The sequence below is a fragment of the Paractinoplanes ovalisporus genome (assembly GCF_016834655.1).
GTDB classification, from domain to species: Bacteria; Actinomycetota; Actinomycetes; order Mycobacteriales; family Micromonosporaceae; genus Actinoplanes; species Actinoplanes ovalisporus.
The window spans coordinates 509,831-565,974 of sequence record NZ_JAENHP010000001.1 but is presented as its reverse complement, the minus strand read 5'-3'; the positions used below and the strand labels follow the sequence as shown (position 1 = coordinate 565,974).

General features: G+C 70.8%; 51 protein-coding genes (2 of these 51 running past the window's edge). 20 read left to right on the top strand and 31 right to left on the bottom strand.

The window, feature by feature from the left end; translation table 11 throughout:
• Positions 1–95, top strand: partial view of a molybdopterin-binding protein gene (locus JIG36_RS02570; RefSeq protein WP_203374334.1) — the 3' end only. It extends 1,339 nt beyond the left edge of the window; 95 of the gene's 1,434 nt are visible here — the last part of the coding sequence; the start codon falls outside the window, past its left edge; the stop codon is at positions 93–95.
• A 144-nt stretch (positions 96–239) separates the two neighbouring features.
• Here JIG36_RS02570 and JIG36_RS02565 read toward each other — a convergent pair whose 3' ends face one another.
• The 3 genes from JIG36_RS02565 to JIG36_RS02555 all read right to left on the bottom strand — a co-directional run bounded on the left by JIG36_RS02565 (position 240) and on the right by JIG36_RS02555 (position 3,386).
• A complete protein-coding gene (locus tag JIG36_RS02565; RefSeq protein WP_203374333.1) occupies positions 240–1,874 on the bottom strand; it encodes a thiamine pyrophosphate-binding protein in 1,635 nt (544 codons plus the stop codon).
• Positions 1,871–2,644 carry a cyclase family protein gene (locus JIG36_RS02560; protein WP_203374984.1) on the bottom strand — a complete coding sequence of 258 codons (774 nt, stop codon included), beginning with the start codon at positions 2,642–2,644 and terminating at the stop codon, positions 1,871–1,873. Before JIG36_RS02560 ends, JIG36_RS02565 begins: the two co-directional genes overlap by 4 nt.
• 133 nt (positions 2,645–2,777) lie before the next feature.
• Positions 2,778–3,386, bottom strand: a complete 609-nt coding sequence (locus tag JIG36_RS02555; protein WP_203374332.1) for a flavodoxin family protein — start codon at positions 3,384–3,386, stop codon at positions 2,778–2,780.
• 61 nt (positions 3,387–3,447) lie between these two features.
• On the opposite strand from JIG36_RS02555, the gene JIG36_RS02550 reads away from it, so the two are divergent.
• Complete coding sequence (locus JIG36_RS02550; protein ID WP_203374331.1) at positions 3,448–5,217, top strand: GAF domain-containing SpoIIE family protein phosphatase; 1,770 nt, start codon at positions 3,448–3,450, stop codon at positions 5,215–5,217.
• A 22-nt stretch (positions 5,218–5,239) separates the two neighbouring features.
• Here the strand turns inward: JIG36_RS02550 and JIG36_RS02545 are convergent, their stop codons facing one another.
• The 4 genes from JIG36_RS02545 to JIG36_RS02530 are packed head-to-tail and all read right to left on the bottom strand — an operon-like array spanning position 5,240 to position 8,598.
• Positions 5,240–6,388 (bottom strand): ABC transporter permease, encoded by a 1,149-nt coding sequence (locus JIG36_RS02545; RefSeq protein WP_307872534.1) that lies wholly within the window; start codon positions 6,386–6,388, stop codon positions 5,240–5,242.
• Positions 6,385–7,047 (bottom strand): ABC transporter ATP-binding protein, encoded by a 663-nt coding sequence (locus JIG36_RS02540; RefSeq protein ID WP_203374330.1) that lies wholly within the window; start codon positions 7,045–7,047, stop codon positions 6,385–6,387. Before JIG36_RS02540 ends, JIG36_RS02545 begins: the two co-directional genes overlap by 4 nt.
• Positions 7,044–8,060 (bottom strand): peptidoglycan-binding protein, encoded by a 1,017-nt coding sequence (locus JIG36_RS53855; RefSeq protein WP_203374329.1) that lies wholly within the window; start codon positions 8,058–8,060, stop codon positions 7,044–7,046. Before JIG36_RS53855 ends, JIG36_RS02540 begins: the two co-directional genes overlap by 4 nt.
• A gap of 1 nt (position 8,061) precedes the next feature.
• Positions 8,062–8,598 (bottom strand): hypothetical protein, encoded by a 537-nt coding sequence (locus tag JIG36_RS02530; RefSeq protein WP_203374328.1) that lies wholly within the window; start codon positions 8,596–8,598, stop codon positions 8,062–8,064.
• Positions 8,599–8,700: 102 nt separating this feature from the next.
• On the opposite strand from JIG36_RS02530, the gene JIG36_RS02525 reads away from it, so the two are divergent.
• The gene (locus JIG36_RS02525; RefSeq protein ID WP_203374327.1) at positions 8,701–9,387 is read left to right on the top strand and encodes a response regulator transcription factor; all 687 of its coding nucleotides are present in this window, start codon (positions 8,701–8,703) and stop codon (positions 9,385–9,387) included.
• Positions 9,380–11,191: a sensor histidine kinase gene (locus JIG36_RS02520; protein ID WP_203374326.1), complete on the top strand. Its 1,812-nt coding sequence runs from the start codon at positions 9,380–9,382 to the stop codon at positions 11,189–11,191. The genes JIG36_RS02525 and JIG36_RS02520 overlap by 8 nt, the downstream gene beginning before the upstream one ends.
• On the opposite strand, the gene JIG36_RS02515 is transcribed toward JIG36_RS02520, so the two are convergent.
• Positions 11,163–12,101 (bottom strand): hypothetical protein, encoded by a 939-nt coding sequence (locus JIG36_RS02515; RefSeq protein ID WP_203374325.1) that lies wholly within the window; start codon positions 12,099–12,101, stop codon positions 11,163–11,165. The genes JIG36_RS02520 and JIG36_RS02515 overlap by 29 nt on opposite strands.
• A gap of 152 nt (positions 12,102–12,253) precedes the next feature.
• Between JIG36_RS02515 and JIG36_RS02510 the strand changes: the two genes are divergently transcribed.
• On the top strand, positions 12,254–12,505 hold the full coding sequence (locus JIG36_RS02510) for a type B 50S ribosomal protein L31 (RefSeq protein ID WP_203374324.1): 252 nt from the start codon (positions 12,254–12,256) through the stop codon (positions 12,503–12,505).
• A gap of 23 nt (positions 12,506–12,528) precedes the next feature.
• Here JIG36_RS02510 and JIG36_RS02505 read toward each other — a convergent pair whose 3' ends face one another.
• Complete coding sequence (locus JIG36_RS02505; protein ID WP_203374323.1) at positions 12,529–13,089, bottom strand: TetR/AcrR family transcriptional regulator; 561 nt, start codon at positions 13,087–13,089, stop codon at positions 12,529–12,531.
• A 92-nt stretch (positions 13,090–13,181) separates the two neighbouring features.
• Here JIG36_RS02505 and JIG36_RS02500 point away from each other — a divergent pair, with 92 nt between their 5' ends.
• Positions 13,182–14,219, top strand: coding sequence for a saccharopine dehydrogenase NADP-binding domain-containing protein (locus tag JIG36_RS02500; protein ID WP_203374322.1), 1,038 nt, complete (start codon positions 13,182–13,184; stop codon positions 14,217–14,219).
• 161 nt (positions 14,220–14,380) lie between these two features.
• Here JIG36_RS02500 and JIG36_RS02495 read toward each other — a convergent pair whose 3' ends face one another.
• Positions 14,381–14,896, bottom strand: coding sequence for a GNAT family N-acetyltransferase (locus tag JIG36_RS02495; protein WP_203374321.1), 516 nt, complete (start codon positions 14,894–14,896; stop codon positions 14,381–14,383).
• Positions 14,893–15,675, bottom strand: coding sequence for an SDR family NAD(P)-dependent oxidoreductase (locus tag JIG36_RS02490; RefSeq protein WP_203374320.1), 783 nt, complete (start codon positions 15,673–15,675; stop codon positions 14,893–14,895). The genes JIG36_RS02495 and JIG36_RS02490 overlap by 4 nt, the downstream gene beginning before the upstream one ends.
• Positions 15,676–15,758: 83 nt before the next feature.
• Between JIG36_RS02490 and JIG36_RS02485 the strand changes: the two genes are divergently transcribed.
• Positions 15,759–16,943: an MFS transporter gene (locus JIG36_RS02485; protein ID WP_203374319.1), complete on the top strand. Its 1,185-nt coding sequence runs from the start codon at positions 15,759–15,761 to the stop codon at positions 16,941–16,943.
• Here JIG36_RS02485 and JIG36_RS02480 read toward each other — a convergent pair.
• A complete protein-coding gene (locus JIG36_RS02480; protein WP_203374318.1) occupies positions 16,930–17,862 on the bottom strand; it encodes an NADP-dependent oxidoreductase in 933 nt (310 codons plus the stop codon). The genes JIG36_RS02485 and JIG36_RS02480 overlap by 14 nt on opposite strands.
• A gap of 135 nt (positions 17,863–17,997) precedes the next feature.
• Here JIG36_RS02480 and JIG36_RS02475 point away from each other — a divergent pair, with 135 nt between their 5' ends.
• Entirely contained in the window at positions 17,998–19,851 is a 1,854-nt protein-coding gene (locus JIG36_RS02475) for a M48 family metallopeptidase (protein ID WP_203374317.1), read from the top strand.
• 3 nt (positions 19,852–19,854) lie between these two features.
• On the opposite strand, the gene JIG36_RS02470 is transcribed toward JIG36_RS02475, so the two are convergent.
• Both JIG36_RS02470 and JIG36_RS02465 read right to left on the bottom strand, forming a co-directional pair.
• Entirely contained in the window at positions 19,855–20,535 is a 681-nt protein-coding gene (locus JIG36_RS02470) for a GTP pyrophosphokinase (RefSeq protein WP_203374316.1), read from the bottom strand.
• A 114-nt stretch (positions 20,536–20,649) separates the two neighbouring features.
• Complete coding sequence (locus JIG36_RS02465) at positions 20,650–23,583, bottom strand: M36 family metallopeptidase (protein ID WP_203374315.1); 2,934 nt, start codon at positions 23,581–23,583, stop codon at positions 20,650–20,652.
• Positions 23,584–23,701: 118 nt separating this feature from the next.
• Between JIG36_RS02465 and JIG36_RS02460 the strand changes: the two genes are divergently transcribed.
• Both JIG36_RS02460 and JIG36_RS02455 read left to right on the top strand, forming a co-directional pair.
• Positions 23,702–24,718 carry an alpha/beta fold hydrolase gene (locus JIG36_RS02460; protein WP_203374314.1) on the top strand — a complete coding sequence of 339 codons (1,017 nt, stop codon included), beginning with the start codon at positions 23,702–23,704 and terminating at the stop codon, positions 24,716–24,718.
• Positions 24,719–24,766: 48 nt separating this feature from the next.
• On the top strand, positions 24,767–25,171 hold the full coding sequence (locus JIG36_RS02455) for a PNPOx family protein (RefSeq protein WP_203374313.1): 405 nt from the start codon (positions 24,767–24,769) through the stop codon (positions 25,169–25,171).
• On the opposite strand, the gene JIG36_RS02450 is transcribed toward JIG36_RS02455, so the two are convergent.
• Positions 25,159–25,983: a polysaccharide deacetylase family protein gene (locus tag JIG36_RS02450; RefSeq protein ID WP_203374312.1), complete on the bottom strand. Its 825-nt coding sequence runs from the start codon at positions 25,981–25,983 to the stop codon at positions 25,159–25,161. The two genes, JIG36_RS02455 and JIG36_RS02450, sit on opposite strands and share 13 nt — an antisense overlap.
• 89 nt (positions 25,984–26,072) lie before the next feature.
• A complete protein-coding gene (locus tag JIG36_RS51505; protein WP_203374311.1) occupies positions 26,073–26,543 on the bottom strand; it encodes a MarR family winged helix-turn-helix transcriptional regulator in 471 nt (156 codons plus the stop codon).
• Positions 26,544–26,623: 80 nt separating this feature from the next.
• Here JIG36_RS51505 and JIG36_RS02440 point away from each other — a divergent pair, with 80 nt between their 5' ends.
• Entirely contained in the window at positions 26,624–28,174 is a 1,551-nt protein-coding gene (locus tag JIG36_RS02440; protein WP_203374310.1) for an FAD-binding oxidoreductase, read from the top strand.
• Positions 28,171–29,013, top strand: coding sequence for an LLM class flavin-dependent oxidoreductase (locus tag JIG36_RS02435; protein ID WP_203374309.1), 843 nt, complete (start codon positions 28,171–28,173; stop codon positions 29,011–29,013). The genes JIG36_RS02440 and JIG36_RS02435 overlap by 4 nt, the downstream gene beginning before the upstream one ends.
• Here JIG36_RS02435 and JIG36_RS02430 read toward each other — a convergent pair whose 3' ends face one another.
• From JIG36_RS02430 to JIG36_RS02420, 3 genes are read right to left on the bottom strand one after another with little or no spacing between them, the layout of a single operon-like run.
• On the bottom strand, positions 29,014–30,720 hold the full coding sequence (locus JIG36_RS02430) for a glycerol-3-phosphate dehydrogenase/oxidase (protein ID WP_438870692.1): 1,707 nt from the start codon (positions 30,718–30,720) through the stop codon (positions 29,014–29,016). It abuts the gene before it with no gap.
• A 2-nt stretch (positions 30,721–30,722) separates the two neighbouring features.
• A complete protein-coding gene (glpK, locus tag JIG36_RS02425; protein ID WP_203374308.1) occupies positions 30,723–32,240 on the bottom strand; it encodes a glycerol kinase GlpK in 1,518 nt (505 codons plus the stop codon).
• Positions 32,233–33,075 (bottom strand): MIP/aquaporin family protein, encoded by an 843-nt coding sequence (locus JIG36_RS02420; RefSeq protein ID WP_203374307.1) that lies wholly within the window; start codon positions 33,073–33,075, stop codon positions 32,233–32,235. Before JIG36_RS02420 ends, glpK (JIG36_RS02425) begins: the two co-directional genes overlap by 8 nt.
• A 123-nt stretch (positions 33,076–33,198) precedes the next feature.
• Between JIG36_RS02420 and JIG36_RS02415 the strand changes: the two genes are divergently transcribed.
• Both JIG36_RS02415 and glpK (JIG36_RS02410) read left to right on the top strand, forming a co-directional pair.
• Positions 33,199–33,951, top strand: a complete 753-nt coding sequence (locus tag JIG36_RS02415) for an IclR family transcriptional regulator (RefSeq protein ID WP_203374306.1) — start codon at positions 33,199–33,201, stop codon at positions 33,949–33,951.
• A gap of 16 nt (positions 33,952–33,967) precedes the next feature.
• Positions 33,968–35,458, top strand: a complete 1,491-nt coding sequence (glpK, locus tag JIG36_RS02410; RefSeq protein WP_203374305.1) for a glycerol kinase GlpK — start codon at positions 33,968–33,970, stop codon at positions 35,456–35,458.
• A 152-nt stretch (positions 35,459–35,610) separates the two neighbouring features.
• Here glpK (JIG36_RS02410) and JIG36_RS02405 read toward each other — a convergent pair whose 3' ends face one another.
• A complete protein-coding gene (locus tag JIG36_RS02405) occupies positions 35,611–39,903 on the bottom strand; it encodes an ATP-binding protein (RefSeq protein WP_203374304.1) in 4,293 nt (1,430 codons plus the stop codon).
• A 284-nt stretch (positions 39,904–40,187) separates the two neighbouring features.
• On the opposite strand from JIG36_RS02405, the gene JIG36_RS02400 reads away from it, so the two are divergent.
• From JIG36_RS02400 to JIG36_RS02390, 3 genes are all read left to right on the top strand, one after another.
• Entirely contained in the window at positions 40,188–41,249 is a 1,062-nt protein-coding gene (locus JIG36_RS02400; protein ID WP_203374303.1) for a class I SAM-dependent methyltransferase, read from the top strand.
• Between the two features lie 73 nt (positions 41,250–41,322).
• A complete protein-coding gene (locus tag JIG36_RS02395; protein ID WP_203374302.1) occupies positions 41,323–41,757 on the top strand; it encodes an SRPBCC domain-containing protein in 435 nt (144 codons plus the stop codon).
• On the top strand, positions 41,744–42,073 hold the full coding sequence (locus tag JIG36_RS02390) for an ArsR/SmtB family transcription factor (RefSeq protein ID WP_203374301.1): 330 nt from the start codon (positions 41,744–41,746) through the stop codon (positions 42,071–42,073). The genes JIG36_RS02395 and JIG36_RS02390 overlap by 14 nt, the downstream gene beginning before the upstream one ends.
• Positions 42,074–42,237: 164 nt before the next feature.
• On the opposite strand, the gene JIG36_RS02385 is transcribed toward JIG36_RS02390, so the two are convergent.
• Together JIG36_RS02385 and JIG36_RS02380 are read right to left on the bottom strand one after the other, a co-directional pair.
• Entirely contained in the window at positions 42,238–43,224 is a 987-nt protein-coding gene (locus JIG36_RS02385; protein ID WP_203374300.1) for a LacI family DNA-binding transcriptional regulator, read from the bottom strand.
• A 36-nt stretch (positions 43,225–43,260) separates the two neighbouring features.
• On the bottom strand, positions 43,261–45,048 hold the full coding sequence (locus tag JIG36_RS02380; RefSeq protein WP_203374299.1) for a hypothetical protein: 1,788 nt from the start codon (positions 45,046–45,048) through the stop codon (positions 43,261–43,263).
• Between the two features lie 136 nt (positions 45,049–45,184).
• Between JIG36_RS02380 and JIG36_RS02375 the strand changes: the two genes are divergently transcribed.
• Entirely contained in the window at positions 45,185–45,937 is a 753-nt protein-coding gene (locus JIG36_RS02375) for a hypothetical protein (RefSeq protein WP_203374298.1), read from the top strand.
• Here the strand turns inward: JIG36_RS02375 and JIG36_RS02370 are convergent.
• The 3 genes from JIG36_RS02370 to JIG36_RS02360 all read right to left on the bottom strand — a co-directional run bounded on the left by JIG36_RS02370 (position 45,934) and on the right by JIG36_RS02360 (position 48,827).
• Positions 45,934–46,833, bottom strand: coding sequence for a helix-turn-helix domain-containing protein (locus JIG36_RS02370; protein ID WP_203374297.1), 900 nt, complete (start codon positions 46,831–46,833; stop codon positions 45,934–45,936). The genes JIG36_RS02375 and JIG36_RS02370 overlap by 4 nt on opposite strands.
• Positions 46,834–47,066: 233 nt before the next feature.
• Positions 47,067–47,852, bottom strand: coding sequence for a poly-gamma-glutamate hydrolase family protein (locus JIG36_RS02365; protein WP_203374296.1), 786 nt, complete (start codon positions 47,850–47,852; stop codon positions 47,067–47,069).
• 111 nt (positions 47,853–47,963) lie between these two features.
• The gene (locus JIG36_RS02360) at positions 47,964–48,827 is read right to left on the bottom strand and encodes a LysR family transcriptional regulator (protein WP_203374295.1); all 864 of its coding nucleotides are present in this window, start codon (positions 48,825–48,827) and stop codon (positions 47,964–47,966) included.
• 68 nt (positions 48,828–48,895) lie between these two features.
• On the opposite strand from JIG36_RS02360, the gene JIG36_RS02355 reads away from it, so the two are divergent.
• A complete protein-coding gene (locus JIG36_RS02355) occupies positions 48,896–49,444 on the top strand; it encodes a hypothetical protein (RefSeq protein ID WP_203374294.1) in 549 nt (182 codons plus the stop codon).
• Here JIG36_RS02355 and JIG36_RS02350 read toward each other — a convergent pair.
• The 6 genes from JIG36_RS02350 to JIG36_RS02325 form a co-directional block, all read right to left on the bottom strand.
• The gene (locus JIG36_RS02350) at positions 49,425–50,402 is read right to left on the bottom strand and encodes a zinc-dependent alcohol dehydrogenase (RefSeq protein ID WP_203374293.1); all 978 of its coding nucleotides are present in this window, start codon (positions 50,400–50,402) and stop codon (positions 49,425–49,427) included. The two genes, JIG36_RS02355 and JIG36_RS02350, sit on opposite strands and share 20 nt — an antisense overlap.
• A 9-nt stretch (positions 50,403–50,411) precedes the next feature.
• Positions 50,412–51,233, bottom strand: coding sequence for a carbohydrate ABC transporter permease (locus JIG36_RS02345; RefSeq protein ID WP_203374292.1), 822 nt, complete (start codon positions 51,231–51,233; stop codon positions 50,412–50,414).
• Positions 51,233–52,165 carry a carbohydrate ABC transporter permease gene (locus JIG36_RS02340; protein ID WP_203374291.1) on the bottom strand — a complete coding sequence of 311 codons (933 nt, stop codon included), beginning with the start codon at positions 52,163–52,165 and terminating at the stop codon, positions 51,233–51,235. Before JIG36_RS02340 ends, JIG36_RS02345 begins: the two co-directional genes overlap by 1 nt.
• Entirely contained in the window at positions 52,165–53,469 is a 1,305-nt protein-coding gene (locus JIG36_RS02335; RefSeq protein WP_203374290.1) for an ABC transporter substrate-binding protein, read from the bottom strand. The genes JIG36_RS02340 and JIG36_RS02335 overlap by 1 nt, the downstream gene beginning before the upstream one ends.
• A gap of 22 nt (positions 53,470–53,491) precedes the next feature.
• Positions 53,492–54,373: an SIS domain-containing protein gene (locus JIG36_RS02330; RefSeq protein ID WP_203374289.1), complete on the bottom strand. Its 882-nt coding sequence runs from the start codon at positions 54,371–54,373 to the stop codon at positions 53,492–53,494.
• Positions 54,374–54,492: 119 nt separating this feature from the next.
• Positions 54,493–55,785 carry an alpha-glucosidase/alpha-galactosidase gene (locus tag JIG36_RS02325; protein WP_203374288.1) on the bottom strand — a complete coding sequence of 431 codons (1,293 nt, stop codon included), beginning with the start codon at positions 55,783–55,785 and terminating at the stop codon, positions 54,493–54,495.
• Positions 55,786–55,908: 123 nt separating this feature from the next.
• Here JIG36_RS02325 and JIG36_RS02320 point away from each other — a divergent pair, with 123 nt between their 5' ends.
• Positions 55,909–56,144 carry the 5' end (the start) of a DeoR/GlpR family DNA-binding transcription regulator gene (locus JIG36_RS02320; RefSeq protein ID WP_203374287.1) on the top strand. Its footprint extends 538 nt past the window's final position, so only the first 236 of its 774 coding nucleotides appear in the window; the start codon lies at positions 55,909–55,911; its stop codon lies off the right edge, out of view.

Genomic DNA, 56,144 nt, shown 5'->3' with positions numbered 1-56,144 from the left:
CGGGGCTGGCGGCTGCGGCTGCTGCCGACGCGCTGGCGGTGCTGCCGGACGACTGGACCGAAGGCGGCGAGGCCGTCCTGCTAGCGCTGCCGTAAAGGCGCTCTGCAAAAGTGCTGCAGAGGGGCTGCCGTAGAGGTGTCCGCGACCACGGCGGCGTCCACGAGGTCATCCGCATCGGGCGCGAGTCCTGGCCGCCACGTACGCAAAATGCGCTGCCGGAAAGCTGCCGCAACCAAGGGTCAGTGGCCGCGGAACGCCTCCTCCAACCACCACGAAGGCCGGCCCGCGGCGACCTTCGCGTCGACGACCAGGGGGACGTTGCGGGGGCCGGCCAGCCACGCCGCCACGGGGGACAGGTCGGCGGGGCGGCGTACGGTGACGGCCGCGCAACCGTAGCCACGGGCGATCGCCGCCAGGTCAGTGTCGGGGAACTGCACCGTGGACAGCGGATGCCCGTCGGGGCCGAAGTGGTGCACCTCGGCCCCGTACGCCGCGTCGTTGTAGACCACGATCAGCATGCCCAGGTTCAGGCGCCGGATGGTTTCCAGCTCGGCGATGCTCATCAGGAAGCCCCCGTCGCCGCACGCGGCCACCGGCACGCGGCCGGGGGACGCCAGGGCCGCACCGAGCGCGGTGGCCAGGCCCAGGCCGATCGACTGGAACGCCTGCGTGAAACAGAAGGCTCGGTGATCGGGAACGGACAGGAACATCGACGGGTAGCCCATGAAGTTGCCCGAGTCGACCGCCACCACCCGTTCGCGGGGGATCAGGTCGTCGAGCGCGATGCTGAACGTTCTGGGGTCGATGTGTGTGGCGTCGCCGTCGTCGTCGTACGACACGTCGCGCCAACGGCCCTCGAAGACGATCCTTTCCTGCACGCGAGGGGTCCGGTAACCGGGGTGGCGTACGGGCAGGGCCGACCGCACCGCCCGGGCCGTGGAGCCCGCGTCGCCGACGATGCCCAGGTCGACGCGGTGGTGTGCGCCCAGCGCGGCGGGGTCGAGGTCGACCTGCACCACCGTGGCCGACGGCGAGACCAGCGCGCCGTGGCGGGTCGTCCACATGTTCAGCGACGCGCCCCACGCCACCACCACGTCGGCGTCGGCGATCAGCGAGGCCGCCAGGGGAGTGGCGAAACCGCCCGACACGTCGAGGCTCCACGAGTTGCCGGCGAACAGGCCCCGGGCCACGGCCGAGGTGGCGAGCAGCGCGCCGCACGAGGAGGCCAGCGAACTGATCGGGTCGCGGGCGTTCACCGCACCCCGGCCGGCGATGAAGACCGGGCGGTCGGCGGCGGCCAGCAGGGCGGCCAGGGCGGCGACCGCGTCGTCGTTGGCCTGCGGGCGTTCGACGGCGATCGGGGCCTGCGGTTCGGTCACCACGGCCTCGGCCGCCTGCACGTCGAGAGGCAGGTTGAGGACGACCGTACGGCGTTCGCTCGCGGCGAGCCGCCACGCCCGTACGGTGTCGTCGACCGCGGTGGCTGCGCTGTGCACCCGGTCGCTGGACGCGCCGACCGCTCGGGCCAGGGCGTCCTGGTCGACGCGGAAGTTGGACCGCAGCGCCGTGGCCGCCGGCTCGGCCGCGAGCACCAGCATCGGCGTACAGCTCTTGGCCGCCTCGGCGATCCCGGTCATGGCGTTGGTGAGGCCGCACCCCTGGTGCACGGTCATCACCCCGACGCGGCCGCTGACCCGGGCGTACGCGTCGGCCGCGGTCGCCGCCCCGGCCTCGTGCCGGGTCGCCACGAACCGGGCGCCGTTCTTGACCAGGGCGTTGGTGACGTGGAAGTTGCCGCTGCCGACCACGCCGAACACCGGGCCGGCGCCCAGCTTGACCAGGGTCGCACCGACCACGTCGGCGACCGTTGTCATCGCTCGACCAGGGCCAGCACCCGCGTCGGGCTGCCGGATCCGCCCACGATCGGCAGCGGCGCGGCGATCACCACCGCCCCGGTCGGCGGCAGGGTGTCGAGGTTCTGCAGCTGGGTGAGGCCGTACTTGCCGGCGCCCAGCACGTATGAGTGGCAGGGGAACGCCGGGTCGAACCCGAACGCCTGGCCCGCGTCGGTGCCGACGGTCTCGACGCCGACCCCGATCACCGGCGCCTCCTCGGCCAGCCACTTGGCGCACTCGACCGAGAGCCCGGGCGTGTGCGGGCCGGTCTCGTCGGCGTTCAAGTAATCCTCCTGGTCCGCCGACCGCGCGTCCCAGCCCGTACGGACGAGAAGCCACCCACCCGCCGGCAGCGGGCCGTGCTCCGACTCCCACGCGCGCACGTCGGCGATCTCGAGCAGGAAGTCGGGGTCGGCCGCGACCCGGCCGGACACGTCGATGACCGCGGCCGGCGCGTCCAGCTTGAGCGGCGCGATCTGCGAGACGTCCTCGCCGTCCTTGGCGGTCACCCAGTGGACGGGCGCGTCGAGGTGGGTGCCGGTGTGCTCCCCCGTGTGGATGTTGTTCCAGTACCAGGCCGGGCCGCGGTCGTCGTACCGGCTGATCTCCTCCAGCCCGAACGTGATCGTGTCGGCGAACGGCGGCGGCAGCTTGAGGATCGGCGTCTCGCTGGACAGCGGCGCGGTGAGATCGACCACCTCGATCGAGCCGGTCCGGATCGCCGCCACCAGCTCCTGCAGCACGCTCATCTCGTCTCCACTTGTGATCGCCGTCACGACGCCCGAAGCGTACGGCGTTTCCCCACATCGACGGGAGTGCCCGAACGGACGCACAGGACGAGAGCCGGGCGAAATGAGGCGCGGCGGAGCGGCGGGGTGGAGGCTACTCGGAGGGGTAGGGGTTGGAGGCGAGCGCGTGGGCCAGATGGGCCGCGGTCGAGGCGAGCGACTTCACCGACTCGCCGGTGGTGTCGGGCTTGGGGCCGGCGTCCTTGTAGTCCACCTTGCCCAGCGCCTCACCGACCCAGTAGGCCGAGCCTGCCGCCGGGATCGTGAACCCGACGTCGTTGAGAGCCTGGATGACCTCGGCGATCACGTGGTGCGCGCCGTCCTCGTTGCCGACGACCCCGACCACGGCCACCTTGTCGGACATCGAGGGGCGCCCGCGCGGGTCGGTCTCGGACAGCTCGGCGTCGAGGCGCTCCAGCACCATCTTGGCCACGCTCGAGGGCTGGCCGAGCCAGATGGGGGTGGCGATCACCAGGATCTGGGCGGCGAGGATCTTTTCCCGTACGGCGGGCCAGCCGTCCCCGTCTCCCTCGTCCGTGCTGACCCCGAACTTGATGTTCTGGTCGGCGACGCGGATGAGTTCTCCGTCGACGTCGTGGTCGGCCAGCGCGTCGAGGATCTGCCGGCCGAGCAGGTCACTGCTCGACTCCTGCGAACCCGATTTCAGAGAACAGCCCAGCACCAGGGCACGCAATGTCGTCATGGGCCGGGCATGCCCGCGGGCCCGTTGGTAAAACTTCACATAGGCCAAGTAGTTTGACGGCATGACCGCCCGCCGCCTCGATGACCAGGCCCGCCTGGACGCGCTGGCGCGCACCGGTCTCGGTCCGGTCCCCGACCCGGTTTTCGACCGCTTCACCGCGATGGTCCGAACAGTCCTGAAAGTTCCGGTTGCCCTGGTGTCGCTGGTCGACGCCTCGCGTCAGGTGTTCCCCGGGGCCTGCGGACTGGCCGAACCGTGGATGGGCGAGCGGCAGACCCCGCTGTCCCATTCGTTCTGTCAGCACGTCGTCACCAGCGCCGAACCTCTGGTGATCACCGATGCCCGTCGTGACCCGAGGGTCGAGAGCAACCTGGCCATCACCGATCTCGGTGTGGTCGGCTACGCGGGGATGCCGCTGACCGACGCCGACGGCATGGTGCTCGGCTCGCTCTGCGCGATCGACGCCGAGCCGCGCGAGTGGACGCCCGACGAGCTGAGCCTGCTGGCCGACCTGGCCGCGGCCTGCTCCGACAGTCTCCGGCTGCGCGTCGCCACCCGCAGCGCGAACCGCCGCGAACATGCGGCCGAGGCCCGCGAGCGGGTGGCCGGCGCCGCGTTCGAACGCAGCCAGCTGCTGCTGCGGGCCAGCGTCGCGCTGGCCGGCACGACCACGGTGGCCGACGTCGTCGACGCGGTGCGGGCCCTGCTCGCCGGCAGCCTCGACCCGGACTACCTCGGCGTGTCGCTGATCGAGTCGGGCCAGGTCAGCCTCCAGTCCGGCCCGTTCCTGCCGCCGCGCGTGGCCGACCGGTGGCGGCGCTACCCCCGTACGGCGGGAACGCCTTCCGCCCTCGCTGCCGTCACCGGCGTCCCGGTCCTTCTTCCCGACCTGGCCGCCGTGGCCGCGCAGACGCCGGACGCCCTCGCGACCTTCGACGAGATGGGCTGGCAGTCGGGCGTGAGCGTGCCGCTGCCGGGCGCGGCCGGAGCGATGGGCGCGCTGACCATGACGTGGAAGCAACCGCACACCGTCGACGCCGTCGAACTGGCCGTGCTCGCCGCCCTCGCCGGCTACGTCGCACAGGCCATCCAGCGCGCCGACTACCTCTACTCCCGCGAGCAGGTCGCCACGCTGCTCCAGCAGGCCATGCTCAGCGAGCTGCCGGACGCGTCGCCGTTCGGGATCGCCGCCCGCTACGAGCCGGCCGTCCGTGGCGAGCACGTGGGCGGCGACTGGTACGACGCCGTCCGCCTCGGCCCCGACCAGCTCGCCCTGGTCGTCGGCGACGTGACCGGGCACGACATGGCCGCCGCGACGCGGATGGGCCAGCTGCGCAGCATGCTCCGGGCCTACATCGTCGACCGGCACGAGCCGCCGTCCGCGCTGCTGCGCCGCCTCGACAACGCCGCCCAGATCCTCGGCGACCCCACCCCGGTCACCGCGATCCTGGCCTACGTGCAGGCCGAGGCCGACGGCTACCGGCTGCAGTGGTCCAACGCCGGTCACCCGGCGCCGGCGCTGCTGCTTCCCGACGGCACGGTCAGCCCGCTGGCCGGCCGCGACATGCTGCTCGGCGTGGGCCAGCGCACCACACGGACCAACCACAGCCACCCGCTGCCGCCCGGCTCGACCGTGCTGCTGTTCACCGACGGCCTGGTCGAGACCCGCACCGACCTGATCGACGACCGCAAGAGCAAGCTGTACGCCGTTCTCGGCGGTCTCGCGTCCGCGCCCCTGCCCGACCTGCTCGACGAGGTCTACACCCGGATGGCCGGCGCCGACCACGAGGACGACGTGGCCTTGCTGGCTCTGCGCACCCCGACCCCTTAGCTCTGCCGAGCCTCCGTCGGGGTTAGCTCTGCAGGGCCTCGGTCGGGGAGAGCCGGGCCGCCCGCATGGCCGGATAGAGACCGGCCACCGCGCCGATCACCACCGCCCCGGCCAGACCACCGGTCACGGCCCACGCGGGCACCACGACCGGCCAGCCCTGACGCACCGCGTAGGCGGCCACCCCGGCCAGCCCGCCCAGGGTTCCGGCCAGCCCGCCGAGCAGCGACAGCACGACCGACTCGGTCAGGAACTGCCACCGGATGTGTCCACGGCGGGCGCCCAGCGCGCGGCGCAGGCCGATCTCGCGGCGGCGTTCCAGCACCGCGACGATCATCGTGTTGGCCACGCCCACGCCGCCGACCAGCAACGACACCCCGGCCAGGGCGAGCAGCAGCGATCCGAACGTCTCGTCGGCAGCCCGCTTGGCCACCAGCGCGTCGGAGGGCCGGCTCACCTGCACCAGACCGGGCAACGCCGGGTTGACCGTGGCCGCCAGCACCGCGCGCACATCCTCCAGGGCCGGTTCGCGGCAGCGCACATAGATGACCGTCGGGTGCCCGTCGAAGGCCAGCCATGTCCGCGCGGCCGGCCAGCCCACGATCACGGCCTGGTCGATGTCGGGCGCGAGCGGCAGCGGGGCCAGGGTGCCGACCACCGTGAACCAGCGGTTGCCGATGCTCACCTGAGGCGGCGATCCCAGCCGGGCCGCGGCCTCGGAGCCCAGCACGACCGTGGGGAACGACGAGGTGGCGTCGGTGAGGAAGCGACCGGTGGCGATCCGGCCGTTCAGGGCGGCCAGCAGGTCGGTGCGTCCGGCCAGCACGGTCAACCCCGAGCCGTCGTACGGATCCACGAGGTCGGACCGCCGCACCACCGCGTGCACGTTGGCGACGGCGCTGACCGAGGTCACCGGTCCCACCCGCGCAATCATGTCGACGGCTTCGGCCGGCAGCGGAGCGGGTGTCCCACCGGTCGACGCGGGGGAGGCGCGCAGCATGTTGCTGCCCAGCGCGGCCAGCCGGTCGTTGAGGGCCTGGCGGCTCGCCGCGGGGATGCCGGTGACGACGATCATCGTGGCGACGCCGATCGCGATGCCCAGCGCCGACATCGCGGCCCGGGCCTTGCGGGAGCGCACCCCGAGCAGACCGAGTTCGAGCAGGTCGCGGATCACTCGACGACCCGCCCGTCGTGCATGACCACCCGACGGGGCAGCCGGGCCGCGATGTCGCGGTCGTGGGTGATCACCACGATCGTCGCGCCGTCGGCGTTCAGCGTCGTGAGCAGGCCCAGCACCGCTTCGCCGGTGGCCGAGTCGAGGGCGCCGGTGGGCTCGTCGGCCAGCACGAGGTCGGGCGAGCCGGCCAGGGCGCGGGCGATCGCCACCCGCTGCTTCTCGCCGCCGGAGAGCTGGTGGGGGCGGTGACCGGCGCGGTGGGCGAGACCGACCCGGTCGAGGGCCTCGGCCGCGAGCTCCCGCCGGCGGCGGCGCGGCACTCCGGCGTACAGGAGACCGGTCTGGACGTTGTCGGTCGCGGTCATCGTGTCGGTCAGGTGGAACTGCTGGAAGACGAACCCGAGGCGCCGCGCCCGCAGAGCGGAGAGCCTGCGGTCCGGGTAGGCGGTGACGTCCTCCCCGCCGAGGCGGACCGTCCCGCTGCTGGGCCGGTCGAGTGTCCCCATGATGTTGAGCAGGGTCGACTTGCCCGACCCGGACGGCCCGACGATCGCGATCAGCTCACCGGCCGAGACCGTCAGCGAGACGTCGGACAGCGCGGCCACCCCGCCCGGATAGACACGGCCGACCCGGTCGAGGCGCAGCACGTCGCTCACGGTGTCGTCACCACCGTCGTGCCCGCGGCGAGGCCGGCGCCGCTGACCTCGACCAGGCCACGGGCGAACACCCCGGTTGTGGCGGCCACCAGCGACCCGTCCGGCTTCTGCAACGCGTAGCCGCCCTCGCGCAGGGCGACCAGCGCTCCGACCGGCACGGCCAGGACGTTCTTGCGGGCCACGGTGGTGAACCGCACCCGCACCGGCGCCGAGTCGAACGCCGCGACCGCCTTGGCCACCGCCGGTGTCACGACGACGGTCACCTTGGGTGCCTCACCGTTGTCCTGTTCACCCACCGTACGGCTGATCGCCGTCACGCTCCCGGCCGCCGTCTTGCCGTCCGGCAGCGACACGGTCACCTTGGTCCCGACCCGGACCGTGCCCGCCTCGGCCGCGCTCATCGGCACCGACACCACCTTGGTCGTGGTCGTCATCGCCAGCACCGGTCCCGCCGCCGGGTCACCCAGCGCCGCCGTCACGCCGTCCACCCGTCCCGGCCCGGTGACCACGACGACCTGCCCCGGCCGCAGCGCTCCCGGTGCCGGCATCCCGAGGTCCTTCTGCCACCGTTTGACCGCGGACAGCAGGCCCGCATCGGCCACGTCGCGGCGTGCGGCCCACGTCCGGTAGCCGAGCGCGTTCAGGTTCGACCGCACCTCGCGCACGTCGCTGCCCTCGAGGCCGGCCTTGTCGATGGCCCGGAACAGCGGCGTGCCGCCGTAGAACACCACCACGGGCTGGTCGTTCACCTTGAACAGCCAGGTCCCGCGGACCACCTTCTGGCCGGCCGCGGGCAACCGGGTGAGCACGCCCTCGCCGGTTCCCTTGACGACGCGCGCCGAGCCGAACCCGAGCGTCCCCGGCACCATCCGGGCGTCGCTGAGGTCGGTGCGCTCGATCCGCGTCGTACTCAGCGTCGCCGTGGGCGTGGCGGCGACGGGCTCGGAGCGCGGCCGCAGCGCGTACCACGCCCCGCCGCCGGCCAGCAGCACGACCGCCAGCGGGACGGCCACGCTACTTCTTCCCACCGAACGCCTCCAGCAGGCAGGACTCCTCCAGCTCGTCCTGGTTCGCGGGCAGCGGGTTGTCGCCGTCGTCGTACGTCCATTCGCCGGGGTTCGTCACGTGCACCATCAGGCCGTGTTCGCGCAGGCAGCGCACGTTGTCGTTCCACTGCGACGCGTAGTGGGGGTTGATGTCCTCGTCCAGCTCCGGCGGCTGCAGCGGCAGCTTCCCGGCGCAGGCCTTGTACGCCGACCGGGGCTCCCCACTCTGGTCGAGACGCCGTACGTCGTTGCCGGCCGGACCCGCCTGGTCGACCACGTTGACCTTGACGCCGTTGGCGACCAGGCAGTCGTCGTAGGCGGTCCAGTAGCGCTGGGCCTCCTCGTCGCTGGTGTCCAGCCGCAGCTGCGGTCTGGTCGTATTTTTGGCGGGCGCGGACGAGGCGGCCGGCGAACTCAACGTGGCAACTTGATCTTGCGTCGGCGGGGCCGAGCTGCACGCCCCGGCGAGGAGAGCCGCCACCGCGGGGAGGAGGAATTTACGCATGGCCGGAACCCTCGCGGCCACTTGTCAGGAACCTGTTGTCATCCCGTAGTGGTCCCGTTCCGAGGCGGTTCGCGGGTGACGGCGACGCCTAAACTCGCCGCCGTGTGTGCGTACGTACTGGTCGCCGAGGATGACCCCAAGCAGGCCGAGTTGCTCCGGCGCTACCTGGAGCACGAGGGCCACGCGGTGGTGGTCGCCGCGGACGGTCGCGCCGCGCTCGAACAGGCCCGCACCAACCCGCCCGACCTGCTCGTGCTCGACGTGATGATGCCGCGGGTGGACGGGCTCGACGTGTGCCGGATCCTGCGCCGCGACTCCGACCTGCCGATCCTCATGCTGACCGCGCGCAGCACCGAGGACGACCTGCTGCTCGGTCTCGATCTCGGTGCCGACGACTACCTGACCAAGCCGTACAGCCCGCGCGAACTCGCCGCCCGCATCCGCACCCTGCTGCGGCGCACGCGTCCCGCCTCCAAGCCGGCCGACCCGGTGCTGCGGCTGGGCAATCTGCACGTCGATCCCGTACGGCATGAGGTCCGCGCCGACGGCACCCCGGTGACCTGCACCCCGGGCGAGTTCCAGCTGCTGCTCACCATGGCCACCGAGCCCGGCCGGGTGTTCACCCGTGAACAGCTGCTCCGGCACCTGCACGGCTTCGACTCGTTCGTCACCGCGCGCACGGTCGACGTGCACGTCATGAATCTGCGCCGCAAGATCGAAAAAGATCCGTCCCGGCCCGTACGGCTCCTGACCGTCTACGGCGTCGGCTACAAGCTCGCCGATGCGTAGCTCCCGCGGCAGCCTCCTGCTACGCCTGCTCGCCCTGTCGGCCGTCGTGTCGCTGCTCTCCGTGGCGGCCACGGCTTGGCTCGCCGTGCGCACCACGACCCGCGCCATCCAGCAGGAACAGGTGCAGGCGCTCAGCGACGACGCCCGGATCTACGACGCGCTGGTCGGATACGCCGCCACCCACCCCGACTGGTCCGGTGCCGGCCCGCTGGTCGACCGGCTCGCCGCGAGCACCGGTCACCGCGTGGCCCTCACCACCCGCGCCCGGACGCCCCTGGCCGACTCCGGCGACGGCGCGTTGCCCGCGCGCGTGTCGGCCACGGTCGACCCGCTCGGCGTCGACACCACCCTGCTGCCCGGCGTCCGCGACGACCGGATCGACGCCCGCGCCGTCGGCCCGTTCCGCCTCACCCCGGCCGAGAGCGCCAACCTGCGTGTGGTCGCCACCCGGGTCGCCGGCTGCCTACGCGCACCCCCGGCCGGCCCGGCCCAGTCGGGCGACGTCTCGGTGTTCCGCAACGCCGTGGTCGTCACCGGTCCGAGCGGCCGTTCCCACATCGAGACCCCTGGCAGTGACCTCTCCACCGACCTGGCCTGCGCCGGGCCCCGGGCCACCCTGGCCGAGCCGACCGCCACCGAGCAGCAGGCCCTGCGCCGCCTCGGCACGCTCGTCGACGCCTGCGTGAAGCGTCAGCGCCTCCCGGCCGTCCGGGTCGGCTTGGACAGCACCTGGACCTGGGCCGACCAGGACGCGGCCCGGGCCGGGGAGAGCCGGGCCGGTGCGGTCGCCGACTGCCTGGCCGGCGCGCGGCGCGAACAGCTCACCGGCTACGTCGCACCCGCCGCCCTGCTCTTCGTGACCACCCCCGGAACGACCGGGCCGCCCGGGTTCGACCTGTCAGCGCGCAACCGGTGGCGGGTCATCGGGGTCGCCGCCGTCGTGCTGCTGGTCGCCGTGGGCGTGACGGCCGTGGTCGGCGTACGGATGGTGCGGCCGTTGCGGGCCCTCACCGCGGCGGCCGGCCGGATGCGCGACGGGGACGACGGCACCCGGGTGGCGGTCACCGGCCGTGACGAGATCGCCCGGCTCGGCACCGCCTTCAACGCGATGGCCGAACGCCGCCACGAGGTCGAACAGCTGCGGCGGGCCATGGTCGGTGACGTCGCCCACGAGATGCGCAGCCCCGTGACCAACATCCGGGGCTGGCTGGAGGCGGCCGACGAGGGCGTGGTGCCGCTCGACCGGGAACTGACGGCCTCGCTGCTCGAAGAAGCCCGGCTGCTCCAGCACGTCATCGACGACCTGCAGGACCTGGCCGCGGCCGACGCCGGGGAGTTGCGCCTGCACCCGGTCCCTTTCCCGGCCGACGAACTGCTGCGCGCGACCGCGGACGCTTTCACGGAGACCGCCGACCGCGCGGGTGTTTCGCTGGTCGTCGACGCGGTGCCGACCTTCTGGACGGCCGACCCGATCCGCCTGCGCCAGGCCGTGGGCAACCTGGTCGCCAACGCCATTCGGCACACGCCTTCCGGGGGCCGGGTCACGCTCTCCTCCCGTACGGGAAACGGGTCGTTGATCCTCCAGGTCGCGGACACGGGCGAGGGCATTCCCGCCGAGCAGCTGCCCTTGGTCTTCGAGCGTTTCTGGCGGGCCGACGCCTCACGCAACCGCCGAACCGGAGGCAGCGGCCTGGGCTTGTCGATAGTCCGCAAACTGGCCGAGGCCCACGGCGGCACCGTCTCCGTGACCAGCGCTCCCGGCCACGGCGCAACCTTTACGGTGAGGGTGCCAGCGAGATCGTAGGCAGACTGCGTTGGAGCTCCTTCCGGACGAGCGCAGCCTCCTTGTCCGGCACCGCGCCGTCCATGACCAGTTGCTCGAGCCGCGCGAGCCTGTACTCCGGGCTCCACTGATCGGAGCCGAGCAGGTCGTCCAGAAGTTCTCGGCGCAGCACGCGGGCATACTCCGGATCAAGCTGGGGTTGCTGCCGGTGCAACCGGCTGAGCTTGGCGAGCGGCGTCTCGGCCGGCCTCACCTCGGGCTCGGCGGGCTGGACCACTGCGGGTGGCGCGACGGTCGCCATCTCGGTTCCGATGTTGATCGCCGCACCCCAGCCGACGGTCGTCGCCACGCTGGTGAGCGCCACGATCGACGCCGGGGCGTTTCCCACCGCGAGGCCGCCGGCCGTTGCCACGTGCAACAGCGCGGCCCGGGCGATGTCGAGTGCGGTCCGCTTCTCCTCGACCGGAATCACCGTATTCGCGTCGTCGCGGGAACTCGCCAGGCGACGGAGACGTTCGCGCAGGTGCTGCAGCGCAACCCTGGTGGCCGAGACGACGTCGGTCGCCGTGATCTTGGCGTCTTCCGGGAGGTCGTCGATCGCCTGCCGCGCCAGCTCGATCACGGCGGCGTGTGAAGGCGGGCGGACATGACCCACTCTGATCATGACGTCGGCCAAGGCATCCGCCACGACGTCCTTGGCATGGGCCCGCTCCGTGACGTTCATGACCGGCAGGGCGTTGAAGCGATGCCAGAGCTGGTGCTGCCCGACCAGTGAGTCCAGGGCGCGCAGGGTCCGGGCCCGGGCGATCTCCAGCGATGTGAGTTCGAGGGCGCCCTCGCCACGGACCTCCAGAGCGGCGTTGATCAGCTTCAGCGCCGCCTCGGCGTCGGCCAGGACCCGCTGCTCCTCGGCGGTGAGTTGCTCAGCCATTCCCCGAGGAGACACCCCGCCTGAACTGGGCATCCAGCAGGAATCCGTCGTTGCGGATTTCCGACGCGAGCCTGGCGATGTTCCGCGGGTCACTGACGGAATTTCGGTGCTGGTGACCTGGTTGAGACGGTCGGATCTCCTAGGAGGACAACATGAAGAACGGAATCCACCCCGACTACCACTCCGTCGTCTACCGCGACCGCAACGCGGACTACGCGTTTCTCACCCGCTCGACCGAGCGCAGCGAGAAGACGATCGAGTGGACGGACGGAAAGACGTACCCGGTGATCGACGTGCAGATCTCGGCCGCGAGTCACCCCTTCTGGACCGGCCGCACGCGGGTTCTCGACACCGCCGGCCGCATCGAGAAGTTCCGCGCGAAGTACGCCAAGTTCGCCAAGTAATGCAGTGAGCGCCCGGCCCCCACTCAGGGGTGCCGGGCGTTTTCGTCGACCACTCCGCGAATGGTTGCGGTCACCTCGTCGACGGCCCTGGTGAAAGGCGCCGTGCCGTCGGTTGCCAGCCATTTCGCGTACGCATTTTCGAACGTCACCAGCGCGATCTGAGCGAGCAGCCGGGCCCGTACGGGATCCGTTCCGCCCTCTAGCAACACCTCTTCGACGGCCGCCGTGACGGCGGCCATTTTTGTGCGCTCCCGCTCCTGCAGTTCGGCACTGCCGTCGATGATCGCTCGGCGTTCCCCGGGACGGTCGAGCAGCTCGACCAGCTGCCCACCGACCTCGGCGACGGCGGCCAGCACATCACCGCCGGCCCGCCGCACCGCCTCGGCCATGGCCGCCGGCAGCCTTTCCGAACCCGCGAAAAGCACCTCACGCTTGTCGGGGAAATAGCGGAAGAACGAGCGCCGTGTCAGCCCGGCCCGCTCGGCGATCTGCGTGACGGTCACCGCGTCATAGCCGTGCTCCCGGAACAGTTCGAGCGCGGCCTGCCGCAGCCTCTCCTCGGCCCCCGGATCCCATCTCGCCATGAGACGACTCTAACAAGTGATGTCTCAGGGTGTCATCGCATGCTAGCTTCAGTGATGACACTGTGAGTCATCACGTCGTTCTGGAGCGAGACATGGGGATCTGGATACTCGGCGCCTCCGGGCGCATCGGCAGCGCTGTAGCTGCGGGGCTGGCCTCACGCGGCATCGAGCCGGTTCTGGTGGGCCGCAACCCCGACAAGCTGCCCGCCGGTTCGGTGATCGCCGCCGGGGCGGATCAGATCGCAGCCGAGATCACGCGGCGTCGCCCCACGGTGGTGGTCAACACGATCGGTGACTACGCGGCGAGCGCGCTGACCATCGCCCGGGCCGGTCTGCCCGCCGGCACCCACTATGTCGACGTCGCGAACGATCTGGTCGCGCTGCCCCGCATGCTCGGCGCGCATGACGAGGCGGCCGCTGCGGGCAGCACGTTCGTGACGGGGGCGGGTTTCGGTGTCCTGGCGACCGAGGCCGTCGTCGCCCAGCTGTGCGAGGGGCGTCCCGCTCCTTCCCGCGTACGGGTCGACGCCCTGGCCTCGGTGGCGACGGCGGGCGGCGTGATGGGGGAGGGCTACGCGGCCACGATCCTCGACGTGCTGACCACGGGCGGCCGCCGCATCGAGAACGGTCGGCTGGTGCCCTCCCGCCTCGGTGCCGGCGTCCAGACGCTCACGCCGCCCGACGGCACCACGGTCAGTTCGGCCGAGGTCCCGTCCGGTGAGCTGTTCGCCGCCCGCGCCGCCTCGAACGCGCCCTTCGTCACTGTGACCTCCGCCCTGGCTCCCACCGCCCCGCTGGCCCGGGCGGCTCTGCCCGCCCTCTCGCGGCTGCTCTCCCTCGCGCCGATGCGCCGCTTCGCCGTGTCCCGGCTCGCCGGCCTGTCGGTCAAGCCGGCCCCGCGCCCCCGTCCGCACTCTTGGGGCCACGCGGTCGTCGAGTGGCCCGACGGCGCCCGCCGCGAGGGCTGGCTGCGCGCCGGCGACGGCATGGACTACACCGCCGCCGTCCTCACCGAGGCCGCCGTCCGCCTCTCCCGCGGCGAGGCCAAGCCCGGCGCCTACACCCCGGCCGCCGCCCTGGGCGCCGACCTGGCCGAAGCCGCCGGCGGCGAGTTCCTGCTCGACCGCTGACGGTGGCGACCATTGACGGTGGCGACCATTGGCGGTGGCGACCATTGGCGGTGGCGACCATTGGCGGTGGCGACCACTGGCGGTGGCGACCATTGACGACGGCGAGCGCTGAGAGCGGCGACGGCTGAAAAGCGACTGCTGAAAGCAACCGCCGGCGAGCGTCAGGCGACCGTGCGACGCAGTCGGTTCGACGTGATGCCGTCGGTGGCGCCGAGCCCGTCCCACGGCGTCACCTCTTCGACGAACTCGAACCCGCGCGCCCGATAGAACGGTTCGCCCTTCGGGTTGCCGCGATAGACCGACACCCACTGCTCGCGGGCGCCGCGCCCCACCTGCTGGCCGGTCACGAAGTCGAGCAGCCGGCTGCCGAGGCCGCGCGCCTGCACGTCGGGCCGCACGTACAGGACGAACAGCTCGCCGACCCCGTCACCGATGAGCCCGCCGCCGGCCGCGCCCAGCACCTGCCCGTCGCCGACCGCGACCGCGTACCCGAGCCAGCCGTCCGACGACCCGGCGCCGACCTCGCCGGCGATGCGCGACGGCGTGTAGTAGGTCGCGATCGCCTCCTCGATCGTCGCCGCCGGCAACAGCTCGGCATACGTGTCGCGCCACCCGGCCGCGCACACCTCGGCGATCTGCCCGGCCTCGTCCGGGCGCGCCAGACGGACCTCGGTCACGGCAGGATCGCGTCGACGTAGCCGCCGTCGACGCGGACGGCGCCGCCCGTGGTGGCCGAGGCCAGCGGCGACGACAGGTAGACGACCATGTTGGCGATCTCCTCCGGTTCGATCAGGCGCTGCAGCAGCGACTGCGGCCGGTGGAGGCGCATGAACTCGCGCTGCGCCTCGTCCCAGGGCAGCTGCTTGTCCACGAGCGAGTAGACGAAGTCTTCGACGCCGCCGGTGTGGGTCGGGCCGGCGATGACGCTGTTGACGGTCACGCCCGAGCCGGCCGCCTCCTTGGCGAAGCCGCGCGCCACCCCGAGCAGCGCGGTCTTCGACACCCCGTAGTGGATCATCTCGGCCGGGATCACGACCGCCGAGTCGCTGGCGATGTAGAGGACACGGCCCCATCCTCGCGAGCGCATGCCGGGCAGAAGCGCGCGAGTCAGCCGTACGGCGGAAAGGACGTTGACCTCGAAGTAACGCCGCCAGTCGTCGTCGGTGATCTCCAGGGCCGGCTGCGCGCCGAAGATGCCGAGGTTGTTGACGAGGATGTCCACGTCGCCGAGGGCCGAGAGAGCGGCCGCCGCGCCTTCCTCGGTGGTCACGTCGGCCGGCGCCGGCACGAAGTCTCCGTCGCCCAGCTCGGCGATCGCGCGATCGACCGACTCAGGAGAGCGGCCGTTCACTCCCACCCGGGCGCCGGCCGAGGCCAGCCCGGCCGCGATGGCCTGTCCGATGCCCTGGGTGGATCCGGTGACCAGGGCCGTCTTTCCGCGTAGATCAAGGCGCATGGGGACAATTCTGCCTGCGACCGGGCTCATGGCGTCACCCCGACCCAGTTGTGTACGTTCGTACGCAACTGAAGAGGGAGCTCATGGACCGCACCACCGCACGCCGTCGTCTCGCGCTGTTCGCGCTGTTCTTCCTGCCCGGCATCGGCATCTCGTCGTGGGTGACCCGGACGCCCGACATCCGTGACCTGCTTGGCGCGTCGACCGCCGAGATGGGGCTGGTCCTGTTCGGGCTGTCGGCCGGCTCGATGCTCGGCATCCTGAGTTCCGGCCGGTTCGTGACCCGCTTCGGCACGCGGCCGGTCGTCACCGTCGGCATCCTCACCACCGTGGCCAGCATCCCGGTCATCGGCCTGGGCGCCGGAGTGTCGCAGAGCTGGCTCGTCGCGGCCGGGCTGTTCCTGTTCGGCCTGGGCATGGGCGGCGGCGAGGTCGCGATGAACATCGAGGGCGCCGACGTCGAGCGCATCCTCGGGCGGGCGATCCTGCCCACCATGCACGGCTTCTTCAGCCTGGGCACGGTCGTCGGCGCGGCGGTCGGCATGGGTCTGACCGCGGCCGAGTTCCCGGTGCCGTGGCACCTGGTCGCGATCGGCGTGATCAGCGTGCCGGTGGCGGTCACGGCCATCCGGAACATCCCGTCCGGGGTCGGGCGGGCCACGCTCACTGCCGCGGAATCGAACAAATCGCCAGTCTGGCGCGACAAGCGGCTCTGGCTCATCGGTGTCGTCGTGCTGGCCATGGCGCTGGCCGAGGGCGCGGCCAACGACTGGCTGCCGCTCATCATGGTCGACGGCCACGGTCTCGACGCCGCCCTGGGGTCGGCCGTCTACACCGCGTTCGCCGCCGCCATGACGATCGGCCGCTTCGGTGGTGGCTGGTTCCTCACCCGGTTCGGCCGCGCGACCGTGCTCGGCGCGAGCGCGGTCATCGGCGGCATCGGCCTGCTGCTGGTCGTCTTTGTCGACAACCAGTTCGTGGCCGGCGCGGCCGTGCTGCTCTGGGGCGTCGGCGCCGCCCTTGGCTTCCCGGTCGCGTTGTCGGTCGCCGCCGACTCGGGCGAGAACCCGACCGCCCGGGTGTCGCTGGTGGCGACCGCGGGCTATGTCGCGTTCCTGGTCGGCCCGCCCGCCCTGGGTTTCCTGGGCGAGCACTACGGCCTGCGCAACGCCATGATCGTCGTGCTGGCCCTGCTCGCCCTGGCCGCCGCGGTCGCCCCCGCGCTCAACAAAGCCCCGGAGCAACCCAAGGTGCTCAGTCCACGGTGAGGACGACCTTGCCCTGCACGTGACCCTTCTCGACCAGGCGGTGCGCCTCGGCCGCCTGCTCGAGCGGGAACTCCTTGGCCACCTGCACCCGCATGCGGCCCCCGGCGGCCAGGGAGCCCAGCGTCTCGAGCTCGACACCGTCGGGGCGCACGAACACGTAGCGGCCGCCCCGGTCCTTGACCTCGGGGTCGACCACCGAGGCGTGCCGGATCGGGTGCCGGACCAGCTTCGGGGTGATCTTCAGGTCGTCGCCGCCGTGGTAGTCGACCGCCACGTCCACCCGGCCGTCGCCACCGACCAGGTCGGCCAGCTGCTTGGGCAGCTCGTCGCCGTATTCGACGGCCTCGGCGCCCAGCGAGCGCAGGAAGTCGTGGTTGGCGTGCGAGGCGGTGCCGATGACCCGGGTGACGCCCAGCGCCCGGGCGATCTGCACGGCGATGTGGCCGACACCGCCGGCCGCGGCGTGCACCAGCAGCACGTCGCCGGGGCCGACGCTGGCTGCGGTGAGTGACTGCAGGGCGGTCAGACCGGCCAGGGGCAGGCCGCCCGCCTCGGCGAACGACATGGCGGCGGGCTTGTGGGCACACGCACGTTCCGTGACCGACACCAGTTCCGCGTACGTGCCGTGCTGGATCGTGTCCTTGCGGGCGTACGCCATGACCTCTTCGCCGACCCGGAAACGCGTGACCGCGGGCCCGATCGCGTCGACCACGCCCGCCACGTCCCAGCCCGGGATCAGCGGCAGGTGGTGCGGGTAGGCGCCCTGGAGATGCCCGGCCCGGATCAGGCCGTCGACCGGATTGACCCCGGCGGCGCGCACCCGGATCCGCACCGTGTCCGGTCCGACCGGCGGGTCGGGAAGCTCCCGCAGCTTCATGACGTCCGGGTCCCCGTACTCATCCAGCGCAATTGCCCTCATGAAACGCATTTTCCCCCATCCCGCGCTTTCATTCGGCGCTTGCGCGGAAATGGACCTTGCCCCCTGGTTCGACAGACCTGTAAATTCCGCTGGCCGTCCGGCGGTGGGCGGCGACTCGGGGGAGGAAAACCGCTCATGAACGCTGCCTTGCGGGCCGCGGTGTCGGTGGCGATGCTCATCGGCTTCTACGTTCTCGGCGTGCTGCAGCTGGCCGTCGCCGGCTTCCTGCTGTACGAGATCTGGACGCACCTGTCCGGCACGGGCGCGGCCAAGCTCAGCTGGCTCGTGATCGCCGGTTTCGGTGCGGTCGCGGTCGGCCTGTGGCGGGCCCTGCGCCACAAGCCCGAAGAGCCCGAAGGACTGCTCCTCACCCCGCAGCAGGCCCCCGACCTGTGGCGGCTGGTCGGCGACATGGCGGTCGCGGCCGGCACCCGCGCCCCCGACGAGATCCGGTTGGTGCCCGAGGTCAACGCGGCCGTCTCCGAAGACACGAAGATGCTAGGCCTGGTCGCCGGCACCCGCCGCCTCTATCTGGGCGTGCCGCTGCTGCAGACGTTCACGATCGACCAGATGCGCTCGGTGATCGGCCACGAGCTGGGCCACTACTCGGGGTCGCACACGCGGCTGGCCGCCATCACCTACCGGGGCCGGCTGGCGCTGCGCGAGACGCTGAACAACGTCGGCAAGTGGAACATCGCGGGCTGGGTCTTCAAGGCGTACGGCTGGCTGTTCCTGATGGTCAGCAACGCGGTGACCCGGCGGCAGGAGCTCGAGGCCGACGAGGTCTCGGTGCGGGTGGCCGGGGTCGAGGCCGCCACGTCCGCGATGCGGGAGATCCCGGTGGTCGCGGCCGCGTGGAACTTCTACTTCGGGCGTTACATCTCGTACGGCTGGGAGCAGGGTTTCGCCCCCGACGACGTGTTCGGCGGGTTCCGGCACCTCTACTACGCCCGCGCCGCCGAACTGGCCGGCCTGCGGGAGGAGGAGCCGGACAACGAGACCTCGCGCTGGGACACGCACCCGTCGACCGGCGAGCGGATCGCCGCCATGCGGGCGCTCCCGGCCATGCACCACCCCGCCGACACCCGCTCGGCCACGATCCTCTTCCCGCACCTGCACGAGGCCGGCCTGGCCCTGCAGCGTGAGGTGGTCGACTTCGGCGACCGGCAGGTGCTGCCCTGGGCGCAGTTCACCGCGGCCGCGATGGGCAAGTCGCTGCAGACCGGCGCCGACCGGGTGTTCCGCTCGGCGGCCCGGGTCGCCGGGGTGCCCGAGGCCGGTCTGGCCGAGGTGTTCGGGCTGGTCGCGTCGAGGCGCCTGGGCGAGCTGGCGGTCGAGTTCTTCCCGCAGAGCTCCAAGGCCGAGGCCGCGGCCCGGTTCGCCGACATCATGGAGGACCTGATCGCGCTGGCCGCCCTGCACAGCGGCGTGGTCGCCTACCAGCACTCGTGGAGCGAGCCGGCCCGCCTGGTCGACCGCTGGAACCAGCCGGTCGACCTCACCGAGGTCGCCAAGCTGGCGGTGGCGCCCGAGACGCTCGACCTCGCGGTGGCCCGGATCCAGCAGGCCGGTGTACGCATCGAGGCCGCCCGCGTGGTCGAGGCCCGGGCCACCGCGTCCGGCGCCGACGTGATCGGCCTGATGGCGAACGTGAAGGTCGACGGTCAGGAGACCGACCTGATCCTGCTCAACCGGGGCTTCCTGTTCGTGCCCGCGCCCAAGAACAAGGACGAGGGCGAGGAACGGATCGGTCGCATGATCGCCAACAACGACGTGGCCGAGCTGGCCCGGACCTACCGGTTCGTGCCGTTCGAGGAGGTCACGAGCGCGCAGGTGCACAAGGCGGTGCCGATCAACGCCGAGCTGCGCCTGCACAACGGGTCGACCGTGACGCTGAAGGAGAGCTACACCGGCGCCACCGTCGGTGACAGCCGCGACACCCTGGAAGCGGTGCTGGGCCGGATCAACGAGCGCAACGAGCGCCGATAGAGGCTAGCGCCGGGGGCCGTGGATCTCGCGGTGCAGGCGTTCCATGCGGCGGTCGAGGCGGGCGGCGTCCTCGGCCGCCGCGGCCAGCTCTTCGCGCAGGGCGCCCGGCACCGCGGGGTCGTACTTGTAGTGGATCTTGTGTTCGAGGCTGGCCCAGAAGTCCATGGCCGCCGTACGCAGCTGCACCTCGACCGGCACGTGCACGACCCGCTCGGAGAGGAACACCGGGATCTCGACGATCAGGTGCAGGCTGCGGTAGCCGTTCGGTTTGGGCTTGGCGATGTAGTCCTTGGTCTGCAGCAGCGTGACGTCGGGCTGGCGGGTCAGCATGTCGGCGACCGTGTAGACGTCGGAGACGAAGCTGCACACGATCCGGATGCCGGCGATGTCACGGATGCGGGAGCGCATGTCGTCCAGGGTCAGCGGGCAGCCGATCCGGCGGGCCTTGCTGGTGATGCTCGTTGTGGTCTTCAGGCGCGGGCTGATGTGCTCGATCGGATTGTGCCGGCCGCGGTGGGTCAGCTCCTCGGCCAGGATGTTGATCTTGGTGCCGATCTCGGCCAGCCCGAACTTGTAGACCAGCAGAAAATGGGACAGTTCCTCGCTGATGTCGCGAAACGGCTCGGGGAGGGGATGTCCGCTCGCCCAACGCGTGATCTCGCGATCGGCGTCCTCGGTCGTCACTGTTCCCGTCTCCTGAGCGCGGCATCCGCACCTAACCGTAGGCGCAGCTCGCCACCATCATCCCGGAGACGGCGGAACTGGACGGACCTGGGGCCCGCCCACTTCCGTCAGACCCTATTTCCCGTACGCCTGGAACTCCGCGACACGCACATTGAGCGCCTGCGGGCTGCCCGTCGCGCAGTCCGAGACCGCGCGCGGGTCGGCGTCCTGCTCACCGAGGAAGTCCGGACCGCCCGTGCACTGGTTGGTCACGACTTCGAGCCGCAGGTGCGTGGCCGTCGTCGGCCTGATGTCGAACGACTTCACCACCAGGTCCTTCACGCGGGGCCGCGGGGCGACCGACGGGAAGGCGTCCGCCTTGCTGGTGTAGACGGTCTTGAACTGCGCAGCGTCGGCGCACGTCACCGTGGCCGTCGCGGTGCAGGCGAGCACCTTGAACTGCCGCAGCGCCGTGTACCGGTTCTGCGTCAGCGGGTCGGGGTCGCCGGTGACCGGGGGCCGCAGCTGGGCGCTGACCTGCACCCGCCGTACGGTCTGGGCCCCGCCCGCCAGGTCGACCGTGACCTGCTTGCCGGCCACCGCGCTGCCCAGCGACGCCCAGTTCGTGGCCTCGTCGTCGTCGGTGATCCGGGCCAGGTTGATGCCGTCGCCGGTGGCCACGGCACCGGCCGCACCCGAGGCGAGGTTGCGCGGCATCCTGACCGTCAGCGTCTTGTTCTGGCCGGCTTTGAGCGACGTCTCGCCGACCCGGGCGTGACCGTAGCCGGCCGCCTGGGTGATGAACCCGTACGAGCCCGCCACCAGCTTGACCTCGTCCGGCAGGGCCGTGGCGGGGTCGGTGTCGGCCACCGCGACCGCGCGGGCCTGGTAGTCACCGACGTACAGCTTGGCGTTGGGCACCGCGGCGCCGTTCTCGTCGACCGGCTTGAACTTCACCGTGGCCTCGGTGGCGTGCGCTGACGAGAAGCTGGGCGTCGGGTTGGCGTCGCCGGCGCCGACGCTGATCGCGCCCTCACCCAGGCCCCGCTTGGCGAACGCGTTCCAGATGATGTCCTGGTTCTTGCCGCCGAAGCGGACCAGGTCGGCCCCGAGCAGCGCGTCCCGGGCGTCCACCTGGCTGTTCGCGCTGTTGGCCAGCAGCAGGAAGGAGTCGAACACGAGCTGCACCCAGCGCCGGTTGCCCGGGCACTCGGTGACCGCGCGCTTGCCGTTCGCGCACGCCTTGTTCAGGGCGGCCGAACCCGCGCCGTACCGCTTGATGAACGCCTCGCGCACGTCGAAGTTGGTGGCGCTCCAGAGCTCACCCGACGCGTGCACCTGCAGGCCCACGAAGTCGTAGTCGACGCTGGAGTAGTTGAGCGGGCTGTCGGTCATGTTGTAGTTGCGGATGCCCGCGACCGGGTCGGTCGTCACGTACTGACCGATCGTGTAGCCCTTCTGGCCCTTGGGCGCGTAGCCGTACTCCTGCAGGTACTCCATGGCCAGCAGGTCGGACCAGCTCTCGCTCATGCCCTGGGGCGAGCTCAGGCCCGCGTCCGGACCGGCGATCATGCGGTTGGTGATGGCGTGGGTGTACTCGTGCCCGATCACCGACATGTCGTAGTCACCGTCGACGCAGGCGCCGTAGAACGCGGCTGCGACCGGCTGCCACAGGTACATGTTGGTGATCGGCGCCTGACCGTCGGGCGGGGTGATCTGGTTGGCGTTGTTGCGCGCCTCGAAGTTCGGCGGGCCGCCGCTGATGCCACCGGCCTGCGCGTTGCCCTGCTCGTGGTCGTTGCCGAGACCGCCCGCGGTGCCGTTGTCGTCCTGCATGTTCCAGGTCGCCTCGGTGAAGCCCAGGTTGTACGACCAGTCGTGCATGCGGTTGTGCATGCCGAACAGGTTGGCCCGGGCGGCGTCGATGTCGTTGCGCTGCGGCGTGGTGAACACGTCGGGCGAGCACCGCTCCCGGTACCACTGGTTCGTCCACTTGTAGTCGTACGCGCGGTCCGGCTTCGGCGTCGCGAACTCCGTGCCCACGCTGAACGCGTCGTTGGAGTTCCAGTTCTCGACGGCGATCGTGTTGTTGCCGCGGGTGGTGAAGGTCGGCTCGCCGGTGGCCGGGTCGACGTCCCAGGGCAGTTTCGACGCGTTGGTCGCCACGACCTCGTCGCAGCCGCGCAGCGGACCCCAGCACCAGGTGCGGCGGTCGTCCGAGGACGAGTAGTTGAGCGGCGGCGAGTGCGGGAAGACGTCCCACGACGGGTCGTCCTCGCTGTGGTCGACGATGCTCTCGCGCACCAACACGCTGCCGTCGCGGGCGTCGACGTAGGTCGTGAACGCCTCGGGGTCGGTGCCCTGCAGGTCGGCGCCGAAGGTGACCTGGTAGGCCGCGCGGGCGCCCTCGGTCGCGGTCGGCACGGCGACCAGCTTGTTCGCGATCACGGTGGGGGAGGCGATGCCGGCCTCACGCGCGGCCAGCGTCACGGCCTGGTCGGCGCTCAGCGTGGCCGGCTCGGGCGCGACCGCGTCCCGCGACAGCGACGAGCTGACGAACCACACCTTGCCGTCGCGCACGCCCACGCTCAGCAGGCCGTCACGCCCGGCGACCAGGTCACCGAACTTCTGCCGGAACACCACCGCCGCGCCTTCGCCCAGCTTCGCGGTGGTCAGCACCTCGAGGGCGTCCGCGCCCCGGGCGGTGAGCCCGAGAACATCCAAATTCTTTCCCACGTACGCCTTGGCGGCCGCGACCGGGTCGGCGGAGAGCCCGGCCTCCAGGGGTTCGCCCGTCGCGGTCAGCGTGGCCGGTGTGCCCAGCGCGTTCCAGCGGGCCTCCGCACCCGCCGCGGCCGCACGCTGGCCGCTGGTCGGGGCGAGCCGCCCCTTCCGGTTGTCGATCACGTGGTCCTGATGGTTGTCTCCCTGGACCTTCACCTTGCCGGCGGTCTGATCCGCCGGGGCTTGCGCCGGGGCCGCGTTGCCACCGGATGAGGCGGTCAACACGATCGCGGCTGCCAGGAACCCGGCTGCGGTTCCCGCCAACGCACGGGGTGGGGTGCGCACGGTACCTCCTTTGTGGAACGGCTGTTACCAGGAACATCCGATCGCACCCGGGACCTGCGCGACATAGTACAAACATCTAAATACATCTATAAGTATGTGATGCTGTTTTACTTCTCCCATGGAGACGCGTTTCGCCCGGGCCGCGGACGGCGTGACGATCGGCTACCAGGTCCTCGGCCGTGGCCCGGTGCTCGTCTGGATGCCGTCGCTGAGCAACATCGAGGCCCAGTGGCGCATCCCTGCCCTGCGCGCGGCCTACCTCGGCCTGGCCCGGTCGTGCACGCTCGTCCTCTACGACGGCCGCGGCACCGGGACCTCGTCCCGCGACATCGACCTGACCGACCTGGGCGTCGAGGCCCACCTGCGTGACCTCACCGCCGTGCTCGACGACGCCGGGATCCGCCGCGCCTCGCTGCTCGGCTACTACCACGCGGTCGCGACGGCGCTGGAGTTCGCGGCGCGCGAGCCGGCCCGGGTCGAGCGCCTGGTCTTGTTCGGCGGCGCCCCGCGGATGAGCGAGGCCATGCTGCCCGCCCAGACCCGGGCCCTGCTGTCGCTGGTCGACCAGGACTGGTCCCTGTTCGCCGACGCGGCCGCCACGGCCTGGCTGGGCTGGGACGGCGCCGAGTCGGGCCGCTGGACGGCCGAGGCCTTCCGCACGGCCACCACCCCCGCGATCGCCAAAGCCTGGTTCGCGGCCGCCCGCGACATCGACGTGACCGCCCGGCTGCCCGAGGTCAAGGCGCCCGCCCTGGTCCTGCACCGCCAGAGCGACCAGCAGATCCCGGTCGAGGTGTTCCGCCGCCTGGCCGCCGACCTGCCCGACGCCCGCCTGGTCGAGCTGCCCGGTTCGACGCCGACCCTGTTCGTCGAGGACCCGGCGGCCGACCTCTCGCTGGTGACCGGCTTTGTCGCCGAGGGCCGGGTGAGCCGGACCTCAGCCCTGGGTGCGCTCACCCGCCGCGAGCAGGACGTGCTGAGGCGCCTGGCCGCGGGCGACTCCAACCTCGAGATCGGCGACCATCTGGGCATCGCCGTCCACACGGTCGAGCGTCACCTGGCGAACATCTATCGCAAGCTTGGCGTACGGGGTCGCACGGCCGCCGTGGCGTACGCGCTGAGGGGTTCGATCTAACGGATTTCCGGGAAGCGGACAGCTGGTCGCGGGGCCGACACTGCTGTCATGACTGCCGACACCTCGTGGCGTTTCGCCCGTGCCACCACGCCTTTCGTCCGCTCCCTGGCCGGTCGCCGCTTCTCCCCGTGGGCGGTCGTCCGCCACCGGGGCCGCAAGTCGGGCCGGGCCTTGGCCGTGCCGGTCGTGGTGATCGCCACCCCCGACCGCTTCGTCATCAACCTGCCGTGGGGTGCCCGCACCAACTGGGTCCGCAACGTCCAGGCCGCCGGCGGTTGCACGATCCGCCTGCACGGCGCCGAGTTGCGCGCCGACCGCCCGCAGATCCTCGACGAGGCCACCGCCCGCCCGTACTACTCCAGGACCACGTGGTGGATAGCCCGCCACCTGTTCCCGGCCGACGCCTGGCTCCTGCTGCACCGCACTGGGACCGAAGCCGGTCAGGGGATGTAGTCCTCCAGGCGGGCCGGGGTGAGCCCGGCCTTGTGAATGGCGTTGAGCACGGCCAGGAAGTCGTCGACGAAGCGCGGCCGGAAGTGCATCAGGATGATGTCGCCGGGCTTGACGATTTTTTCCTCCTGATAGAAGACCTTGCCCTTGTTGGTGGCCTCCTTCCAGAAGAACGCGGCCTTCATCCCGCAGTCGTGCGCGGCCCGCAGCGTGGTGGCGTCGTGGGCGCCGCCGGGCGGGCGGAACAGGGTCGGGCGCTGTCCGAACAGCTCGCCCAGCTTGTCGGCGCCGCCGCAGATCTCGTGCTTCTGGAACGCGTACGAGCGGCCCTTGAGCACGGGGTGGCTGATCGTGTGGTTCTGGATCGTCGCGCCCGTGGACTGCAGCTTCTTGAAGTAGCCGGGGTTGTCGCTGATCGCGTTCACCTCGAGGAACAGGGCGATCGGCACGTCGGCGGCCTGGAACAGCTGCATGGCCAGGGGGTTTTTCTCCCAGCCGTCGTCGATCGTGATGAAGGCGACCTTCTGGTCGGTCGGGATGCGGCTGAACCATCCGGCGGTGCCGTTGGCCGGCAGCGTCACCTTGGTGGCGGGCGGGGGCGGCGCGAAGCGGGGGACGCGGGAGCGCAGGTTCACCGGCAGGGCCAGCCGGGGGTCGGCGGCGCTTTCCAGCGTGGGCGCGGCCGGGGCCGAGACCGAGGGGGACGGCGCCGGGGACGAGGTCACGGGGTGCGGTGAGGTCTGACCGCCGCACGCGGCCGTCACCGACAGCAACGCCCCGATCGTCAACCAGCGATATGCCCTGCTCAGTCCCATGCGCCCACCTTTGCTGTCCGTGCACATCCCTACCAGGGACGCGCAAGCCGGACAGTTAGGTGGCAGTTATCGACGGACTGTGGTGCCGGTCACGCCTCAAGGGCCTCGGTGACGATCGCGCAGGCTTCCGCCGTGTGCATCGGGCCGACGCCGGCCGCCTTGTCCAGAAGCCGGCGGAACAGCGCGCGCTCGCGGTCGTCGAGCGAGCCGAGCGTGGCTTCCTCGGCCTCGGCGACCTGACCGCACAGCGCGGCGACCGCCTCCCGGCCCCGGTCGGTGGCCACGATGCGCCGCTGCCGCCGGTCGCCGGGGTTAGGCTGACGCTCGACCAGCCCGGCCTCGACCAGGTCGTCGATCAGGTAGGTCATCATCGTGCGGTCGATGCCCAGCTTGGCCGCGAGGGCCGCCTGGCTGGGCGGCGCACCCTGCACGACCTCGCACAGGGTCTGATAGCCGCGCTCGCCCTGCGGGAAGTCCTTCAGCTTGGGGCCGACGACCTCCGCGTACGACCGCAGCAGGAGGCCGAGGGAAGCTCCGAAGTCCGCTGTCGTGTGACTCACGACCTCATCCTATCTTTTGGCAATACCGTCGTCTGGCAATACTATCTAGCGAGAAGACGATCGGATCTGCGGAGGATTCGTTGAGCACGGAACAGAAAGTTCGGGAAGCGGAGACGGCTCCCGGCCCGGTGGTCCTGACCGACGAGGACGGCGGGCTCGATCCGTGGACGGCGGCGGTCTGGCTGGCCGCCCGCAACGACAACCTGCGGATCACTCTTCCCGGCGCGCCGGCGGCGGTGTCGAGCGACATGGCCGACAAGGCGATGGACACCCTGACCGCGCTGGCCGGCCCGCGCGTGAGCACCGGCGACAATCCGAGCCGCTTCGACGACCTGCCGGCCTCGCTGGTCAAGTTCGAGCCGGGCGACCCCGGCTACCGCGGCCGCAGTTCCACCTACATGCGCGGGGGCCGACCGGCGCTGATCCTGCGCCCGCGCACGCCCGACGAGGTGGCCGAGGCGCTGGCGTTCGCCCGGCGGCACCCCGAGCTGCAGCTGGGCCTGCGTAGCGGCGGTCACGGCATCAGCGGCCGGTCCACCAACAACGGCGGCCTGATCATCGACGTCGGCGCCATGAACGACATCGAGATGCTCGGCAATGGGCTCGTCCGGGTCGGGCCGGGCGCGACCTGGAAGCAGGTGGCCGCGTTCCTCGACAAGTACGATCTGGCGCTCGGCTCGGGCGACTACGGCGGCGTCGGCGTGGGTGGCCTGGCCACGGCGGGCGGCATCGGCTTCCTCTCCCGCGAGCAGGGCCTGACCATCGACCGGCTGCGGGCGGTCGAGCTGGTGCTGGCCGACGGCACCCAGGTGCGGGCGAGCGCGGAGGAAAATCAAGACCTTTTCTGGGCCGTACGGGGTGCCGGCGCGAACTTCGGGGTGGCGACCGCGTTCGAGTTCGAGGCGGAGGAGGTCACCGAGGTTGGCTGGGCCCAGTTCGTGCTGGTCAGCCACGATGTCGCCGAGTCGCTGAAGGCGTACGGGGATGTCGCCCGGGAGGCGCCGCGCGACACCACGGTCTTCTGGCTCACCGGCCCGCCCCGCCAGGGTCAGTCCGTCATCCAGATGTACGGGATGGTCGACTCGGGCGACGCCGACACGATCATCGAGCGGCTCACCCCGTTCGCCACCACCGCCCTGCTCGCCCAGCAGCAGGTGGTCGTGGCCCGCTACGCCGACGTGATGGCCCAGGCCGGCGACGTCGGTCCCGAGGGGCACCACGGCCGCGGCGAACCGGTGGCGCGGTCCGGGTTCCTGCCCGAGCTGACCGACGCGTTCGCCCGTGACGTGGCCGAGCTGCTGCGCTCCGGCCAGGTCTTCTTCTTCCAGCTGCGGCACATGGGCGGGGCGATCGCCGACGTGCCGGCCCACGCGACCGCGCTCGCCCACCGCACCCCGGAGTTCTCGGTGACGGCCATCGGCGCCGACCGGCGGGGCATGGACGAGGTGTGGGACCGGCTGATGGCCAAGCACTTCGACGGGCTCTACCTGAGCTTCGAGACCGACCAGCGGCCCGAGCGCCTGCACGACGCGTTCCCGGCCGCGACCCTGGCGCGGCTGCGCGAGCTCAAGCGCCGCTACGACCCGACCACCCTGTTCCGCGACAACTTTGCGATTGTGGAGGAGTCATGACCGACTACGGACATGACCTGATGTTCGGCACGTTCGTCACCCCGAACGCCGGCGCCGTCGACCTGGCCGTGACGGCCGACCGGGCGGGGCTCGACCTGGTCACGTTCCAGGACCACCCCTACCAGCCGGCGTTCCTCGACACGTGGACGCTGATGGCCTACGCGGCCGCGCGCACCGAGCGGATCCGGATCAGCGGCAACGTGCTCAACCTGCCGCTGCGCCCGCCGGCCGTGCTGGCCCGGGCCGCCGCGTCGCTCGACGTGCTCAGCGGCGGCCGGATCGAGCTGGGCCTGGGCGCGGGCGCCTTCCCGGACGGGGTGGCGGCGATGGGCGGGCGGAAACTGACCCCGGCCCAGGGCATCGCGGCCCTGTCCGAGGCGATCCCGATCATCCGCGACCTGTGGAACACCGGCACCCGCGAGCGGGTCGACCACCGGGGCGAGTTCTACCAGGTGAGCGGGGCCAAGCGCGGGCCCGCGCCGGCGCACGACATCGGCATCTGGATCGGCGCCTACAAGCCGAAGATGCTGGCCCTGACCGGTCGGCTGGGCGACGGCTGGCTGCCCTCGCTCTCCTACCTGCCGAACGGCGCCGCCTCGCTGACCGACTTGAACGCCCGCATCGACGAGGCCGCCACCGACGCCGGCCGCGAGCCGTCGAGCGTCCGGCGTCTGCTCAACCTCATGGACGGCGCGGAGCCCGAGCAACTCGCCGACCTGGCCCTCACGTACGGCATCAGTGGCTTCATCCTGGCCACCGACGACGCCGCGACCACCGAGCGCCTGGCCGCCGAGATCGCCCCGGCCGTCCGCGACCTGGTCAAACGCGAGCGCGGCTGATTACTCCGTGTCAGCGGCGGTGACGGGCACGACGTCGGGCGCGCCGAGGCGGGTGGCGTCGGCGGTCTCGTCGTCCGGCTGTTCCTGCGACTCGCGTTCGGCCTCGACCCGTACGCGATAGTTCTCCACCTCCCGGGCCGTCTGCTCGTCGGTCCAGCCGAGCACGCCCGCCATCAGCTCCGCCGCCTCCTGCGCCGAGTTGACGCCCCGGTCGAACGTCTCGATCGAGATGCGGGTGCGCCGGGTCATGACGTCTTCCAGGTGGCGGGCGCCCTCGGCGGCCGCCGCGTAGACGACCTCGGCCCGCAGGTAGTCGTCGGCGCCGGTCAGCGGGCGGGCCAGCGACTTGTCGTCCTCGATCAGCGCCAGCACCTCGTTGACCAGCGATCCGTAGCGGCCGAGCAGGTGTTCGACCCGCGCCACGTGCAGGCCCGAACGGTCGGCCAGGATGCGCCGCTGGTTCCACAGTGCCGGGTAGCCGTCCGCGCCCACCAGCGGCACCCGGTCGGTGCACGAGGGCGGAACCGAGCGGCCCAGCCCGTGCACGCAGGCGTCCACGGCGTCCTTGGCCATCACCCGGTACGTCGTGTACTTGCCCCCGGCCACCACGACGAGCCCGGGCACGGGGCTGCCGACCATGTGCTCGCGCGACAGTTGCGACGTCGCCTCGGACTCGCCCGACAGCAGGGGCCGCAGACCCGCGTACACACCCTGCACGTCCTCCCGGGCCAGCGGGCGCGACAGCACCGAGTTGACGTGTTCGAGCAGATAGTCGATGTCGGTGCTGGACGCCGCCGGGTGCGCCTTGTCGAGCGACCAGTCGGTGTCGGTCGTGCCCACGATCCAGTGGCGGCCCCACGGGATCACGAACAGCACGCTCTTCTCCGTACGCAGGATCAGACCGGTCGACGACTGGATGCGGTCACGCGGCACGACGAGGTGGATGCCCTTCGACGCACGTACGTGGAACTGGCCGCGCTCACCCACGAGCGCCTGCGTGTCGTCCGTCCACACGCCGGTCGCGTTGATCACCTGCTGGGCCCGCACCTCGAACTCACGGTCGAATTCCAGATCCTTGACCCGTACGCCGGTGACCCGTTCCCCTTCGCGCAGGAAGCCGACCACCTTCGTACGGGAAACCACGTGGGCCCCGTACGCGGCGGCCGTGCGCGCCAGGAACATGGTGTGCCGCGCGTCGTCCACCTGGGCGTCGTAGTACTGCAGGGCGCCGACCAGCGCGTCCTTGCGCAGGGCGGGGCAGACCCGCAGGGCGCCGGAGCGCGTGAGATGCCGGTGCCGGGGCATGCCGCCGCCCAGCGCCATCGTGTCGTAGAGCGTGATGCCCGCGCCCGTGTAGGCGCGTTCCCACGCGTGGTGCTTGAGCGGATACAGGAAGCGCACGGGCCGGGCCAGGTGCGGCGCCAGGCGCTGCAGGCTCAGGTCGCGCTCGTGCAGCGCTTCCCGGACCAGCCCGAAGTCGAGCATCTCGAGGTAGCGCAGGCCGCCGTGCAGCAGCTTGCTGGAGCGGCTGGACGTGCCCGAGGCGATGTCGCGCGCCTCGACCAGGCCGGTGGACAGGCCCCGGGTGACGGCGTCGAGCGCCGCCCCGGAGCCCACCACTCCACCGCCGACCACCAGGACGTCGAGCTCGGCGCCGGCCAGCGCGGTCAGCGCCGAGTCCCGATACTGCGGGGAGAGAGAAACCATGATCAGTCCACGTCCACCCAGTCCAGGGTGCGTTCGACGGCTTTCTTCCACTTGCCGTAGCCCTCGGACCGCTGCTCCTCCGACCAGCTGGGCTGCCAGCGCTGCGACTCGTTCCAGTTCTCGCGCAGCTCGTCGGTGTTCTTCCAGAATCCGACGGCCAGCCCGGCCGCGTAGGCCGCCCCGAGCGCGGTGGTCTCGGCGACGACCGGCCGGCTCACCGGCACGCCGAGCACGTCGGCCTGGATCTGCATGCACAGGTTGTTGGCCGTGATGCCGCCGTCCACCTTGAGCACGTCGAGCGTCACGCCGGAGTCCTGGGCCATGGCGTCGACGACGTCGCGGCTCTGATAGCAGATGGACTCGAGCGTAGCCCGCGCGATGTGCGCGCTGGTGTTGAATCGGGACAGGCCGACAATCGCTCCGCGGGCGTCGGAACGCCAGTAGGGAGCGAACAGGCCCGAGAACGCGGGCACGAAGTAGACGCCGCCGTTGTCCTGCACCTCGGACGCCAGCCGCTCGCTCTCGGAGGCGTCGTTGATGATGTGCAGCTGGTCGCGCAGCCACTGCACGGCCGAGCCGGTCACCGCGATCGAGCCCTCCAGCGCATAGACCGGGGCCGCGTCGCCGAACTTGTAACACACCGTCGTGAGCAGGCCGTTCTCCGACCGTACGAGCTCGTTGCCGGTGTTCAGGAGCATGAAGTTGCCGGTGCCGTACGTGTTCTTGGCCTCGCCGGGCGCGAAACAGACCTGCCCGACGGTGGCCGCCTGCTGGTCGCCGAGGTCACCGGTGAGCGGCACCTCGCCACCCAGCGAGCCGGGCCACCGGGCCACCCCGTACGTGTTGGGGTCGGACGACGGCCGGATCTCGGGCAGCATCGACCGCGGGATGTTGAAGAAGCCGAGCAGCTCGTCGTCCCAGTCGAGGGTCTCCAGGTTCATCAGCATGGTGCGGCTGGCGTTGGTCACGTCGGTCAGGTGCTTGCCGCCGTCGACCCCGCCGGTCATGTTCCACAGCACCCAGCTGTCGGTGTTGCCGAAGATCGCGTCGCCGCGCTCGGCCGCCTCGCGGACCCCGTCGACGTTCTCCAGGATCCACTGGATCTTGCCGCCGCTGAAGTACGTGGCCGGCGGCAGCCCCGCCTTGCGCCGGATGACGTCGCCGCGGCCGTCGCGTTCCAGCGCCGAGGCGATCCGGTCGGTGCGGGTGTCCTGCCAGACGATCGCGTTGTAGTAGGGCCGTCCGCTGTTGCGGTCCCACACCACGGCGGTCTCGCGCTGGTTGGTCACGCCGAGGGCGGCCAGGTCCGACGCGCCCAGGTTGGCCTTCTGCATCGCGGTGCGGACGACCGTGACCGTACGCTCCCAGATCTCGGCCGGGTTGTGCTCGACCCAGCCCGCCTGGGGCAGGATCTGTTCGTGTTCGAGCTGGTGGCGGGCCACCTCGTTGCCGCCGTGATCGAAGATCATGAAACGGGTACTGGTCGTGCCCTGGTCGACGGCGCCGACGAAGTCAGCCATTACGTGCCTCCACGCTCTCTCGGGTCTCCTGCTCGGGCAGCCGTCCCGGCTCCGGTGCGCCGAGCTTGGGCAGGAACCGGCCGACCAGCCCCTGGTACAGGCCGGCGCCGAGCACACCGCCGATGATGGGCGCCACGATCGGGATCCAGAAATAGAGATACCCCGTCTGGTCGCGGAATGCCCCGCCATAGCCGGTCAGGAAGCTGGCGAGTCGCGGTCCGAAGTCACGGGCCGGGTTGATCGCGTAGCCGGCGTTGGTGCCCCACGCCATGCCGATGCCGACCACGATCAGGCCGACGATGAACGGCGCCATGTTCGCGCCCGGGGGAGTGCCCAGCGCGTCGGTGACGGCCAGGATCAGGAACAACAGGATCGCGGTGCCGATGATCTGGTCGCGGAACGCCCCCCACTCGCCGACCGGCAGGGCCCCGTTGCCGGGCAGGGTCGAGAAGACACCCTGGGTCTTGATGGTGAGTCCGGGGTCGGCCGCGTGCAGCACCTCGGTGTAGTTCCACCGCACGATCAGCGCGGCCACGAAGGCGCCGAGGAACTGCGCGATGCTGTACGGGAGCACCTTGCGCCATTCGAATCCCTTGAAGACGGCCAGCGCGATGGTGACGGCGGGGTTGAGGTGCGCCCCGCTGACGCGCCCGGCGACGTAGACACCGAGCACCACGCCCAGGCCCCACGCCCAGGCGATGCTGTCGTGATCGCCGATGCCGCCGCCGACCACCTGGGCCACGACGCCGACACCGAACAGGATGAGGATCATGGTCCCGGCGAACTCGGCGGCCAGTTCGGCGACGAGTCCCGGGATCTTCAATCGTGCTGCCATGTGCCCTCCCGAGGTTGACCCCCCGGACGCTAGGTAGCCACTCCAGCACGGACAATGAACGCCATTCGACAATGTCGAACGACGGTCTCCGAGGCGCGTCACTGATCGTCATATGGTCGTTACGTGCCGGGAACAGTGCAGTCCATCGAGCGCGCCGCGGCCGTCCTGCGGTTGCTCGCGGGAGGCGCCGGACGGCTGTCCCTGGCCGAGATCTCCCGCTCGCTCGACCTGGCCAAGGGCACCACCCACGGCATCCTGCAGACCCTGCGCAAGGTCGGGTTCGTCGAACAGGACCGGGCCTCCGGCCACTACCAGCTCGGGGCGGCCATGCTGCGCCTGGGCACCGGCTATCTCGACGTCAACGAGCTGCGCTCCCGCTCGATCAACTGGGCCGACCCGCTGGCCGCACGCAGCGGGGAGGCCGTCCGGATCGGCACCGTCCTGGAGGGACAGGTGCTGGTAGTCCACCACGTCTTCCGCCCCGACGACACCTTCCAGACCCTCGACGTGGGCAGCCTCCTGCCGATGCACGCCACCGCCCTCGGCAAGGCGCTGCTCGCCTACGGGGCCACCCCGCCGGCCCGCCTCGACCGCTTCACCAGCCGCACCCTCGTCGGCCACCGCGAACTGGCGGCCGCCCTGCGCGCCGTGCGCGAAGCCGGGTGGAGCAGCGACGTCGAGGAGTACACACCGGGCGAGGCCTCGCTGGCCGCGCCGATCCGTGCGTACGGAGGCCTGGTCGTCGGCGCCATCGGCATCTCCGGACATGTCGAACGGCTCTGCGACAGCCGCTACCACCCGAGGCCGCAGCTGGTGGCCAACGTTCGTGACGCCGCCCGCGCGGTGTCACGCGATCTCGGAGCCGCCCGGCGCTGAGCTGTTTGGGGGAACCATGACCGAGCGATATGTCATCGCGATCGACCAGGGAACCACGTCGACGCGGTGCATCGTGTTCGACCGGCGCGGCCAGCTCGTCTCCCTCGCCCAGCAGGAACACAAGCAGTACTACCCCAAACCGGGATGGGTCGAGCACGACGCGGCCGAGATCTGGCGCAACGTGGAACGGCTCGGCCCCGAGGCGCTGCGCCGGGCCGGAGCCACGATCGACCAGGTGGCCGCGATCGGCATCGCCAACCAGCGCGAGACGACGGTGCTGTGGGACCGGGCGACCGGCAACCCGATCGGGCACGCCGTCGTCTGGCAGGACACCCGGACCGACACGATGGTGGGGCGGCTCGAAGGGGAGCCCGGGGCCGAGGGCGTACGGCACCGGTCCGCCCTGCCGCTGGCCACGTACTTCTCCGGCCCGCGCCTGCGGTGGATGCTCGACCGCCACCCCGGCCTGCGGGAAAGGGCCGAACGGGGTGAGGTGCTGTTCGGCACGATGGAGACCTGGCTGATCTGGAACCTGACCGGCGGCCTGCACGTCACCGACGTCACCAACGCCAGCCGCACCATGCTGCTCGACGTGCACACCCTCGACTGGTCACCGGAGTCGCTCGAGTTCTTCGGCATTCCCCGCGCGATGCTGCCCGAGGTGCGCCCGTCCATCGGCGTCTTCGGCACGGCCACCGCGGCCTTCCCCGGCGTGCGCATCGGGGCGGCGCTCGGCGACCAGCAGGCGGCCCTGTTCGGCCAGACGTGTTTCGCCCCCGGTGAGGCGAAATGCACGTACGGGACCGGAAGCTTTCTGCTGTTGAACACCGGGGCCGAACTCGTGCGCTCCACCCACGGCCTGCTCAGCACGGTGGCCTATCAGATCAAGGGCGAACCGGCCGCGTACGCCCTGGAAGGCTCGATCGCGATCACCGGCTCGCTGGTCCAGTGGTTCCGTGACCAGCTCGAACTGATCGCGAGCGCCCCCGAGATCGAGACGCTGGCCCGCACCGTCACCGACAACGGCGGGTGTTACATCGTGCCCGCGTTCTCCGGCCTCTACGCCCCCTATTGGCGCAGCGAGGCCCGCGGCGTGATCGTCGGCCTGACCTCCTACATCACCAAGGGTCACCTGGCCCGGGCGGTGCTGGAGGCGAGCGCCTGGCAGACCCGCGAGGTGGTCGACGCGATGAACGCCGACTCCGGGCTGGCGCTGAAAACCCTGCGGGTGGACGGCGGGATGACCGCGGACAACCTGCTGATGCAGTTCATCGCCGACGTCCTCGACGTGCCGGTGGTGCGCCCCCTGGCGGCCGAGACGGTGTCGCTGGGCGCGGCCTACGGCGCCGGCCTGGCCGTGGGATATTGGCCCGACCTGGAGGGCCTGCGCCGCAACTGGCACCGCGCGGCGCAGTGGCTGCCCACCATGGAACCGGCCCGGCGCGAGACCGAATATGGCAATTGGCAGCGGGCCGTATCCCGCACTTTCGACTGGATCCAGGCCTGATTCTTACTGGCGCGGCACTTCCGGCGCTACACATGCCGCACGATCGAACCGGCCATGCGGCATTTTCCTGTCCTTCGACCTGTGCCGCCGGTGCGTGTGCGCAGCGGCGGCGGGCTGGAGATGCCCAGGTTGAAGCAGCGTCCGAAATGCGGCTACCGCCCGCTCGGGCGGCCCCCGTGACCGGTCGGCGGAACCGTTCCGGGACGGGACTCGGCCGAGCTCAGAAACCGTTCGGCGCGGTCGCAGGCGTCGGTCATCAGCGCGAGATAGCCGGACGCCTTTCTCGCGCGCGGCAGGAACTCCCGCAGCGCCCGCCGGTCGCCGGCCGCCTCGAGCGTCTCCAGCAGGGCCAACGCCTCGTGCGGGATCTCCTCGGGCCCGGGCCGGCGGTTCATGCTCATCAATCGCTCGGCCAGTGACCGCGCGGTCGTGACGTCACCCAGCCGCAGGCTCAGCCGGGCCCGCAGCACCTCCGCGTTGCCGGGGTGCACGAGGTCGACGTCCACCGTGTCCGCGACGGTTTTCGCCCGGTCGGGTTCGCCCCGGCGGGCCAGGGCCAGGGCGCCGACCAGCGGCCCGCTGCGGATGTACGGACAGGCCATGGCGGCCACCGGTCCCTGCCGCAACGCCAGATGTTCGTCCAGGTAGGGGTCGATCTCGTCGTAACGGCCCAGCTGCTCCAGGCAGGTCATCACCGTGGCCGTGCCGTGCAGACGGTCGTGCGGGGACAGGCTGCGCGCCCACTCGTACGACCGCCGCGCGTGCTCCAGCGCCACCACGTAGTCGCCGCGCACCGCCCCGATCACCAGGGCGGCGATGAGGTGCCCGAGTGCGCGGTCGCGGTCCCGCCCGTCCTGCTCGACCAGCGCCACCTCCTCGAGCACGGCCGCGACGGCATCCTCGTAGCGCTCCTCCAGGAAGTGGACGGCCGCCACCCCCAGCAACGCCAGGCCCCGCAGCGGCGCCGAACCGATCCCGTCGGCCAGCGCTTTGGCGTCGTCCGCGGCCCGGCGCCGCCGCGCGACCGGAACCGGATCGAGCCGGCCGGTCCACGCCCAGCGCCCTCCGCACAGCGCCCGCAACGCCAGCAGCTGCGCCTTGACCGAGGGGTCGATGACCGCGGCCAGCCCCTCGTCGACGACCCGGTCGCCGAGCGCCGGGTCGGCCGGCGTGCGGAAGCCACCCCACCGCGCCACCACCATCTGCGCGGTCTTGAGGCAGAGCCGGGCCCGGCGGTCGTCCTTGGGCAGCGCCGTGATGGCTTCCCGCCAGGCGGCGATCGCCTCGTCGCCGGCGTACGCGGTCTCGTGGTCGTCCCCGACGGCCTCGATCGCCTCGGCCCGTTCGGCGGCTCCCTCGGCGTGCCGCAGCGCCCGCCGGTGCAGGTCGAGTGCCCGGCCCACCGCGAACCGCCGGCGGGCCCCGGCTCCGGCCGCGATCAGTGACCGGAACGCCTTGCCCCGCACCCAGTCCGAGCTGTCCGGCCCCTCGGCGGCCGCCGCGTAGTGCACGGCCACCAGCTCGATCACCTCGCCGATACGCTCGCGGGACACCTCCTCCAGCCAGGCCGCGGTTTCGGCGTGCCCGGCCGCGCGCTGGGCGACGGGCAGGCCCGCGTACGCGACGTCACGCAGCAGCGCGTGCTGAAAGGCGTACTCGTCCTGCCCGGTCATGGTGGACGCCGGCCGCGCGCGGATCAGGCCCCGGTTCTCCAGCTGCTGCAACTGGCCGGTTGTGGCGCGCAGGGGAGTGGCCCAGAACGTCCGTCCGATCACCGCCGCGCGTTGCAGCACCCGTTTCTCGTCCGCGGGCAGAGCGTCGATGCGCGCCGCGAGCAGAGCGTGCACCGTGTCCGGCAGCGTGCCGTTGCCACCCTCGGCGACATGCGCGGCAAGTTGTTCGAGAAAGTACGGATTGCCGTCCGCACGCGCGAGAATGCGCGCTCGTTGCCGCAACCCGACCTGCTGCGGGAGCGCTTCGAGCAACGCGCGGCCGTCCGTCTCGCTCAAAGCGCGCAACACCACGACATCGCTCACGCGGGGATGCGCGTCCAGAAACTCGGGCCGGGCCGTGCTCAGCACGATGACCGGCCCCTCGGCCCGCGCGATCAGACGGGACAGCATCGCGACGAGCGGAGCCCCGGCCCAATGCAGATCCTCGACAATCAGAAGGAGCGGTTCCCGTACGGCCAGAACACTGGCCAGCCGCGGCCACGCGCGCCCGAGTTCCTCGTCCACCTCGCGCGGATCCGCCTGGTCGAGCGGGTTGCCCGGCATCCGGATCCCGGCCGTCGCCGCCAGCGCGAACACCGTCCGCTCGGGCAGCAGGGGAGCCAGCCGCGTCCGCAACTTCTGCTGCGCCCGCTCACCGGATTCTCCGAACGGGATCCCGCACGCCTCCCGCAGAATCTCGCCGAGCGCCCAATAGGTGATGCCGTCTCCCGCGGCGAGGCACCGCCCGCGCAGCACCCGCATGTCCGGCCGCCGGCCGACCACCTCGCGCACGAGCCGGGTCTTGCCGATCCCGGCCGGCCCGGCCACGGTGATCAGCCGGGGCCGCCCGCTGGCGGCCGCCTCGTCGACCAGGCTGAGCACCGCCCGCAGCTCGGCGTCCCGCCCGACCATGGGTGGCACCGGCCCGGCGTCGTCGCTGGGTGCCGGCGCGGCCCCGACCACCCGCCACACCCCGGGCGAGGTGGCCTCGACCCGGAAGTCGCCGTGCCTCCGTGCCGCCAGCTGAGTCCGCTCGCCGGTGACCAGTTCGCCGTCCCCGGCTTTCGCCCGCAGCCGGGCCGCGCCGTCCAGGACCGCGCCCCCGACCTGTGCCAGCTGGGTCGCGCTGTTCAGCACCGTCCCGCCGATCTGTGGCAGGTGGGTGGCGTTGTTCGGCATTGTCCCGCTGATCTGTGGCAGGTGGGTGGCGTTGTTCGGCATTGTCCCGCTGATCTGTGGCAGGTGGGTGGCGTTGTTCGGCACCGTCCCGCTGATCTGTAGCAGGTGGGTGGCGCTGTTCGGCATCGCCTCACGGACCTGCGGTCGCGGCTCACCGGGAGCGATGATCTCGCCGGTGTCGACGCCGAGGCGGATCGGCCCCGGGAAGCGGCCGATGATCTCGCGGCCGGCCCACAGCGCGCGGGCGGCGTGGTCCTCGCGGGCCTCCGGCCAGCCGAACACGCCGATCACGCCGCCACCCATGAGCGGCTGGGCAGCGCCACCCCACCGGGTGACGATCTCAGTCAGCAGCGCGGTCCACCCCGACGTCTCGCGGCGGGCACGTTCGGGGTCGGCGTCGGCGTTCGCGCCGCGTACACCCCGCAGGTCCGCGTCGAGCACCGTGACCAGTTTGCGTTCCTCCGGCGCGGCGCTGAACTCCCCGGGTGAGGCAAGGCGTTGGCCGGGCGGGGCGGCGCGTTGCTCGGGCTGAGCGTCGCGGGGTGCGAGTTGCGCGCTTCGACGCTCAGTCTGCGCGTTGTGGTGTGCGAGTTGCGCGTCGCGCTCCTTGGGCTGCGCGTTGTGATGTGCGAGTTGCGCGTCGCGGTCCTCGGGCTGCGCGTTGTGATGTGCGAGTTGCGCGTCGCGGTCCTCGGGCTGCGCGTTGTGATGTGCGAGTTGCGCGTCGCGGTCCTCGGGCTGCGCGTTGTGATGTGCGAGTTGCGCGTCGCGGTCCTCGGGCTGCGCGTCGTGGTGTGCGAATTGCGCGTCGCGCTCCTTGGACTGAGCGTTTTGTTGCTCGCGCAGGGTGCCTCGCTGCTCGTGCGTGGCGTCGAGCGCCCGCGCCGGCGGTTCGTTGATGAGCGAGTTGTGCAGGCGTCGCAGGTCTTCGGCCGGTTCGATCCCCAGCTCGTCGCGCAGGAGAGCGGCCAATTGCTCGTAACGCCGGATCGCGCGGTGACGCTGACCCTGCTCAGATTCCAGACGCATCAACCGGCCGTGCGCCACTTCGTGCAGCGGGTCGAGCACGACCACGCGTTCGAGGTCGTCCCTGCTTGCGCGTTCGAGCAGCATCGACACCACCGTGTTGCGCAAACGTGCACGAGGCTGTTCGGCCCACGCGTCGAACCTGTTCTCGGGCAGCAGGTCACCCGCGTAGAGCATCAGGGCGGCATCGATGTCGCTTTCCCGCGCGGCCGCTTCGAAAGCGCGCACATCCGTCCACAGTTCCGCCTGTTCGAGGGCGAGCATGTCGTCACGCAGGCGGATGCGGTCACCCCCGAGCACCCGGCGGGCGTAGTGCAGGGCTTTGTTCAGGCGGCTCTGCCCGAGGTCGGGGCCGGCCTCGGGCCAGAGCAGGTCGATCGCCTGTTCGCGGTGCATCCGGCTGTGCACGGCGAGGATCTTGACCAGGGCCACGGCGCCGTTGCGTTGCCACTCGGACTCGGGCACGACCCGGCCGGCGACCTCCACCCGGAAGCCGCCCAACAGGCGTACGCGCAGTTCGGCCGGCACGCGCCGATTGTGCACCGTGCGTTCGCTCGATGCGGACAACAAACGGACAACGAACGGAAATCGCGCTCGCTACCTTCCGTCGACGTCGGACAAAGAGACGCCGAAACCGGGACGCCGGACAAGCGGCGCCGGACAAGCGGCGCCGGACAACGGGACGGACAACGGGACGTCGAAACGAACGGGACGTCGAAACGAACGGGACGTCGAAACGAACGGGACGTCGAAACGAACGGGACGTCGGACAAACAGGACGTCGAACGAACGGGACTTTGAAGGAGCAGGTCATGACGACAACGACCATCGACGAACAGCGGTTGATGCAGTTCGTGTTCAAGGCCGTCGGTGACTTCGGCGCGCAGCTCAACGGCGCGCTGGCGGTCATCGGCGACAAGCTCGGGCTCTACCGGGCGATGGCGGGCGCGGGGCCACTGACCCCGGGTGAGCTCGCCGCTCGCACGGGAACGGCCGAAAGGTACGTACGGGAATGGCTGTGTGCGCAAGCAGCGGGAGGTTATGTCACCTATGAACAGGACGGGAAGTTCTCGCTTCCGGCCGAACACGCGATCGCGCTCACCGACGAGAGCAGCCCGGCCTGCGTGATCGGCGGGTTCGAGCTGATGCTGGCGGCGGTGCGTTCGACCGACCGCATGCTGATGGCCTTCCGTACGGGGGAGGGGGTCGGCTGGCACGAGCACCACCGTGACCTCTTCGAGGGCTGCGAGCGGTTCTTCCGCCCCGGCTACCACGCCCACCTGGTCGAGGAGTGGCTCCCGGCGATGTCGGGGGTGGTCGAGACTTTGCGGGCGGGGGCGCGGGTGGCCGACGTCGGATGCGGTCTGGGCGCGTCCACTGTGCTCATGGCCTCGGCGTTCCCCGGGTCCACGTTCGTCGGTCTCGACTACCACCCGGGTTCGATCACGGCCGCGCGGGAGCGGGCGGCCGAGGCGGGCGTGGGGAACCGGACGCGTTTCGAGACGGGCCGCGCCACCGAGCTGACCGGCACGTACGACCTGATCTGCCTGTTCGATTCGCTGCACGACATGGGTGACCCGGTCGGGACGCTCGCGCACCTGCGGGAACGGCTGGAGCCGACGGGCAGTCTGCTGCTGGTCGAACCGTTCGCCGGGGACAGCATCGCCGACAACCTGAACCCGGTGGGCGCGGTCTACTACGGCGCCTCGACCCTGCTGTGCACGCCGAACTCGCTCTCCCAGGACGTCGGTACGGCGCTGGGCGCCCAGGCCGGTGAGGCGCGGTTGCGGTCGGTCGCGTACGACGCCGGCTTCGCCTCGTTCCACCGCGTCGCCGAGACCCCGTTCAACCTCGTGTTCCAGGTTCGGCCCTGACCGGTCCTTGACGCAACTGCTTGGTTGCCATACGGTTATGGCAACCAAGCAGTTGCTATTCGAGGAGACGGACATGGCATTCCCCGATCGCATCGAGCGAACGCTCGAGATCGCGCACCCGGTCGACAAGGTGTGGGACGCGCTCACCACCGCCGAGGGGCTGGGCACCTGGTTCGGCAACCAGGCCGAGGTCGACCTGCGCGTGGGCGGCGAGGCCCGGCTCACCTGGACCAGCGGCGACAAGGCGACCCTGGTCATCCAGCGGCTGGAACCGAAGAGCGTGTTCGGCTACACGTGGCCGATCTACGGGCTGCCCGACGGCGACCCGCGACGCACCTACGTGGAGTTCACGCTGGCGCCCACGGCCGGCGGCACTACGCTGACCATGGTCGAATCCGGTTTCGCGCAGACGCCGGACGACGAGCACAAGGCGGCGTTCTCGGGCAACACCGAGGGCTGGACGAACGAACTGGGTGAGCTGGTCGCGTATCTCGATGGAAAACTCTGACCTGGAGTCCGTGGCGCAAGAGGTCTTCGCGGCCCTGGCCGACCCGAGCCGGCGTGGCATTCTCGCCGCGCTGGCCGCCGGGGGCCCGGCCACGGCGACCGACCTGGCCGCGCGGCTGCCCATCACCCGGCAGGCCATCGCCAAGCACCTCACCCTGCTGGCCGAGGCCGGCCTCGTGGTGGCCGAACCGGGCGAGCGCCGCCGGGTCCGCTACCGCCTCGACTCGGCGCCGATGAAGGTGGCCCAGCAGTTCCTGGGGGCGCTGGCCCGCGACTGGGACGGGCCGCTGGCCGCCCTGCGCGACGGCCTTCGTTAGGGGCGGCGGGCTCCGGCGTCCGCGATCAGGCGGCCGTACTCAGGCAGCCGTGTTGAGGCGGCCACGATAAAACGGCCGTACCCGGGCAGCAGTCTTGGGGCGGCCACGACAAAACGGCCGTGCTCGGGCGGCCGTGCTGAGACGGCCGCGATAAACGGCCATGTTCAGGCGGCTGTGCTCTGGCGGACCTCGAGGCGGGCCGGGAACACCAGCCGCCAGTGCGCGGCGATCTGGCGGTTGACCAGGGCGCGCGTGGCCGCCGCGGCCATCAGCTCGACCGGCTGGTGCACCGACGACATGGGCGGGTTGGCGCAGGCGGCGATCACGCTGTCGTCGAAGCCGACCACCGCGACATCTTGCGGGATGCGCCGGCCCGCGTCGCCCAGGGCCTGCATCGCCCCGGTGGCGAGCAGATCGCAACCGGCGAAGATCGCGTCGAGGTCGGGGTGTTCGGCCAGCAGGCGCTGGGTCAGTTCGTAACCGGCCTCGCGGCGGAACTTGCCGGTCGCCGAGATGTCGGGCAGGTCGAAATCCTTGATCGCGCGGCGGTAGCCCTCACGGCGGCCCTCGGCGCACGAATTGCCGTCCGGGCCGTGCAGCGCGGCGATGCGGCGGCGACCGGTGTCGTGCAGGTGCTGCACCGCCGCGTACGCACCCTCGGGGTTTTCGAGGCCGACGAACGGAAGACCCGGCACGGTCGGGCCCATCGTGACCACCCGCTCGCAGCGGCGGTAGAACTGCTCGGCCAGGGCGGGCGGCACGTTGATGAGCAGCACGCCGAGGCTGACCGAGGTGGCGATGCGTTCGAGCAGGGCGGCCGTGCTCGGTTCGTCGATGACGTGCACCCGCAGCTGCGCGTTGCTGCCCGCCAGCTCCTGCAGGATGCCGGCGGTGACCCGGCCGTAGTAGGGGCTCGTGCCGAACACGGATGTCTCGTCGACGATCACGAGCTCGACCACGTCACCGTGACCGGACGCGAGCGCGCGGGCGACCGGGTCGGGGCGGTATCCCAGGTGCGTGATCACCCCACGTACGTGCTCACGGGTCTTCGCGGACACCCCGGGCGCGTCGTTGATCACCCGGGAGACGGCCGCCTTGGACACGCCCGCCTCCGCGGCGACGTCGGCCAGCGTCGGTCTCCTCTGCGCCATCCGGCAAGTGTAGGAGGGTCGCCCCGTACGGCCGCATCAGTTTTTCAGGTAGCCGACCACGTCCACCGTGACATTTCCCGAGCTGGGCGCATTGTTCAGAACCGTCAACCGGCGGCCTGTGCCCGGCGTCACCCGAGCGGTCGCGTTGCCCGGCTGTTTCGCCGCGTGGGTGGCCAGGACGGTCGTCGGTGCCGCGGCCCCGGCCGGATAGAGCTTGAGGCTGCCGGCCGTGGTCACACCGTTCACCGAAACGTTCACCATGACCGTTCTGGCCGTCGCGGGCACCCCGGGCAGAGCGAACGTGAGCGTTTTGCGCGCTCCGAGCCCGCGCGCGCTCAGTGCGCGCACCGGAGTGAGCGGAACGTACATGCCCGTGCGGTACCAACCGACCAGGTTCGCGGCCAGATGAGCGGAACCGCCGGACGCGTTGCGCAACGTGATGCGTCCGCCCGCGCCGATCGGAACGATCACCCGCTGGGTGACGCTCTGACCGGCGACATGCGCGTGTGTGCTCACCGCGGGCACCTTGCCGCCGGTCGGATAGACAAGCACCCCGCCGGACGCGCGACCTCGCGCGACGGCGACATCGAGCGCCACCGCGGCCACGTTCGTCCCGGTCACGCTGACCGTCACCTGCTTCTGCGGCCCGACCTGCGTGGGCGCGAGCAGACGGGCGGTCGCGACCGGCACGTACGGGTCGACAACCACGCTCGGGTAGAGGCGGACGGCGCTGGTCGTGCCGTTGGCCGACTCGAAGGTGACGACGATCCGCCCGTCGGGCTGGGCGCCACCGCCGCTGCGGCCCAGGCTGCGCTGCGTGCCGACCTGGTCGACGACCAGTTCACCGGTGTCCTTGCCGGCCACGCTCAACTTCTGCACGTAGACCCGGCTGGCGCCGCAGTCCATGTTGTGGCCGATCAGGTAGACACCGGAGGCGGTCACCGTCGACTGTCGCGCGGTCGGTGTGCATTCGTGCGTGGTCGCGCCGGTCGCCAGCCCGCCGGTGCCGAATGTCGTTTCGAGCACTCCCGACTGAGCGAATTTGGCTGCGGCCATCCGGTTGGCGACACGACCGTTCACGAAGTACGCGGAACCGGACACGCTGATCGAGAACGGGTCGAGGCCCGCGGGCAGCGCCTTCTCGACCGGGCCGCCGCCGGTGGACGTGTAACGGCGCACGGTCGTTCCGGTCAGGGCGAGCAGTTCATTGCCGGTCGCCCGGATCGATCGCACATCACCCGGCACCGTGAGCACGCCGTTGGTGCCCCAGGCGGGGTCGAGCGTGGCGTTCGGGCGCACGGCGGCGAGCACGTGCGTGGCGGGGTCGGTGCTCTGGTCGATCCCGTGCACGATCACGTCGCCGTCGCTGCGGCCGGTGACACCCCAGACCAGTTCCACCGTACGGTCGGCGAGCACCGTGGCATCGGCGAGCGTGACGCCGTTGCTGCCCAGGCGGTGCACCCGGATTCCCTTCTGCGCGGCCGTGGCACCCACGACGGTGATCGAGCCGTCGGCGTTCGGGTTCAGCCGACCCCCGTACGGGAGGGAGACCGTGCCACCCGTGCCGAAGCTGCCGTCCTTGGCGCCGTTCACGCTCAGCCGGGTCAGCCGGGTGGCGCCGGAACCGTCCGTGGTGAGCAGAAGCGCGCGGCCCGAACTGTCGACGGCGGTGTCGTCGGGCTCGCCCGCCACGGTCGTGATCCCCGTGGTCCCGTAGCCGGCGTCGACGTTCGGGGTGGCGGCGGCCTGCGACGGAGTCGGGCCGGCCACGATGAGCGCGCCGGCGGCGGCGCTCGCAAAAAGGGCACGGGGGACATAACGCATCCGGCCAGGATGGGGTTTCCGGCCGCGTCACTCAACTTCCGCCGCGAGATTCCCCTGGTCGCGGTCGTCCGTTCGGCCGATCCGCCGGTGTTCGGCTACTCCCGCCCACGCGGCCGATCTGCCAGCATTCATCGTCATGACTGCCGAGCGGCTTCCGTTCCTCCTGCTGTTCGTTTCGTTCCTCGTCACGTTCGTGGCGACACGGACGATCACGCGCATGATCCGGGCCGGTGTCGGACCGTTCCGCAACAACATCGAGGGCGGCGTGCACATCCACCACGCCGTGCCCGGGATCGTCCTGACCCTGGTCGGGGCCTACCTGTCCGTGGCGGTCGACGGGCGCAGGCCGTGGGCCGAGGCCGCCGGCGTGCTCATCGGCGTGGGCTCGTCGCTCATCCTCGACGAGTTCGCGCTCATCCTGCACCTGCAGGACGTGTACTGGTCGCCCGAGGGGCAGCTCTCGGTGCAACTGGTTGCGCTGACGCTCAGCGCGATGGGCCTGGTGCTTCTCGGTCTCAACCCGTTCACCGCGGACAGCGGCTTCGGCGCCAGCCACATCGCCGTCGCCGCCGCGGCTGTCGTGCACATGGTCGCGCTGCTCACGTGCGTACGGAAAGGGAAGTATTCGACCGCGGTGCTCGGCGTGTTCCTGCCGCCGATCGCGTGGATCGGCGCTGTTCGTCTGGCCCGCCCGCGGTCGACGTGGGCGCGTCACCGTTACGACCCGGCGAAGACCGCGCGGGCGCAGGCTCGGGCCGACGGTTTCGACGCGCGGTTCGGCCGGTGGGGCCTGGACATCGCCGACCTGGTCGCCGGTCGTCCCTCGACCGCTGGTCCTCCCGCTGGCGCCGACCGTCCCTCCGGCGGCCCTTCCTCTGGCGTCTCTTAGGAAACGGGTTGGACGATCTCCGTCTCCCAGGTGGCCGGGTCGGGGTGGTCACCGGGATCGGTCAGGTAAACCTCCCAGGGCGCTCCGGCCGCGGACAACCCCTTGTCCCGCATCCACTTCTCGATCTCCTGATAGGACTCAGGCAGAGTGTCGTACGGACCTCGGTGGATGGCCACCGCCGCCTGCCCGGCCGGGATGACCAGCGTCTCGATCCCGTCGCCGGGCGGCGCAGGCGGCGGCGCGGCGATGGAGATGCCGGCCTCGATGACGAGCGAGCCCATCCCCACCTCGGGGTAGCGGGCGAACGGCGGCCCGGCGATGGCCAGCCCGTTCTGCTGGGCGTAGGTGAACACCTTGGGCAGCCCGTCGGACAGCGCCGCCGCGATCTCGTCGCGCGTGATCCGGCTGCGGACCACGAGGGCGTGTTGTTCGGGCAGCTCACGAACGGAGACATCGAGCGGCACGGCGGTTTTCCTCTCGGTGAGGCTGATGCGATACAGGTTGATGCACGGCGCCGCCGCCACCACGGTCGAAGCGTGCACGGCGGCAACTCGCCGGCCGGCCACATGCAGCCCGCGGGCGCGATAGCGCCGGGGACTGTGACCGAGGTGCCGGGTGAAGGTGCGGGTGAAGACTTCGTGGCTGGCGAACCCGTGCCCGGCCGCGACCGAGGAGATCGGCCGTCCGCTGGACAGCACATCGGCCGCGGCCCGGGCAATCCGCACCCGCGTCGTGTAGGCCTTGGGCGTCTCCCCGACCAGCCGCCCGAACCGCCGATGCAGATCGAACCGCGACCGGTTCGCCAGCCGGGCCAGCACGGACAGCGAGACATCACCACTCAGCCGCAAGTTGACGGCGGCGAGGAGTCGTAGCAGTTCAGGAGCACCGTTCGGCACCCCTGGACGGTACCCGCCTTCAGGCGCCCCAACTTGACGGTTCTTGCGGGGTTCAGGGCCGCAGGGGTCACCCGTGCCGGTAGCTCTGCGGGCGAGGAGAGCCTCGAAAGCGCGGCGGACGAGCAACGCGCGCGCCACGGCGTCGGTCTCGTTCACCATCACCCGCTCAGCGAAGCGACCACCGCCGACACTCCTGGCTTGTAGCAGCGTCGTCCACCAATACGCGCACTCGATCAGGCGAGGGCGGCCCGGGTGGCGTTGGCGAAACGCCAGAACGGGTCGAGCGTGGTGTTTCGGCGGCCGCTGCGGGTGTTGGTGCCGAACATACGGTTGCGCAGGGGAGTGGTCAGTTCGAACTGGACGCCGGCGTCGCGCAGGGACAGGTTGACGATGTTGCGCGGGTTGGTGCCGTCCAGTTCGGGGGCCCTTGCTGCGTCGAAGACCCGAATGTCCGTACCGTCGAAAGCCTGTGTCAGGGAAACCCGCATGGCGTCGCGCAGCGTGGTGTCGAGGCCGCCGACCAGGACGGCGGCGTCGTTGGGGCCGAGGTCGGCCTGCTCGGGTGAGCAACCGTGCAACGAGAGTGCGCGCCGGCTGCCACGTACGGTGGCCAGCGCGACCGGGTCGTCGCAGTGGTGGGACGTGACGTGCAGGGCCGAGTTGCCGCTGGGCATGATGCCCTCGAACATCCAGTAGTCGTAGACGGCGCCGCCGACCAGGCCGCCCGCCGGGTGGTAGCCGGCGATGGCCAGGCACAGCTCGGACGTGCCCGGTTCGATGCCGCCGCCGTGCAGGGCGAGGACCGCCTTGTCGGGATAGGCGTCGCCGGGCGCGTCGCTGTCGTCGAGCGCGGCGTGCCGCCGGAAGCGCCGGGCGTAGTCGACGCCCTCGGTCCAGCGCGGATCGCGGTAGAGGGCCGTGTTCGACTCGGGCTCGGCGGCGGCTGCGGGACGACCGGTGGTGGCGACCACGGCCGCCGAGCCGAGCGCGACCAGGACACTACGGCGACTTGGCGACATCCACCGAGGATGTCATGCCGGCCACGCGAAACGGTCCAGGCGTTGTCACGCCGGCCACGGGAAACGCTCCTGGTGTTGTCACGCCGGCCACGGGAAACGCTCCTGGTGTTGTCACGCCGGCCACGGGAAACGCTCGAGCAGGGTGGCCACCCGGGCATCGTCGGTGGCCGACGGCTGGTGCACGACGTGGTAGGTGACCGAGGGCAGGTCGGTGACCGGCTTCGCGACCAGGCCGCGCGGCGCGGGAACACAACCGTTGACGATCGCCAGCCCGACCCCGAGCGTGACGAAATGGGTGATCAGCGGCCAGCCCTCGGCCTCGACGGCGACCGTCCACTCCGTGCCGGCCGAGCGGAGGCCCTGTTCCAGCAGCACCCGCTGCGGGCGCTGGTGCGGCGGCACGACCAGGCTCTCGCCGTTCAGGTCGCGCAGCCGCACCGAACGCCGGCGCGCGAGACGATGACCGGCCGGCACGAACAGGACCTGCGGGAACGTCGCCAGTTCGAGCGCGTCCAGGTCGTCCGGGAGAACGTCGAGCACGCTCACGCCCACATGTGCGCGGCCGCTGCGTACGGCGGCAAGCATCTGCCGGTGGTCGCAGTTGATCAGGCGTAGCCGGGTGGGTTCGTCGGCCAGCATGCCGCGGATCGTGTCGCCCAGCAGATAGAGGTAGGCGCCCTGACCCGCGGCGAGCACAACCGGTCTCCCGTACGGTGCTCCGGCGAACTCGCTCAGGAAATGCGCGAGCCGTTCGTCGTGCTCGCGCGCGAAACGGGCGACCGCCTCGCCGTCGGCGGTGAGCGTCAGGCGGCGGCCCTCGCGGTGGTAGAGCGGGCGGCCGAGCGTCTCGCTCAACTTGCGCACCTTGACGTGCAGGGCCGGTTGCGAGATGCGCAGTTCTTCCGCGGCGCGCGTGAAGTTGAGGTGCCGCGCGAACACGGCGAACGAAGCGAGCGCATCGGCCGAAACGTCCATAACCAGAGACTATAGCTATGCGCCGATTGCTAGTTCCGCTGTAGCGCCGCACGCCGCACGCTGGTCGCATGAATGAGCGAACGAACACGAACGCCGGTCATCAACGGACAAGCGAACGAACAGAAGGACGACATCGGCGACTGGGTGTCGACATCGGCCGGGTCATCATCGACGGGGGCGGTCCGGGCGGCGGCGACACCCAGTTCTTCAGCGGAGACACCGTACGGATGCTGGCCACCCCCGCCGTGCCGGGCGCGTTCGACACCCTGGCCCGTCTGGTGCCGCAGTTCGACGAGGTCTGGCTGATCTCCAAGTGCGGCGACCGGGTGCGGCGCAGCACCCGGCTGTGGCTCGACCACCACCGGTTCGCCGAGCGCACCGGGATCCCGCGGGACAACCTGCGGTTCTGCCTGCGCCGCCCGGAGAAGGCCGTCCACTGCGCCGAGCTGGCCATCACGCACTTCGTCGACGACAAGCTCGACGTGCACGAGGCCCTGCGTGGCGTGGTCGAGCACCGCTACCTATTCGGGCCGCAGCGCGCGGCTGCGCCGGGCTGGGTGCGGCACACGCGGACGTGGGCCGAGGTCGAGGCGGCAATCACGCGTTCGGGTGGATGAGCACCTTCAGGCCTTCGCGGGCGGCGGCCGAGGTGAGCGCCGCGTTCACGTCCTTGAGCGGGAAGGCGCCGGTGGCGAGCGGTGCGAGGTTCACAAGTCCCCGCGCGGTCAGGTCGATTGCGCGGGGATAGACCTCGCCCATCCGGCGGGCCAGCACCAGGCTCAGACCCTTGCGGCGGGCGCGGGCGGCGCTGAACGAGGTGCGGTCGCCGTCGGGGATGCCGACCAGGATCACGCGGGCGCCGGGCTTGGCCAGCCGCAGCGCGGTGTCGACGGCCGGCTCCGATCCGGAGACCTCGAAGACCAGGTCGGCGACCCCGTCGGCGTCGTCGCCGGCCCGCTCGGCGCCGGACTCGAGTGCGGCGGTCATCCGATGCGGCAGGGGCTCGGCCGCGAGGACCCGGGTGGCGCCGTGCCCCAGGGCAAGCTGGATGAGCAGCAGGCCGATCGGGCCGCAACCGACCACGGCGACGGTCGTGGCCATGCGCATGTGGCCCAGGTCGAGCGCATGCAGCGCGACACCGAGCGGTTCGAGCAGGGCACCTTCGTCGTCCGAGATCGAGTCGGGCAGCCGGTGCAGGCGGTGGGCCGGCCACGTCATGAACTGGCGCATGCCGCCGTCACAGCTGCCGTGCCCGGCGAACACGATGTTCAGGCACAGGTTCACGTTGCCCTCGCGGCACGGCTCGCAGTGCTCGCACGGGACGGCCGGATCGATTGCGACCCGGGAGCCGTCGTCCGGTCCGCCCCGGATCACCCCGGCCATCTCGTGGCCGAGCACGAGCGGCCGGGCCACCGCGGCGTCACCGATCGCGCCCTCGGTGAACCAGTGCAGGTCGGAGCCGCAGATCCCGACCGAGGTCACTTCGACCAGGCGGTCGCCGGTTCCCGCCGGTGACGGTTGTTCCTCGGTGTGCAGACGAACAACCCCGGCGGCGTGCAGACGTGAAACGAGCATGCGCGAACGCTAACCCTTCAGCCCGGTGAACGTCATGGTCGCGATGAACTTCCGTTGCGCGAACAGGAACGCCAGGATGAGCGGCGCCGTCGCGAGCACGTTGCCGGCCATCAACTGCGACCATTCCGTACGGCGCATGCCCTGGAAGTTGGCCAGGCCGACCTGGAGCGTGAACGTCCGGTTGTCGGAGATAGCGACAAGTGGCCACAACAGGTCGTTCCAGCTGGACAACAGGGTGAACACGGCCAGGGTGGCCAGTGCGGGCCGGGCCAGCGGCAGGACGATGCTGCGGAACGTCCGCCACGTGCCGCAACCGTCGATGCGGGCGGCTTCCTCCAGCTCGACCGGCAGGGCCAGGAAGAACTGGCGCATCAGGAAGATGCCGAACGCCGACGCCAGCCACGGCACGAACGCCGCGGCCAGGGTGTCGACGATGCCGATGCGCGCGAACATCAGGTACGTCGGGATCATCAGCAGCTGGATCGGGATCATGACGGTGGCGATGATGACCAGGAACGCCACGCCCCGGCCGGCGAACTTCAGACGCGCGAAGCCGTAACCGGCCATCGAGCAGAGCACCAGATGCGCGAGCACGGACACCGCCGAAACGAGCACCGTGTTGCCGAACCAGCGCAGGGCCGGTGTCTCGGTGAGCAGCGCGCGGTAGCCCTCGAGGTGCAGCGAGGTCGGCAGCAGCTTGGGCGGGAACTGGTTGATCTCGGCGCTGCTCATGAACGACGTGAGCACCATCTGCACGAGAGGCAGAACGAACAGCAGCGCGAGCGGCATGAGCAGCAGATGCCACGGGCTGAAGGGCAGGAAGCGGCGCATCAGAACACCTCCGAGCCGCGGCGACGGCTGTACCAGATGATGCCGAGGGTCAGCAGCAGGGTGACCGCGAACAGCAGGTACGCGGCGGCCGCCCCGTACCCGAGCCGTTGGGTCTGGAAGGCCAGCTCGTAGATGTAGTAGACGACCGTCTGCGTGCTGTTGAGCGGCCCGCCGCGGGTGGTCGTGTAGATCAGGTCGAACAGCTGGACGGCCGTGATCGTCTGCCAGACGGCGGCGAACACGGTCACCGGGCGCAGCTCGGGCAGCGTGACGTGGCGGAACACGCGCCACCGGCTCGCGCCGTCCATGGTCGCGGCCTCGACCAGCTCACGCGGGATGTCCTGCAGCGCGGCCAGGTAGATGACGGTGGTGAAGCCGACCTCGCCCCACAGCGCGATCACGCAGATCACGTACAGGGCCTGGGTCGGGCTCTCGAGGAACTGCTGTTGCGGAATGCCCAGGTGACGCAACACGTCGTTGGCCGCGCCGAACTGCGGGTTGAAGACGAAGCCGGCCAGGATTCCGGTGGCCGCGGCCGACGCCACGTACGGAACGAAGATGCACGTTCGATAGAAACCGATCAGCCTGATGCGCTGATTGAGCGCGATCGCGATGACGATACCGAGCACGATCGACGACGGAACGAACAGAACGGTCAGCAACAGGGTGTGCCGGGCCGCGGCGAGCATGTCGGGGTCGGTGGCCAGGCGCTGGTAGTTGGCCCAGCCGACCGGCACGCCGGGGGAGATGCCGTTCCAGCGCGCGCGGGAGATGAAGAACGCCCAGATCGCGGGGAAGAGCGACAGACCCACGACCAGGACGGTCGCGGGGCCGGCGAAGGCCCAGCCGGTGAGGTTGCGACGGATCCTCCGCCCCCTCGGCCGGGCCTGCCGCACCGCCGCGTGCGACGACGCCGCGAAAGTGAGCGCCATCAGTTCACCACGGCGTCGGCGGACTTCTTGGCCGCCTCGTCGAGCGCGTCCTTGGCCGATGCGCGACCCTGCAGCACGGACGCGATCGCGTCGCCCACATTGCGCGACAACACTTCGTAACCGGGCACGGTCGGGCGGGCCTGCTTGGCGTTGGTCAGGTTGTCGAAGAACTTCTGGCCACCCGGATACTCCTTCACATAGGCGGCGAACTCCGGGGTGTCCTTCTCGGTCGTGCGCAGCGGTAGGTTGCCGACCTTCAGGTTCCACTTGGCGTCGATCTGCGCGCTGGTCAGCCACTTGATGAAGTCGCGCGCGGCGCCGGCCCGGTTCACGTCGTCGTGGTCGAACAGCACCCACAGGTCAGGACCGGAAACGGTCTGGTGGTCGCCGTTCACACCGGGCAGGTTCGTCACCCCGTACGCAAGCTTGGCCTCTTTGATCTCCAGCAGCGCCCACGGCCCGGTCAGGATCATGGCGACGCGCCCGCTGTTGAACAAGGGGTGGTACTTCTCGTCGGTCTGGTCGAGGTACATCGACTTGTCGTCGACCGCCATCACGCGCAGCGTCTCGAGCGCGGTCACCCCGGCGTCCGAGTTGAACGCGGGCTTCGTACCGTCGAGGATCTTGCCGCCGTTCTGCCACAGCAACGGCCACAGATGCCAGGTCGTGTCCTCGCTGCCGGAAACCGAATAAGCGGTTCCGTACGTCTTGGTGGCCGGATCCGTCAGTTTCTTGGCCGCCTGGCGGAAGTCGTCCCAGGACCAGTCGTCGGTGGGGTAGGCGACACCGGCCTTGTCGAAGATGGCCTTGTTGTAGATGAGCGCGAGATTGTCCACGAGCGCCGGGACACCGATCACTTTGCCATTGGCCGTAGCGACCGTACGCGCAGCTTCGGGCATCTCCGTCCATCCGAACGACGGTTCCTGCACGTACGCGGTCAGGTCCTGCGTCTTTCCGCTCGCACCGAGATCACCGGCCCAGTTGCCGTACGCGTACGAGATGTCGGGATAACTGCCACCGGCGAAACCCGCGGACAGTTTGGTGAGCAGATCGTCGGTGGTCGGCGCGCCCGGTGACGTCTTGATCGTGACGTTGGGATGGGCGGCGTGATACTCGGCGGCCAGGCCCTCGGCGACCTTCTCCGCCTCCTCGGTCTGCCCGGTCCACCAGGTCAGTTCGACGGTCGCGGCCGGGTCGTAGCCGGCGGCCGAGTCCTTGCCGTCGTCGGTCGTGCCGCCCATGCAGGCGGACAGCAGAAGTGCGGCGCCGACGCCGCCGGCGAGCAGTCGAAGGGGTTTGGTCATCTCGTGGCACCTCCGTAGCGGTTTACGTGAGGACGACGGATCGGGTGAGCAGTCTCGGACGGTCGGGGTCGAGGCCGCGGTGGTCGGCCAGGGCCAGCGCGAAACGCTGGACGAGCAGCAGCTGAGCAAGCGGATCAAGAGAGTTCCGGTACGCGGTGGCGCCCGCGCCCCGAGCCACGTCGTCCAGGCCGGCCGGCACCTCACCGAGCGACCAGACGAGGCTGCGGGACCCGGCCACGGCGACCGGCCCGTGCCGGAAATCCATGGCGGGATACGACTCGGAGTGGGCCTGCGCGGCCTCGCGCACTTTGAGCGCGGCTTCGTGCGCGAGTCCGACCGTCCACCCCGTACCGAGGAACACCAGATGGTCGATCGTGGCCGGGTCGGCGGGCAGAGGCATGGTGAGCGCTTCGAGTCCGTCGGCGATGAGCGAATCGGTGGCGTGCCCGAACATGGCGCGCGCCAAGGTGAGCACAGTGGTGGGATAGCGGGTCTGCACGACGCTGCGCTCATCGGCGTAATCGAGCAGAATCCGCGCATCGGTCAGGTCGTCGACGGGTTCGCCCTCGACCGCGGTGACCGCGACCCGGCGCGTGCCCGCCGGCACCTGACGCAGGGCCTCGAGCACCTCGGTCGACGTGCCCGACCGGGTGATGGCAACCACCCGGTCATAACGGCGACGCGGCCGGTACTCGGAGGCGCAGACAGCGTCCGTCTCGCCGAGCCCCGCCTGCTCGCGCAGTTCGGCGAGGCTCTGCGCGACGAACCAGGACGTTCCGCAGCCGAGGATGAGCATTCGCTCACCCGGGGCCGCCAGCTCGCGTCGGCCCGGATCGGTGTGCTCGGAGATGGCCCGGGCCCACACGTCCGGCTGGCTGGCGATCTCGGCGGACGTCGCATTCATGTCTGCGGATTATGCTCGTTTCTGAGCGCTTAACAAGATTCGAGCAACAAACGAACATTTCTGAGTGCGCGTTTCGTTTCGCGGGTCGTTCCTCGCAGCGCGTGTTTTTGCTTGGGTGCTCATCGCAGCGCGGCCGGAATCAGCTCGCCGTGCGCGGCGGTGAGCTCGTCGCACAGCTCCCAGATCTGGTCGACGGTCAGCGTGGCCGCGGTGTTCGGGTCGACCATCGCGGCCTGACGCACCATGCGCGCATCGCCGGTGAGCGCGGCCTGCACGGTCAGCTGCCCGACGCTCACAAACGAACGGTTGAGCGCGGCGCATTGCGGCGGCAGGGCGCCGACACGTTCGGGACGTAGACCGAGACGGTCGACCACGCACGGGACCTCCACGGCGTACCCCTCAGGAAGGTTGCTGATCAGGCCACGGTTGGGGACATTGGCGTGGATGCGGCGCCGCTCACCGGTGACCATGCTGTGGATGACCTGCGGCGCGTACTCCGTCGCCTCACGCGTCAGGTCGAGCGGCTCGCCGGCCAGCAGCGCGCGTCGCGTCTCGTGATACTCGGTCACGTTGTCGGCGCTGATGCCCAGATAGTCGCCAACCGGGATGCGCAGCCGCGCGATCTCGTCGTCGTGGTGCAGGTACCACGGCACGTACTCCGACGAGTGCTCGCTCGTCTCCGTCGGGAAGTAGCCGAGCCGCTTGTACATGTCCATTCGCACACGACGTCGGAGCTGTGGATAACCTTCGAGCTTCTCGTCCAGCCGCGGATACAGTGACTCGCCCCGGTGCTCCAGGCGTAGCAGCCACGCCTGATGGTTCACCCCGGCGCCCGTGTAGTCCACCTCGTCCAGAGGCACCTCCAGGAGATCGGCGAGATCATGCACCGTCCAGAAAACCGAGTGACAAAGCCCGGCGACCCTCAGATCCGGCGCCGTCGCCGCCAGGTACGCGACGTTCATCGCCATCGGGTTGGTGTAGTTGAGCAACCACGCATCGGGACAGAGTTCGAGCATGTCGGCCGCGATCCCGTCGAGCACCGGAAAGGTCCGCAGCGCGCGGAAGATGCCACCCACGCCAAGTGTGTCCGCGATCGTCTGGCGCAGCCCGTACTTGGCCGGAATCTCGAAGTCCCGGACGGTCGCCTCGTACATGCCGACCTGGATCGAGTTGATGACGAAGTCGGCGCCGTCGAGGGCACGCCGCCGGTCCAGGCTCGTCGTGATCTCGGGCGTGGCGCCCAGCTGCTCGGCGGTGCGGCGGGCGATCAGCCCGGCCGTCTCCAGTCGCTCGGGGTCTATGTCGTGCAGGGCCAGAGTGACGCCGCGCAGCTCGTCGAAGGACAGGATGTCGGCCAGCAGTTCGCGGGTGAACACCACGCTGCCGGCGCCCAGAAAAGCGATCACCGTCATGTCCGGATTGTTCGACGGCGCTCACATTCGCACAAGACTGCTTGGCGAATCGCTTGGAAACGAACTATCTTGACTGCGCGTTTGATCAGTCCTTCCGGTCGTGTGCCTGCCTCGGGGGTTGCCATGTCCACGCTCCGCCGGGCCGACCGGGTCTCGGCCATCCTCGAGCGGCTGTCCGGCAGCGGTTCGGTAGACGCCGGCCAGCTGGCGGACGAGTTCCACGTGTCCCCGGCAACCATCCGCCGCGACTTGCAGGTCCTCGAAGATCAAAGGCTCCTTTCCCGTACGCACGGAGGCGCGGTCGCCGTCGACGTCGCGTACGAGTTGCCGGTGCGCTACCGCGTGGGCCAGCACCGTGA

What these genes read in the sequence shown, in the direction of transcription:
- JIG36_RS02565 (WP_203374333.1), bottom strand. Translation starts at nt 1,874, where the DNA reads ATGACAACGGTCGCCGACGTGGTCGGTGCGACCCTGGTCAAGCTGGGC.
- JIG36_RS02560 (WP_203374984.1), bottom strand. Translation starts at nt 2,644, where the DNA reads ATGAGCGTGCTGCAGGAGCTGGTGGCGGCGATCCGGACCGGCTCGATC.
- JIG36_RS02555 (WP_203374332.1), bottom strand. Translation starts at nt 3,386, where the DNA reads ATGACGACATTGCGTGCCCTGGTGCTGGGCTGTTCTCTGAAATCGGGT.
- JIG36_RS02550 (WP_203374331.1), top strand. Translation starts at nt 3,448, where the DNA reads ATGACCGCCCGCCGCCTCGATGACCAGGCCCGCCTGGACGCGCTGGCG.
- JIG36_RS02530 (WP_203374328.1), bottom strand. Translation starts at nt 8,598, where the DNA reads ATGCGTAAATTCCTCCTCCCCGCGGTGGCGGCTCTCCTCGCCGGGGCG.
- JIG36_RS02520 (WP_203374326.1), top strand. Translation starts at nt 9,380, where the DNA reads ATGCGTAGCTCCCGCGGCAGCCTCCTGCTACGCCTGCTCGCCCTGTCG.
- JIG36_RS02515 (WP_203374325.1), bottom strand. Translation starts at nt 12,101, where the DNA reads ATGGCTGAGCAACTCACCGCCGAGGAGCAGCGGGTCCTGGCCGACGCC.
- JIG36_RS02510 (WP_203374324.1), top strand. Translation starts at nt 12,254, where the DNA reads ATGAAGAACGGAATCCACCCCGACTACCACTCCGTCGTCTACCGCGAC.
- JIG36_RS02505 (WP_203374323.1), bottom strand. Translation starts at nt 13,089, where the DNA reads ATGGCGAGATGGGATCCGGGGGCCGAGGAGAGGCTGCGGCAGGCCGCG.
- JIG36_RS02500 (WP_203374322.1), top strand. Translation starts at nt 13,182, where the DNA reads ATGGGGATCTGGATACTCGGCGCCTCCGGGCGCATCGGCAGCGCTGTA.
- JIG36_RS02490 (WP_203374320.1), bottom strand. Translation starts at nt 15,675, where the DNA reads ATGCGCCTTGATCTACGCGGAAAGACGGCCCTGGTCACCGGATCCACC.
- JIG36_RS02485 (WP_203374319.1), top strand. Translation starts at nt 15,759, where the DNA reads ATGGACCGCACCACCGCACGCCGTCGTCTCGCGCTGTTCGCGCTGTTC.
- JIG36_RS02480 (WP_203374318.1), bottom strand. Translation starts at nt 17,862, where the DNA reads ATGAGGGCAATTGCGCTGGATGAGTACGGGGACCCGGACGTCATGAAG.
- JIG36_RS02475 (WP_203374317.1), top strand. Translation starts at nt 17,998, where the DNA reads ATGAACGCTGCCTTGCGGGCCGCGGTGTCGGTGGCGATGCTCATCGGC.
- JIG36_RS02460 (WP_203374314.1), top strand. Translation starts at nt 23,702, where the DNA reads ATGGAGACGCGTTTCGCCCGGGCCGCGGACGGCGTGACGATCGGCTAC.
- JIG36_RS02455 (WP_203374313.1), top strand. Translation starts at nt 24,767, where the DNA reads ATGACTGCCGACACCTCGTGGCGTTTCGCCCGTGCCACCACGCCTTTC.
- JIG36_RS02450 (WP_203374312.1), bottom strand. Translation starts at nt 25,983, where the DNA reads ATGGGACTGAGCAGGGCATATCGCTGGTTGACGATCGGGGCGTTGCTG.
- JIG36_RS02435 (WP_203374309.1), top strand. Translation starts at nt 28,171, where the DNA reads ATGACCGACTACGGACATGACCTGATGTTCGGCACGTTCGTCACCCCG.
- JIG36_RS02430 (WP_438870692.1), bottom strand. Translation starts at nt 30,720, where the DNA reads ATGGTTTCTCTCTCCCCGCAGTATCGGGACTCGGCGCTGACCGCGCTG.
- glpK (WP_203374308.1), bottom strand. Translation starts at nt 32,240, where the DNA reads ATGGCTGACTTCGTCGGCGCCGTCGACCAGGGCACGACCAGTACCCGT.
- JIG36_RS02420 (WP_203374307.1), bottom strand. Translation starts at nt 33,075, where the DNA reads ATGGCAGCACGATTGAAGATCCCGGGACTCGTCGCCGAACTGGCCGCC.
- glpK (WP_203374305.1), top strand. Translation starts at nt 33,968, where the DNA reads ATGACCGAGCGATATGTCATCGCGATCGACCAGGGAACCACGTCGACG.
- JIG36_RS02400 (WP_203374303.1), top strand. Translation starts at nt 40,188, where the DNA reads ATGACGACAACGACCATCGACGAACAGCGGTTGATGCAGTTCGTGTTC.
- JIG36_RS02395 (WP_203374302.1), top strand. Translation starts at nt 41,323, where the DNA reads ATGGCATTCCCCGATCGCATCGAGCGAACGCTCGAGATCGCGCACCCG.
- JIG36_RS02390 (WP_203374301.1), top strand. Translation starts at nt 41,744, where the DNA reads ATGGAAAACTCTGACCTGGAGTCCGTGGCGCAAGAGGTCTTCGCGGCC.
- JIG36_RS02385 (WP_203374300.1), bottom strand. Translation starts at nt 43,224, where the DNA reads ATGGCGCAGAGGAGACCGACGCTGGCCGACGTCGCCGCGGAGGCGGGC.
- JIG36_RS02380 (WP_203374299.1), bottom strand. Translation starts at nt 45,048, where the DNA reads ATGCGTTATGTCCCCCGTGCCCTTTTTGCGAGCGCCGCCGCCGGCGCG.
- JIG36_RS02375 (WP_203374298.1), top strand. Translation starts at nt 45,185, where the DNA reads ATGACTGCCGAGCGGCTTCCGTTCCTCCTGCTGTTCGTTTCGTTCCTC.
- JIG36_RS02365 (WP_203374296.1), bottom strand. Translation starts at nt 47,852, where the DNA reads ATGTCGCCAAGTCGCCGTAGTGTCCTGGTCGCGCTCGGCTCGGCGGCC.
- JIG36_RS02360 (WP_203374295.1), bottom strand. Translation starts at nt 48,827, where the DNA reads ATGGACGTTTCGGCCGATGCGCTCGCTTCGTTCGCCGTGTTCGCGCGG.
- JIG36_RS02355 (WP_203374294.1), top strand. Translation starts at nt 48,896, where the DNA reads ATGAATGAGCGAACGAACACGAACGCCGGTCATCAACGGACAAGCGAA.
- JIG36_RS02350 (WP_203374293.1), bottom strand. Translation starts at nt 50,402, where the DNA reads ATGCTCGTTTCACGTCTGCACGCCGCCGGGGTTGTTCGTCTGCACACC.
- JIG36_RS02345 (WP_203374292.1), bottom strand. Translation starts at nt 51,233, where the DNA reads ATGCGCCGCTTCCTGCCCTTCAGCCCGTGGCATCTGCTGCTCATGCCG.
- JIG36_RS02340 (WP_203374291.1), bottom strand. Translation starts at nt 52,165, where the DNA reads ATGGCGCTCACTTTCGCGGCGTCGTCGCACGCGGCGGTGCGGCAGGCC.
- JIG36_RS02335 (WP_203374290.1), bottom strand. Translation starts at nt 53,469, where the DNA reads ATGACCAAACCCCTTCGACTGCTCGCCGGCGGCGTCGGCGCCGCACTT.
- JIG36_RS02330 (WP_203374289.1), bottom strand. Translation starts at nt 54,373, where the DNA reads ATGAATGCGACGTCCGCCGAGATCGCCAGCCAGCCGGACGTGTGGGCC.
- JIG36_RS02325 (WP_203374288.1), bottom strand. Translation starts at nt 55,785, where the DNA reads ATGACGGTGATCGCTTTTCTGGGCGCCGGCAGCGTGGTGTTCACCCGC.